Raw genomic sequence first — 52,978 nt, 5'->3', positions numbered from 1 at the left:
TGGGATCGCCAGCCGGGAAGCGCTAGTCGAGATCCTTGAGGAACGCCTCCGCCTCACGCACCAGCTGCTCGCATGCGGGCCCGCCGAGGGATGCCTCCCGGCGGGCCTTTTCATGTCTGTCGTATTTGGCTTCCAGATGGCGCACGTATTCGTTCAGCGCGTCGTTGCGCTGCGCCAGCATCGAGGCCTTGGACCGCCATTCGTCTGCCTTGCGCGGCAGATCGCCCGTTTCAAGGCAGACGCCCAGCAGTTCGGAGATCCGGTCGAGCAGCTCGAGCGTGGCCTGCGGGCAGTCCCCGTCGCCCAGATACTGGGGGATGGACGCCCACATCGTCGTCGTATCGAATCCTTCCTGCGAGGCGATGTCGTCGAGGATCGTCGGAATGCCGACCGGGCCGCTGTACCGCTGGTCGGGGTCGACCGACGCGTTCTCGCAGTCCACGTCCACCGGCAGGGGGCGCGTGTGCGGGCAGTCTGCGAACATCGAGCCGAGCGTGACGATATGCGTCACGTCCAGCTCGTCGGCGATGCGCAACGATTCAAGACAGTATTCACGCCAGCGATAGTTCGGTTCGGGCGCGAGCTGGGCGATTACATGACGATCGGGCGCGACTTCGATGTCGTAGAACGCGGTCTGCGGCCAGACGATGCGGCGTCGGCCGGTGGCGTGGCAGACGATGGGGCGCGTCTGCTGATAGTCATAGAACCCGTCGCAGCGGATGCGGCGCACCTCGCACGATGCGTAGATGGCGGTCAGGTGCCGTATGACGTTCGTCGCGGCCTGGCATGCGTCGTTCCATCCCTCGAACGCGGCGATCATCACCGTACCGCGTTGCGTTGCGTCTTCCTTCATACCTTCTAATGTAACCGGTTCGAAAACCCTTGGAATTCCTTATGCCGGAGGCGTATCGACAGGGATGTCCCCAATGCGCATGCAGTGTGCGACACGCCGGGGTTTGCGTGGGCTGCCGATCCGTGTATAGTAATCACTCGTGCTCAGGCGGCGGTAAGCTGCCGGGAAGCATCGCGGACATAGCTTAGTTGGTAAAGCGCAACCTTGCCAAGGTTGAGACCGCGGGTTCGAGTCCCGTTGTCCGCTCTAAGGTCCGATGAGTTGACGACCTTTGCGGTGGGTTAGCCAAGCGGTTAGGCAGCGGCCTGCAAAGCCGTATAGACGAGTTCGACTCTCGTACCCACCTCTTAGTCGGCCGAAGCGATTCGGTCGGTTGCATAAGACCCGGGCGGTTGGCGCAGAGGTAGCGCACTTCCCTGACACGGAAGGGGTCACAAGTTCGAATCTTGTATCGCCCACGAGTGCTTGGCATTCACAATTGAACATCGGGTGATTGGCGCAGCGGCTAGCGCACTTCCTTCACACGGAAGGGGTCGTAGGTTCGATTCCTACATCACCCACGAGCGTGGCAACACGTTTCGGGGCTATGGCGCAGCTGGTAGCGCATCTCCATGGCATGGAGAGGGTCAGGGGTTCGAATCCCCTTAGCTCCACTGGAATCCGCTTCTCACGGTGGAATCCTTTGCGGACATAGCTTAGTTGGTAAAGCGCAACCTTGCCAAGGTTGAGACCGCGGGTCCGAGTCCCGTTGTCCGCTCCGGTCGAAAGGCTCCCGAAAGGGAGCCTTTCTTTATTTTCCGCCATCTTGCATGCATGACGTCGTCCGCCGGCTCCGCGACCTGGGAACGTTCACGGCCAATGTCGGCACTCGATCCTATGGTGTCGCATGTTGATTAACCAGTCCAGGCCTGCCCATTGGTAACGCGGGCCCCGATAGCAAAGGACAAATCATGGCGCAAGCTACCATCTCCATTACAGTCAACGGCGAAGCGAAGGAGGTGGAAGCTACCACCACCGGCACCGAACTGTTCGCGGACGACAAGAACATCATCGCCGTGCGCCTCAACGGCGAACTGCGTGATCTGTACACGCCGCTTGCGGACGGCGACACGGTCGAGTCCGTCGCGCTCGACAGCGAGGACGGCCTCGGCATCATGCGCCACTCCGCGACGCACGTCATGGCCCAGGCCGTGCAGGAACTGTTCCCGAACGCCAAGCTCGGCGTCGGCCCGATCATCAAGGACGGCTTCTACTACGACTTCCAGGTCGACCAGCCGTTCACGCCGGACGACCTGAAAACAATCGAGAAGCACATGCAGCGGATCATCAAGTCCGCGCAGTCCTTCCGCCGCCGCGTCGTCACCGAGGAGGAGGCGCTCAAGGAGGAGGCCGACCAGCCGTTCAAGATCGAGCTGATCCAGGACAAGGAAGCGCATCTCGACCCGTCCACCGCCACCGAGATCTCCGGCAAGGAGCTGAGCTTCTACGACAACGTCGACCGCGACGGCAACGTCGTGTGGAAGGACCTGTGTCGTGGCCCGCACCTGCCGAACACGCACTTCATCAAGGCGTTCAAGATCGAGCGTTCCGCCGCCGCCTACTGGCGCGGCAGCGAGAAGAACCCGACCATGCAGCGCATCTACGGCACCGCATGGGCCACCAAGGAGGACCTCAAGGCCTACCAGACCCGTCTTGAGGAGGCCGCCAAGCGCGACCACCGCAAGCTCGGCGCCGAGATGGACCTGTTCTCCTTCCCGGAGGAGATCGGACCGGGCCTGGCGGTGTTCCATCCGAAGGGCGCCGCGGTCATCAACGCGATGGAGGACTACTCGCGCGAGATGCACCGCAAGTACCACTACAGCTTCGTGCAGACCCCGCACATCACCAAGGGCGGCCTGTACGAGACCTCCGGCCACCTGCACTGGTACAAGGACTCCATGTACCCGGCCATGCGCCTGGACGAGGAACGCGACGCGGACGGCAACATCACCAAGCAGGGCTTCGACTACTACCTCAAGCCGATGAACTGCCCGATGCACAACCTCATCTTCAAGTCCCGCCAGCGCTCCTACAAGGAGCTGCCGCTGCGCCTGTTCGAGTTCGGCACCGTGTACCGCTACGAGAAGTCCGGCGAGGTCCACGGCCTGACCCGCGTGCGCGGCCTTACGCAGGACGACTCCCACATCTACTGCACGCGCGAGCAGATGAAGGGCGAACTGACCAACCTGCTCACCTTCGTGCTCAAGGTGCTGCGCGACTTCGGCCTGGACGACTTCTACCTCGAGCTGTCCACCAAGGACCCGGACAAGTACGTCGGCTCCGACGAGATCTGGGAGGAGGCGACCAACACGCTCGCCGAGGTTGCCAAGGACTCCGGTCTGACCCTCGTGGCCGATCCGGGCGGCGCCGCGTTCTACGGCCCGAAGATCTCCGTGCAGGCCCGTGACGCGATCGGCCGCACCTGGCAGGTGTCGACCATCCAGCTTGACTTCAACCTGCCCGAGCGCTTCCAGCTTGAGTACATCGCGGCCGATGGCACGCATCAGCGCCCGGTCATGATCCATCGTGCGTTGTTCGGCTCCATCGAGCGCTTCTTCGCCGTGCTGCTCGAGCACTACGCGGGCGCGTTCCCGGTGTGGCTCGCCCCGGTGCAGGTGCTCGGCATCCCGGTCGCCGACGAGTTCGCGCCGCATCTGGCCGGCTTCGTCAAGTCCCTCGAGGACGAGATGGTCCGCTGCGAGATCGACTACTCCGACGACCGCTTCGGCAAGAAGATCCGCAATGCCTCCAAGTCCAAGACGCCGTTCATCCTCATCGTCGGCGAGGAGGACATGAAGAACAACGCGGTCAGCTTCCGCTTCCGCGACGGCAGCCAGCTCAACGGCGTGCCGGTCGACCAGGCGCGCGAGCAGATCCTCGACGTGATCAAGAAGCGCGTCCAGGTCAACTCCGTGGACGACTTCAAGGCCGCTGTGGCCGCGCCGGCCGAGGACTGATCCGGTCCGATTGCAGAGGTGTTCCGTGGGACGTGAGTGCGTCCGTCCCGCGGAACACCTGTGTCCGGCGCTTTGCCGACGCCGCTGGCAGTTGTCTGCAAAGCGCTCTAAACTTATCCCGTTTGCCAGTTTTATTCGTAGATCTGTAGGAGCATTATGTCAGGTCATTCCAAGTGGGCGACCACCAAGCACAAGAAGGCCGCCATCGACGCCAAGCGCGGCAAGCTGTTCGCCAAGCTCATCAAGAACATCGAGATCGCGGCCCGCATGGGCGGCGGCGACCCGGACGGCAACCCGTCCCTGTACGACGCCATCTACAAGGCCAAGAAGGCCTCGATGCCGGCCGACAACATCAAGCGCGCCGTCAAGCGCGGCTCCGGTGAGGAAGCCGGCGGCGCCAACTACGAGGACATCGTCTACGAGGGCTACGCCCCCGCCGGCGTCGGCCTGATCATCGAGTGCCTGACCGACAACCGCAACCGCGCGGCCGCCGAAGTGCGCTCCACCCTGACCAAGGGCAACGGCTCGCTGGCCACCTCCGGCTCCGTGTCCTTCAACTTCGAGCGCAAGGGACAGATCGAGGTCCCGAGCGAGGGCGTCGACTTCGACGACCTGTTCGAGAAGGCCGGCGACGCGGGCGCCGAGGACGTGATCGACGACGGCGACGTGTTCACCGTCATCACCGATCCGTCTGACCTACACACCGTGCGCAAGGTTCTGCAGGACGCCGGTTTCGACTACGACTCCGCCGATATGGTGATGCGTCCGAAGAACGAGGTCGAGCTGAGCCTCGAAGACGCCCGCAAGGTCTCCAAGCTCATCGACAACCTCGACGATCTGGACGACGTGCAGAACATCTACTCCAACTGGACCGCCTCCGACGAGGTCATGGCCCAGCTCGACGAGGAGTAATCCTCGCGTGATCATCCTTGGCGTTGACCCCGGGCTCACCCGCTGCGGGGTCGGCGTGATCGAAGCCGGCGCACACCGCCGGCTTTCTTTTGTTCACGTCGACGTCGTCCGCTCGTCGCCCGACATGTCGCAGGATCTGCGACTGCTGGCGATCTACAACGGCCTGGCGGCCAAAATCGACCGGTTCGCGCCCGACACGGTCTCCATCGAGCGCGTGTTCGCGCAGGAGAACCGCAACACCGTGCTCGGCACCGCGCAGGCGGCCGGCATGGCCATGCTCGCCGCAGCGCAGCGCGGCATACCGGTGGCATTGCACACGCCGACCGAATCGAAGCTGGCCATCACCGGCAACGGGCATGCGCTCAAGCCACAGATGGAACGTATGGTCGCCCGCATCCTGGGACTCAACGAACCGCCCACCCCGGCCGATGCGGCCGACGCGCTGGCCATCGCCATCTGCCATGCGCTGCGCCCGGCCGGCGCGCTGCAGGGCGGGGAGCGCGAGCAGCATCTGACGCCGGCGCAGCGACAGTGGGCGCAGGCCGCGCAGCGCTCGTCCGGACGCGGCCGGCGCAACGCGGATCGCGGCATGTGACACGCGTGCGTCCCTTCCGTCGAGCGCCTCATATAGACTATCGAACAGATGTTCGACGTTCCGGCCGTTTCCCGGGGCGTCGCGGCCGATGGGAACGATAGGGGATTGCCATGATCGGAATGCTGAACGGGCGCGTCGTGGAGGTGAACGCGGACAACGTCCTGATCGAGGTGGGCGGGGTCGGCTATGAGACTCGCATGCCGTCCGCGGATCTCGCCTCGCTGCGCTCGGGGCAGGAGACGCGCGTCTACACCTCCCTGAGCGTCTCCCAGGACGCCATCACGCTGTTCGGCTTCCTGTCTCTGGCCTCCAAGCGCATGTTCCTCCAGTTGCAGAAGGTCAGCGGCATAGGCCCCAAGGTCGCCCTGTCGCTGCTGTCCACGCTGCCGCCCGACCGTCTGGCCAGGGCGGTGGCCGACGGCGACGCCACGGCCCTCGCCAAGGCCCCCGGTCTGGGCAAGAAGGGCGCGCAGAAGATCATCCTCGAGCTCAAGGGGTCCATCGATCTCGATGCAATCGAATCCGGCCACGGCACCGCCTCGCGGCAGACCGGTGCGGACCCCAACTTGCGGCAGGTCGTGGAGGGACTGATGTCGCTCGGCTGGCGGCAGGCCGACGCCCAGACCGCGGTCGAGAACGTGTGCCGGGACAACGGCGTGGCCACGCCGTTGGCTGAGGACGATGTGCCGCGCGTGCTCAAACTCGCCCTGACCTCCCTTGATCGCGGAAGGTGACGCCCATATGGAAGACCGCATGGAATACGACGCCCAGACCAACACCGGCGCAAGGGAGGAATCCCTGCGCATGGTGTCCGCCGCACCGATCGGCAACGAACCCGTCAGCGACGAGGAGCTGCGCCCCCACGCGCTCGAGGGATTCATCGGCCAGCCGTTGCTCAAGGCGCAGCTGCAGCTGTTCCTTGACGCCGCACGCAAACGCGAGGTGCCGCCCGACCACATCCTGCTCGCCGGTCCTCCCGGACTCGGCAAGACCACGTTGGCGATGATCGTCGCCAACGAACTCAACGTGCCGATCCGAGTGACCTCGGGACCGGCCATCCAGCATGCCGGAGACCTCGCCTCCATTCTGAGCTCCCTGGACTCCGGTGAAGTGCTGTTCATCGACGAGATCCACCGTCTGCCCAGGGCCGCCGAAGAGCTGCTGTACATCGCGATGGAGGACTTCCGCGTCGACGTGATGGTCGGCAAGGGGCCGGGCGCCACGTCGATTCCGCTGACGCTGCCGCGATTCACCGTGATCGGCGCGACCACCCGCGAAGGCATGCTGCCGTCCCCGCTGCGGGCCCGTTTCGGCTTCACCGCGCACCTGGACTTCTACCCGCACGAGGAGCTGGAAAAGCTCATCGAACGCTCGGCGGCGGTGCTCGGCGTGAATCTGGGGGAGGGATCGGCCTATGAAATGGCCGTCCGGTCCCGTGGCACGCCGCGTATCGCCAACCGTCTGCTGCGCCGTGTGCGCGACTGGGCCATCGTCCATGACCTGGACATGGTGAATCCCGGGGACGTCAAGGAGGCTCTGTCGCTGTACCAGATCGATGCGGAAGGGCTCGACCGTCTCGACATCGCCGTGCTCAACGCCGTCGTCAGACAGTTCAACGGCGGGCCGGTCGGTCTGAACACGCTCTCCGCCATGGTGGGGGAGGAATCGGAGACGGTCGAGACCGTCTGCGAGCCGTATCTGGTTCGCGAGGGCTTCCTCATCCGCACACCCAAGGGGCGCGTGGCCACCGAAAAGGCCTGGTCCCATTTGGGCCTGGTCCCCAAGGACGATGTCAGCAAGCTATTCTAGACTTTTGGCCTTGGACATATGACCGCATGCCGGTGCGTGAGGCGTCGGCGTCTTTTTTCGAACCGTTAGGAGTACCGCCTTGCCAGCAGAGTCCATGAACCTCATCATGATCGTCTTCCTCGTCTTCATGATCGCCCTGATGTGGTGGCAGTCCAAGAAGGCCAAGAAGCAGCAGCAGGAAAAGCAGGACTTCCGCGCCAACCTGCAGCCCGGCACCGAGATCATCACCATCGGAGGTGTGATCGGCAAGGTCGTCTCCGTCGACGCGCAGTACGAGGAGATCGTCATCGACTCCGAAGGCTCCAAGCTGAGGTTCGGATTCAACGCCATCAGTCGCGAATACGTGCGCCCCGCGTACGTGAGCGACGACGATGTCGACGAGAACGGCAACCCTCTGCCGCAGGACGGGCAGGACGACGCTGACGAGGCGCAGGTGCCGGTGGACCGCGCCATCGAAGCGCCCGAGACCGACGAGGCGCAGGGCGAGACCAAGTAACACGAGCGGCCGCACGACCTCGAGTTTCCTTTATCCGAATACATCCTTCACGTAAGGCAGGTGCAGACCATGTCGCAATCCGATATCACCATCGCACGTTTGGCCGAGATCGGCCAGGACAACGCGGACTATCTCATCTCCCGTATTCGCTCGGTGCAGGGGTTCCCCAAGGAAGGCATCAACTTCCGCGATTTCATGCCGGTGCTCGCCGACCCGAAGGCGCTCGGGCTCATGCTCGATGCCCTTGAGGCCGCGCTGCCGGTACCTGCGGATTCATTCGACGCCATCGCGGGACTCGAGGCACGCGGTTTTCTGTTCGGACCCGCCCTGGCCGCGCGTCTCGGCAAGGGATTCATCGCCGTCCGCAAGGCGGGCAAACTGCCCCCTGAGACCATCGGCGAGTCGTATGATCTCGAATACGGCACCGCAAGCATCGAAATCGAGGCGAACATGGTCGGGGCCGGGGAGCGCGTGCTCATCGTCGACGATCTGATCGCCACCGGCGGCACGGCCAAGGCCGCGGCCGACCTCATCCGCCGCGCGGGTGGCGTGGTCGCGGGATTCAGCTTCGTGATGGAGCTCATCGGTCTTGACGGGCTCGCCGAGCTCGGCGACGTCCCCAGCAGCACGTTGGTGACAATGCCGGCCTAAGCGTGTCGGCACGTTTGACGTCACGCCCGCAGGATTCCGCCGGCAGGGGTTTCAGAGGATAGGATACATACCATGGATTTGTATGAATACCAGGCCAGGGAGCTGCTCGAGGAGCAGGACATTCCCGCGCCGAAGGCGATCTACGCCCAGAATTCGCACGAAGTCGCCGAGGCGGCCGACAAGCTCGGCTACCCGTGCGTCATCAAGGCCCAGGTCAAGATCGGCCACCGCGGACAGGCCGGCGGCGTCAAGCTGGCCCACAATCGCGACGAGGCCATCCTGCTGGCCGAAGGCATCCTGCCGATGACCATTCACGGGCACAAGGTCAACGGCGTGCTCGTCGCCGAGGCCAAGAACATCCTGCACGAATACTACGTGTCCATCTCCGTCGACCGCACCTCGCGCGACTACGACGTGCTGGCCACCGCCAACGGCGGCACCGAGGTCGAGGAGATCGCCCGGGAGCATCCCGAGGCGGTCAAGCGGCTGCACATCGACGCGCTTGGGGACTTCGACGAGGCCGCGGCCGTAGAGATGGCCAACAGCATCGGCTTCTACCATGCGGACGTGCACCAGGCCGCCGACATCCTGCTCAAGATGTGGCGGTGCTTCAAGGAGAACGACGCCACGCTCGTGGAGATCAACCCGCTCGCCAAGATCGGCGATCCGGACGATGAATCCTCCAAGTCGCTGTGCGCGCTCGATGCCAAGATCTCCCTCGACGACAACGCGGCGTTCCGCCACGACGGATGGGCCCGCTTCTCCGACAGCGTCGAAGCCGATCCGTATGAGACCCGCGCCCGTGAGCACGGCCTGCACTACGTGCACCTGCACGGCGAGGTCGGCGTGATCGGCAACGGCGCAGGACTGGTCATGAGTTCCCTCGACGCCGTCTCCGGCGCCGGCGAGGAGCAGGGCACCGGCGTCAAGCCCGCCAACTTCCTCGACATCGGCGGCGGCGCATCCGCTGCGGTGATGTGCGACAGCCTCGAGATCGTGCTGTCCGATCCTCAGGTCGAATCCGTGTTCGTCAACGTGTACGGCGGCATCACCTCCTGCGAGCAGGTGGCCAAGGGCATCCTCGAGGCGCTCGACAAGCTCAACGCCGCCAAGCCGATCGTCGTGCGCTTCGACGGCAACGCGGCGGCGGAAGGCCTGAGCATCCTCGCCCAGGCGGAAAACCCGAACCTGCACGTGGCCAAGACCATGGAGGAAGCGGCGCGGAAGGCCGCCCGCTTCGCCGCGGACGCAAAGGAGAACAACTGATGGCACTGTTCATCGAAGACGGAGCACCGGTCATCGTCCAGGGCATGACCGGCCATCAGGGCATGACCCACACCGCCCGCATGCTCAGGGCGGGCACCAACATCGTCGGCGGCACCAACCCGCGCAAGGCCGGAACGGTCATCGACTTCCCGGGCGCGAACACGGACGGCTCGGACGCGCACGTCCCCGTGTTCGCCACCTGCGCCGAGGCCCGCGAGAAGACCGGCGCCAAGGCCAGCGTCGTCTTCGTGCCGCCGAAGTTCGCCAAGGGAGCCGTCGTCGAAGCCGTCGAGGCGGGCATCGAACTCATCGTCGTCATCACTGAGGGCATCCCGGTGGCGGACAGCGCCTACTTCGTCGAACTCGCCCTGCGCAAGGGCGTGCGCATCGTCGGCCCGAACTGCCCGGGCCTGATGACCCTGCCCTCCACGCCGGAATCCCACGGCGTGAACCTCGGCATCATCCCCGACGGCATCGTCTCGCGCGGTCCGCTCGGACTGGTGTCCAAATCCGGCACGCTCACCTATCAGCTGATGGGCGAGCTGTCCGACATCGGCTTCACCGCGTGCCTCGGCGCCGGCGGCGATCCGATCGTCGGCACCACGCTGCTTGAGGCGCTGCAGGCGTTCGAAGCCGACGAGGCCACCAAGGCCGTCGTCATGATCGGCGAGATCGGCGGCACCGCGGAACAGGACGCCGCGCAGTGGGCCGCGGAGCATATGACCAAGCCCGTCGTCGCCTACATCGCCGGCTTCACCGCGCCTGAAGGCAAGCAGATGGGCCACGCCGGAGCCATCGTCTCCGGAGGCAAGGGCACCGCGAAGGACAAGAAGGAGGTGCTGGAGGCCGTCGGCATCCGGGTCGGCCGGACTCCGGGACAGACCGCCGACATCATGCGCGAGGTGCTTGCCGAACACTCGCTGATATGATCGCACGTCTCAAATCCCTGCTCAAAGGCGTGGGAACCGCGGCCGCGGCGATGGCGGTGTTCGCCATCGCCCTCGGCTGTTTCATGGCCCTTATGCTGCTGGTCATCTCCATGGAAGAGGGCGGCGACAACCTGTCCGCCCACTCGCTGTCGTTGACGGCGGCGGTCGTGCTGCTCAGCCAGGGCTCCGGATTCACCGTGGGACCGGTCCGACTGACGCTCATGCCGCTGCTGCTCACCGTGCTGCTCATCGCGCTGGTACGGGCGTTCGCGCAGCGCATGTCATGCGACGCGCCTGGATACATCGGCGGACTGATCACATGGATGATGTTCGACGGACTGTTCCGCGACGGCACGACCGTGGAACTGCATGACGACCTGCTGGTGACGCTCGGCAAAGGGGCGCTGGTGTTCTCCATCGGCTACCTGTCGGCCGCCGTGCCGGTTTCGCTGACCGTCGCCAGAATCGCGCAATGGCTGAAGACCTCGGTCGCCGAACGGCTGCGCGGAACGATCCGCACCGGGGTCGTGACGGCCGTGTCGCTGATGCTGTGCTATCTGTCCTTCGGACTGATCACCGTGATCGTTTGGGCGGTGCGCAACCATGCGGCGATGGCCAAACTGTTCGACCTGCTCGCCATGGGCACCGGATCGCGCATCCTGACCACCGTCGCTTGCGTGGCATGGCTGCCGAACCTGTGCATCTGGGCCGTTTCCTGGCTGTTCGGCGCGGGTTTCTCCATTGGGGATCTCGGTTCGTTCACGCTGTGGATCGGACAGTCCACCGCCCTGCCGTCGATCCCGGTGTTCGGCCTGTTTCCCGAGCCGGTGGATAATCAGACGATCCGGGCGCTGCTCGTGTCCATCCCGCTGGCCTGCGGCCTGATCGCCGGCCTGGCGGCGATGTGGTCGAAGCGTGGGTTCGCGATGAACGTGGATGTCGCGAACAGCCAGCCCGACGCCGAACTCGTCATGTCGTTCGCATATCCCGCAGGCGGGTTCTGCATATCGTGCGCGATGCTTTCGATCGCCTCCTCCCTGCTGTTCGTCGTCTCCAACGGCGGACTGGGCAAGGAACGGCTCGCCGTCATGGGCGTCGACGTGATCCAGTCCACCCAATCGGTCGGCCGTCCGACGGCGTTGGGGCTGCTCGCCGCATGGCTGCTGTCGCTGGTTGGCGTCGCGGCCGTTTTCGGGATACGCTGGGCCTCACGACGAGTGCGCGCACGCGGCCGGTCCGCGTCCACGGACGAGGAGGCCACCACGGCCACGGCCGCGCAAGACGTGCCCTCTACCGGGCCACAACAGGAATCAGCAACCAAGGAGGAACAGGATGACGAACACGAGCCGACCAATACGACGGGCACTGGTATCCGTCTTCCATAAGGAAGGCATCGAAGTCCTTGCCCAGGCCTTCATCAAGGCCGGCGTCGAAGTGGTCTCCACCGGCTCCACGGCGAAGAAGCTCGCCGAACTGGGCGTGGACGTGACCGAGGTCTCCCAGGTCACCGGCTTCCCGGAAAGCCTTGACGGCCGCGTCAAGACGCTGGACCCGCACATCCATGCCGGCATCCTCGCCGATATGACCAATCCCGACCACGTCGCCCAGCTCGAGCAGCTCGGCATCAAGCCGTTCGACCTCGTGGTCGTCAACCTCTATCCGTTCGCCGACACCGTGCGCTCCGGCGCGGACGAGGCGGCCACGATCGAAAAGATCGACATCGGCGGCCCGTCCATGGTCCGCGGCGCGGCCAAGAACAGCGCCACCGTCGCGATCGTCACCGATCCGGCCGACTATGCGCTGGTCGCAGAGCGCGTGGCCGACGGCCGCGGCTTCGACCTTGCGGAACGCCGTTGGCTTGCCGCCAAGGCGTTCGCTCACACCGCCGCATACGATGCGACGATCAACGAATGGACGTCGAAGCATTGGCCGAAGCCGGACACCGTCGACGAAACCGAGCATGACGACCAGAACGCTCCCGTCGACGACGCCAAGTTCCCGGCGGCGTTCACCCGCACGTGGGATCGCGCACACGTGCTGCGCTACGGCGAAAACCCGCACCAGCAGGCCGCGCTGTACATCGACCCGCTGCACCGCGACGGCTTCGCCCACGCCGAACAGCTCGGCGGCAAGCCGATGAGCTACAACAACTACGTGGACGCCGACGCCGCATGGCGCGCCGTGTGGGACTTCGCCCCGCAGATCGCCGTCGCCGTCGTCAAGCACAACAACCCGTGCGGCCTGGCGATCGGCGCCACCGCCGCCGAGGCGCACAAGAAGGCTCACGCCTGCGATCCGATGAGCGCGTACGGCGGCGTGATCGCCTGCAACACCACCGTCACCCTCGAGATGGCGGAGAGCGTGCGCCCGATCTTCACCGAGGTCATCGTGGCCCCCTCCTACGATCCGGAGGCCCTCGAACTGCTGCAGACCAAGAAGAAGAACCTGCGCATCCTCAAGGTGGCCGAGCCGCCGAAGGGCCATGAGCAGATCCGTCAGATCGACGGCGGCCTGCTCGTGCAGACCACCGATCTCATCGACGCCCCCGGCGACGACCCGAACGGCTGGAAGCTCGTGTCCGGCGAGCCGGCCGACGCTGACACGCTCAACGATCTGCTGTTCGCCTGGCGTGCGATCCGCTGCGTCAAGTCGAACGCGATCCTGCTCGCGCACGATCAGGCGACGGTCGGCATCGGCATGGGCCAGGTCAACCGCGTCGACTCGTGCAACCTCGCGGTCGAGCGCGCCAACACGCTGGCCGACGGCGCCGATCGCGCCACCGGCTCCGTGGCCGCGTCCGACGCGTTCTTCCCGTTCGCCGACGGCGCCGAGATCCTCATCAAGGCCGGCGTGAAGGCGATCGTGCAGCCCGGCGGCTCCATCCGCGACGAGGAAGTGATCGAGGCCGCCAAGCAGGCCGGCGTGACCATGTACCTGACCGGCACCCGCCACTTCTTCCACTGATCCACTCCAGATCCATCACCGGCCGGCGTCCGCAGCCCTTCCCTCGGTCGCCGGCCGGCCCCGAGAAAGGCGGCATCATGCATGACCATCCGTTCGTCTCCGAGGCGCACGAAGGCAAGCCATGGTTCGAATGGCTCGTCGGCGCCGTCGTGGTGGTCGCCGTGGCCGTCGCCGCCCTCGGATACACGATGGCCGCAACCGTGATCATCGCGGTTGCGGCCATCGTCACCGGGCTGCTGCGTCTCATTCTGCGCGAACGCAGCCCATGGAAGGTACGCTCAGTGGCGTTCGACTCCTTCATCGGCATCGCTCTGGGCGTCGGCCTGCTGGCCAGCTACCTCGCCATATACATGCTCGTCTGAACCTTCGAAGCCGGTCTCGCCATCCTGCGACGCGCCGGCGGTCTCGGCGGCATCTCCAGCGACGGCCGCGTCATCCGGCGCGGCCGTCCGCTTATGCTTGGCCGACTGCGCCATCTGGGCGACGATCATCGCCAGCGAGACCACGGCGGCCGCCAGCACCGGGCACACCCAGAACACCCACAGCTGGCCGAGCGGTTCGACGGTCAGCCCCTGACCCTGCGCGAACAGCGCGATGCCGGTGGCACGGGCCGGGTTGAGCGCCGCGCCCGTGATCGGATAGGTGATCGCCGCGCCGACGCCGTAGGCGACGCCCATCGCCGCCGTGCCGCTCGTGGAGCTTGCGAACCGGCGCAGCGAGGTGCCGACGATGATCAGCGAGGCGACCACCTCGACGACGATGGCCATCGTGATGCCGAAGCTGATGCCCACGGAATTCACCGTCGAATAGGAGACGGAACCCTCCGCATAACCGTTGACGGCAGGGGTGAGCCACACCTTCTCGGCGATCGAGCTGGACGTGGGCAGCATGAACCGCAGCACGGCGCCGGCGCCGATCGCGCCGACGACCTGCGCGACGACATACGCGACGCCGTCGATCGCCGGAGTCCTGGACACCAGCACCGAGGCGAGCGTCACCGCGGGATTCAGCTGCGCGTCGGACACGCCGGACAGCAGCATGGTCACCCCGGCGTACGCCAGCGCCGTACCCACGGCGATGAACGCCATGTTCGCGCCGTAGATGGATGTGCCGAACGAGCCGATCGCATAGAGCGCGAAGCAGACCAGGAACGAGCCGGCCAGTTCGGCCAGCGCACGGACTGCCAGAGGAGTCGCGGGACGGCCGGACTCGACCGTCGTCTCGTCGGTCGTCACAGGCTGGGACGCCGCGTCCCGCGCGGAGGGCTCCCCGTAAACGTCTTGTGCTTCGAAAGCTGTCATAATCAATCCTCTTTAGATATCGTCGTCGCGGGATGCGCCCGCCGGACGACTGTCATAGTACCAGCTACCGCTGCGCCCGCCCCGGCGATGGCCCGGTCCGGAAGGGTCCTCCGTGCAATGCGGCACGCGACACGACATGAGGCGAGCGACTCGCGGACGGACTAGGGGAGCCGTTATCATAACCATGTCCATCATGCAAGCCGATGTTCGCATGATGTTGCATTTAGGAATAATCAGTAACGGGCGTACATACCACGTACGCAAGGCCACGTTGGGAGAACGATGCCAAACGCATATTCCCGCGCCGAGAAGGCGCATATCCATGATGATCGCAACGCCGTCCGCCTGCAGAAGATCCTTGCCCAGGCCGGATTCGGCTCCCGCCGCAAATGCGAGGAAATGATCACCGACGGCCGTGTCGAGGTCGACGGTGAACTGGTCACCGAGCTCGGCACCCGCGTCGATCTCGAGCACCAGCAGGTGCGCGTCGACGGTTCGCGCGTGCGCATCAACCCGAACCACGTCACGTTGGCGCTCAACAAGCCCAAGCGCGTTCTGAGCGCGATGGAGGACCCGAAGGGCCGCTACACGCTGCGTGACATCGTGGGCGACAAATACGAGCGTATCTTCCACATGGGCCGACTGGACTACGATTCGGAAGGCCTCATCCTCATGACGAACGACGGCGAGCTCAGCCAGCACGTCATGCACCCCAAGTACGAGGTCGAAAAGACCTACATCGCCACGATCGAAGGCAAGATCAGCGGCACCGTGTGCCGCCGCCTCGTCACCACCGGCGTGCAGCTCGACGACGGCTGGATCAAGCTCGACCACTGCGCGATCATCGATTCGAACCGCGACACCACGATCGTCAAGGTCGTGCTGCACTCCGGCAAGAACCGCATCGTGCGCCGCATCTTCGGCTCGATCGGCTTCCCGGTCAAGCGCCTCGTACGCACGCAGATCGGCCCGATCAAGCTCGGCGAGATCAAGCCCGGTTCCTACCGCGTGCTCTCGCAGACCGAGGTCCGTTCCCTGTCGAAGGCGGTGGGCCTGTGATCCGCGTCGCCATCGACGGCCCCGCCGGCGTGGGCAAGTCCTCCACGTCCAAGGCGCTGGCCAAATACTTCGGATTCGCCTACCTTGACACGGGCGCCATGTACCGTGCGTGCGCATGGTGGTGCCTGCACCGCGGCATCGATCTCGACGCCGCACCGGTCGACGAGCAGCTCGTCACCGAAACCGTGGGCGAATTCTTCACCGACGATCACTTCGACATCTCCGTCGATCCGGACGACGCGCGCGTGTTCGCCGACGGCGAGGACATCAGCGACGCGATCCGTTCGTCCGAGGTCTCGTCCCATGTCTCGAAGGTGTCCGGCATCGTGCCCGTGCGGCACGTGCTCGTCGCCGCTCAGCGGGCCCTCATCATGCGCGAATCCGCGGTCGACTCGTTCTCCGAGGGACGCGGCATCGTGGCCGAGGGCCGGGACATCACCACGGTCGTGGCCCCCGACGCCGAAGTGCGTGTGCTGCTCACCGCCCGCGAGGAGGTGCGTCAGGCCCGTCGTTCCGGACAGGCCGTCGCCGCCGGCTCGGTCGGCTCCGACGACGTCGCCGCCCGCGACAAGGCCGATTCGAAGGTGACGAGCTTCATGACCGCCGCCGACGGCGTCACCACGCTCGACAATTCGGACCTCGATTTCGAACAGACGCTCGACGCGCTCATCGGCATGGTCGAGGATGCGATCGAGGAGCAGGAGTACGAGCAGTATGTCGCCAACCTCGACGACTACGATCTGGACGAGGCCGACGAGGCGCTCGTCGCCAGCCGCGGACTGTCCGCCTCCGACCGGGGCGATGGTCCCAAGCAGGTCGGCGTGCTCGCCGTGATCGGACGACCGAACGTCGGCAAGTCCACGCTCGTCAACCGCATCCTCGGCCGGCGCGCCGCCGTCGTCGAGGACACGCCGGGTGTGACACGCGACCGCGTCAGCTACGACGCGGAATGGGCCGGCACCGACTTCAAACTCGTCGACACCGGCGGCTGGGAGGCCGACGTCGAAGGCATCGACTCGGCGATCGCCTCCCAGGCGCAGATCGCGATGCAGCTGTCCGACGCGGTCGTCTTCGTCGTCGACGGTTCGGTCGGCCTGACCGACACCGACGAGCGTATCGTCAAGCTGCTTCGCGCATCCGGCAAGCCGGTCACGCTCGCCGTCAACAAGATCGACGACGCGGCCAGCGAATACATGGCCGCCGAATTCTGGAAGCTCGGCCTAGGCGAGCCGCATTCGATCTCCGCCATGCACGGCAGGGGAGTGGGTGACCTGCTCGACGAGGCCATCGACTCGCTGAAGAAGGCGGAGAAGACCTCCGGCTTCCTCACCCCGACCAACCTGCGCCGCGTCGCGCTCGTCGGACGGCCGAACGTCGGCAAGTCGTCTCTGCTCAACCAGCTGGCGCATGAGGAGCGTACGGTCGTCAACGATCTGGCCGGCACCACGCGCGATCCGGTCGACGAGATCGTCCGCGTCGACGGCGAGGACTGGCTGTTCATCGACACGGCCGGCATCAAGCGCCGCCTGCACAAGCTGTCCGGCGCGGAATACTATTCGTCGCTGCGCACGCAGGCCGCGATCGAACGCTCCGAACTGGCGCTCGTGCTGTTCGACGCCTCCCAGCCGATCTCCGACCAGGATCTCAAGGTCATGAGCTCCGCCGTGGACGCGGGCCGTGCGATCGTGCTTGTGTTCAACAAGTGGGATCTCATGGACGAGTTCGGCCGCCAGCGCATGGAACGTCTGTGGAAGACCGAGTTCGAACGCGTGACATGGGCCTCGCGAGTGAACCTGTCGGCCAAGACCGGCTGGCATACGAACCGTCTGGCGCGAGCCATGCGCGAGGCGCTCGACTCGTGGGACAAGCGCATCCCCACCGGCAAGCTCAACGCGTTCCTCGGCCAGATCCAGGCCGCGCACCCGCACCCGCTGCGCGGCGGCAAGCAGCCCCGCATCCTGTTCGCCACGCAGGCCTCGACGCGCCCGCCGCGCTTCGTGATCTTCGCCACCGGCTTCCTTGAGCACGGCTATCGCCGCTATCTGGAGCGCTCGCTGCGCGAGGAGTTCGGCTTCGAAGGTTCGCCGATTCAGATCTCGGTGAACATCCGCGAAAAGAAGAAGCGCAAGTAGCGGTGGCGACGGTTACGGCGATGGTCCGCTCGGCCGTCGCCATCTGAAGCCGGCGCTGTGACGAGAGCGGCCCGTATGGCTATGCGTTGCCATACGGGCCGCTCGGCGTATCACGGGTCGTACTTGGTACGTGAGGACGGTGTGTGGATGTCCTCTCCGCCGGGATATCGTGCGATCGGCGGGAACACGCCGGCGGGAACACGCCGATTTGCGTTTTCCGATTCGTCTGGTAACTTATTCCACTGTTGCGCGATGCAACATCGGACCATAGCGCAGTTTGGTAGCGCACTTGACTGGGGGTCAAGGGGTTACTCAGTCGGACTGAGTGACACCGGACCTGAGGTCTACTGCCAACTGGGCTGAGGGCCAACGGCGAAAGCTGTATAATTGAAGACAGACACGATTAGACACGATGACGGTAACACCTCCGGTGTTTTTCCCACTCAGACACGACGTGAATAATCAGTCATTCGGACCATAGCGCAGTTTGGTAGCGCACTTGACTGGGGGTCAAGGGGTCGCGGGTTCAAATCCCGCTGGTCCGACTCTTTGAGAGGGTTGGGAATAGGCCGCTTTGCCTTACGGGAGTAGGGCAGAGCGGCTTTTTGCTATTAACTGTTTTTAATGTTTTTTAGCCGTGTTTTACGAAAAATGTGGGCAAAATGTGGGCACGGGGTGGGATTTGTTGTCCAAGATTCACCGCGACGTGTCGGTTACTATTTATAACCGTTTGTGCTATGATTCATGAACATGAGTCCAGCGGAATGCAAATGCCTGCGCGAGAGCATGGGATTGACCACGAAATGGCTCGCCGGCCGGTGGGGCGTGGCCGAGTACAGCGTCAAACGTTGGGAGCGGGACAGGCGGGTGCCGGACGATCTCGCCGCCGACCTCACCGGGCTCAGGAATTTGTTCGACCGGCTGGTGGGGGAAGGTGTCGATGAACGGGCGGACGCGATACCGGTGCCACGAGTGGACGCGGAATCACCGGACGACAAGCCCGCAGCCTGGCATCGGATCATCGCCCAACGTATCAGCGAACAGACCGACGGCAGGATCCTCTACTACGCGGACGCCGATCAGTAAGGGCGGGATCCGCGACAAACTGTCCGAAACGCAAATACCGCCCCGCGCCCTCCATTGCGGAGAGTGCGGGGCGGTGTGGTGTATTGGCTATTCTTTTGCCGCTCGGCTGAGGAACTGGACGAGGTTGTTGCTCTCAGTCTCGGTGAGGATGGTGTAGTTGCTGGTGGCCATGTCGTTGGCCTTGCAGAATGCCTCCCATTCGGCCCAAGTGCCGAACCCGTGGCGTTCGAGGGTGGGCGTGAGCCACCAGATCCCGCCGGTCTTTCCTGTCTTGCTGTTCTTGGTCGCGTACGCGTGACCTCCGCCTCTCGTGACGCGTTTCAGAGTCTCGTACGGATTGCCGTACGGCTGTTTGTTCGACGAGCCCTTGGGTGCGAACGTCCACACGCTCATCGCGATGTTGTACAGATCATCCTTGCTGATTGCCATGTCATCTCCATTCAGTTTCTGCTTGACGAGGTTAACGAATTTGTCCCATGAGTATCCGTAGCGAGTGAAATACGGCATGGGGTCCGTATGGTCCGACCCACCATAGGTTCGGGAGAACCACTGGTGCGGGTGCATGCGGTCCACGCTCCAACCATGGGCCTTGAGACGCTGCGCAACCACTTCGGCCGCGATCTGAATGCCCTTGGCGAAGTCCGCAGCGTTGGTGGCTTCGCAGATCTCCAGCCCCTCGCAGGTCGCGTTGCCGTTGCCGACCTGCCAGCACAGACGGTTGTAGGGCACGCAATGGTACGCGTCGGTCCAATCGGACACCAGGTGGACCGCGTAATCATAGTTACGGCTCCATAGATCCCGGTGGTTACGGGCCGTGGCTCCCGGATTCGCCGTCGAGTGGACCGCGAAGTACACAGGGGAAAGGTACCCATGCCCCTGATTGACGATGTCCTCCCGGATCGTGGTCATGCTCACTCCTCGGGATAGTCGGCCGACAGTGCGGCGGCGTCCTCCGCGGTGGCTGGAATGCCGAATCCGTCATACGCCGGCACGACATAACCATTGGCATCATCGGAATCCGTGGCGTCGGTCGCGACGGCCTCGCTGACCTCTGGCTGGTCGGCCGTGTTGCCGGACCGCTTCGCGAGCTTGATCGCATTAGTCACCTGTGCGCCCTCGTACGCGGCGTCGGTGACCACGTTATGAGTCCACCAGTTGTACACGGCCGAGATCACGGCGATCACGCCCAACACAGCCGCGGACACCTGATCCGACGTGAACGGCAATGGGTTGAGACCGGCGAGCGCGAGGCCGGCGCTGATGGTGGAGATGAGGTTGACGGCCAGGGCGGCGATGGCCTGGATGCGGGCCTGTGTCAGGCCGGGGATGGTTGTGGTGGCGTGGTCTGCCATGATGGGGTCCTTTCATTCGTGGTGTGTTTTGGTGTAGTCCCAGTCGCAGGTTTTGCAGCGTTGCTCGTAGTCGTGGGTGAGCCATTCATGACGGGCGTGGCCGAGGCCGTTGCCGCCGAGGGAGAGATATTCCTGTCCGGCTTCGAGCTGGCGCTCGTGCTGGGTGCGGCTGGTGGTGTGCGCGAACAGTTCGAGACGGAGCACGTCGAGACGGATCGCCCGCCGGTCGCGTTCTGATTGTTCGAGGCGCTGATAGTCGCGGTCGAGTTTGGCCTCGATGTCGCGCATGGTGGGACTATCCGCGAGCGCGGCGTCGAGGTCTTCTCGGGTGAGCGTGTGCTCCCGCCGGTCGATCCTGTTGAGTAGCCAGGTGACGAAGGTGACGCCTGCGCCTCCGGATAGGAGGGAGACGAGTACGGTGGCCCATACGGGCATGACGTCGGTCAAGGCATGGCCTTCTTTCCTTTCAGTTGAGTGGCATGGTGTCCCCGTTGAAGCAGTTTTTGGGGAGTCCGAGGGTTTGGAGTTTGGTCCAGTCGTCGGTGGTGAACACGCCCACGTTGTCCGCTCGCCAGGCCTTGCCGTCGTTGAGGGCGGTGAAGGTGATCTCGGTCGCGTCCTGTGTGGGAGTGATCGTCCAGGTGTTCGCGTTGGGGGTGCCGGGGATGGTGAGTGTCGTCCCGCCGCAGGTGATCGTGAATCCCTTCGAGGTTTCGTCGGTCCATGTTTTCCATACGCTGATGCGTACGACCAATACGGTGCCTGCGGTGACGGGGCGGATCGGCATGGTCTTGCCGTCGCTGTTGAACCCGCTGAATGATTTCGGCTGCAATGCGAGATTGGTCAGATACGTCATGCGGCCACCTCCCATTGGGAGGCGGTCATGTCAGTGGCATGAGGTCCCCGTACAGGCGGCCGGGATTGTCCGTCCATGCCTGCCATGCGGTCCAGTCCGCGGCGGTCATGAGCATCAGGTTCGTGTACGAGGCAGCCTCTCCCACTGTCAGGGGCGAGGTGAACACGACCTGCGTCGTTCCGCTCGAGGGCAGCGTGAACGGTACGACCAGTTGGGTAGTGCCCTTCTTCGGTATGCCGCCGTCGGCGCCCAGCTGCGTCCATTTGCCATCCGTCGCTGAGGTTCCGACGATCATCGAATACCCGCTCCGTATCGCGGTGGTGGATGAACGGTATACGTTGGAAACCATGACCAGACTGGTCGACGGCGTTGCCGTCGCCCATTCGTTGATAATGAATCTTGTCTGACAGCCGTCGGCGTCCGAGCCCATGAGATTGAACCCGTACAGGCCGTTCCGGGACGTGTCCACGCGGGTCACTGTTCCGTTGCCCGCGCTGACCGCGGGCAGGCTCGTGGCCTTCGGGTCGGGCCAATAGTTGTGGAAGATCATGCCACCAACCCCCAGTCACGAGAGTTGAAAGCATGATTAGAGTGGGAGCTAAGCCCCCCCCCTAATGGCATGAGATCCCCGTAGAGGGCGGTCACGCCAAGGGATTGCAGCGCCGTCCATTCAGCCGGCGTGCACAGGACGGGGGATTTGAGGCTCACGTTGTTCCCGGTCTGCTTACCGGCGGCGATGTCGAGTCGAATCGTTTTGACGCCGGACGGCACGGTGAACGACGCGGACAATGCGACGAGCGTTAATGATTTCGCGCCGGTCATATTCACGAGCCATGTCCACTTTCCGTTCGCGTTGATATAGCCGATACGGATCCACGCGTCATCGATGAACGAGCCGACGGAAACGTCCCGCACCCAGAAGAACGTGTGGAACTCGTACGTTCCGCCCAAGGTGAAGGGAATGTCCACCTGCGCGTAGCCACTCGCATCCGACGTGGGGGTGACGATCAGGTGGTCGCCGTTGCTGTCGTAGCCGGTCACGGTCACGTCGCCGTTCTTGGTCACATACGCGCTGGTGTTCTTGAACAGGGGATCGGGGAAATAGTTGTATACGAGCGTCATGCGACCAGCCCCCATTCGGAGGTCAGGTCAACGGCATCGTGTCCCCCGCGAAATGGTAGAGGCCCAGTTTGTTGCGTAGGTACTGCCAGTCCGAATACGTGTAGTAGCCGAACAGTTTCGGCGTGACCGAGGATTGACCCTCGCCGAGCCAGATAAGCACGTTCTGCGCGGTCGTGTTCCGGAACCGGACCACCTGCCATCGTGTCGTCGTGTCCGACAGCGTCGGCAGCGCCGACCCATCGGACAAACCGATTTTCGGGCTTTTCCAGTCCTCCGCGTACACGGTCAATACCCAGTCGCCGGCCGGTACCTGACTGCCTGTCGGCAGGGTCACCGTGCCGGACGTTTTGCCGTCCGCCAGCGAATATGTATAGTACCTGCCGGTCGCAGTGGCCGTCGCCTGCCACGGGGCCCACTGTTTGCCGCAATACGGGTCGGCTGTACGATTCATCAACTGCGTCATGCGGCCAGCCCCCATTCGAGAGCCACCACACGGCGACGAGCAGGATGAGGTTTTCTACATCCCCCCCCCCCGTTCAGGAGCATGGTCGAACCGTCGAAATAGTCAAGCCCCAGCAGCTTCAATGCCGTGTAGTCGGTTTTGGCCATGACGAGGATGCGGGACATGACGTACGCCTTGCCTTCGGTGGCCGGTGCATGGATACGCACGGTCATCGTTGTCGCTCCGGCTGGCGAGGTCAGCTCGCCGACCGCACGACGGTCCGACAAGTTCGCCCCGCCGGTGAACGGGTTGTTGTTCGATACGACGGTCCCGTTGTTATCCCGCCAGATCGGTCGGAACACCTGCGCCGATCCCGTCGTGGCGTCCCCGGTATTGCTGATGTCGCCGGCGAACACATAGATCGTGCCGCCGGTGATCGGGATCAGGGCGGACTCCATGTACGCTTCGCCGTCGGTCTTGGCTCGGACGATCAGCAGGCCCCGTGTATCGGCCTTCCATGGCGATGCACTCTCCTTGCCCGCCCACGCGTTCACTGTGACGCCGTTCGGGTCGGGGGCTAGATTCCTGATTTGCATTGAGGAATCTCCTTTCGGATATGAAAAAAGCCACCCGGTTGGGGTGGCTTTGAAAATGAGAGAGGGAGAAGTCCGGTTACTGCTTGTCGGACTGTTCGAGGGCGGAGAGCCTGCGTTCCCGGTCGGCCAGCTTGGCCTTCAGGATGCTGTTCTCCAGGGTGAGGTTCGCGATCTTCAAACCGAGATCGTTCAACAGGTCGGACTGCTCGTAATCGATGTTGTCGTTGTCCATGAAGGGGTTCCTTTCACTGGATCGGGTCGGACGTGGACGTGAGGATGTCCGTGACCGTGGCAAGCTCCGCCGCCGGGACAATACGACTGGTGTTCGTGCGCATGTCCTCGAACGTGACCTGCTCGCCGGTCACCGGCACACGAGCGCGCAGCATACGTTCCGGCGCACTCCAGACCTCCTCATTGGCGTTGGGCGCGTAGTCGAACACGAGGCCGAGCGCGAGCAGCCGGCCCTTCACACTGTCCGACGCAGGACGCAGGTCGATGACCACGGCAGGGGTATCCACGGGAGTTTCAGGCTGTGTCTCCGCATGGTCTGTTGCCGACGTCTGCCCGGTCTCATCCGGCGTGGTGTCCGGCACTTCGCCGGGAGTGATACCGGTGGTTTCATTCGTATCTGTCATACGTGTTCCTTTCATTGGTTAGGACTGCTGTCGTGTGATGGCCGCGTCGAACTGGTCGTAGTCGCGCTGGGTCCAGACCCTCTGCTCGCTCTCGTACTGGTCGAGAAGAGTCTTGGCCCCACTCGTATCCCCATCGGCAAGCAACCGCAGCACGTCGTGCAGTTGTCCTGTTTCCAGTTCGTCGATACCGACCGGCACCACGTCGTAGCTGCTCGCATCGTCCAGGTCCACTCCGTCATTGGCAAGCGAAACCATGCGAGACTCCGCAACCGCGGTACTCGCCAGATTCGATGCCGCAATGGACTTCGTTTGCGTGATGCCGTCGGTTTTGACCTGGATGTGATGACTGCCGGCGATGAGAGCCACGTAGTAGCTATTCATGTCGATTCGTACGCCGTTGGATTGGGTTGAGCGCAGGTGCGCTGTCCCGTCCTCGAGCGTCAGGGCCGCTCCGTCACCGTTCCTGATTTCGACGTTGCTGTTGGTCGTGTACATCTCGATGCCACGGGTATCGGCCCAGCCGGAGCTGCTGAAGATCAACGCGCCGGAGGTGTGGGACAGGATGCTGACGCTGGGGGCTACCATGACGTAGTTTTCGCTGTTGTCCACGCCCGACGTGTCGGACATTACGGCGCTGTTGTAGGTGTCCGACCCGTTCATGGTGCCGATTTTCAGGAACGTGGTGCCGTCCGCTATCAGTCTCATGTATCCGGTGTAGGAGCTGCTGCTGCCTGAGATGGCGAACAACTGGCTGCCGGAGTCGTAGAGGGTGAGCGCGTTGGAGCCGGTCAGGCTCACGTAGTTGTAGTCGTCCGGTCCTATCGCACTGGCGCGGAACATGACATTGCCGCTCGAATTGGTGGTGATGCCGCCGATCATGCTGCCGTTGTGCGTGATACGGAAGCCCTGCGAGTCGATGTACGTGGTGACCGAATAGCCGTCCACGTACCCGCTTATCTGGATGCTGCCCGCGTTGAACTCCGCGCCGTTGATGGTCGTGCCCGTGATGGTCGTGCCGCTGATCGTGCCGCCGTTGATGGTCGTGCCGTTGATCGTGGTGCCCGTGATCGTAGCGCCCATGATCGTGCTCCCGGAAGTGAGGGAGCCTTTCATCTCGACGCTGCCGTCCACCGTTTGCAGGCTGAACGTGGTCTCGCCCGCCGTGTTCCTCAGGATCATGCCCGAATCGGTGAGCGTGAGCCGTCCGTTCGTGGTCGTGATCGCCGAACCGGTCAACGTGCCGCCCGTCACCGTGGGAGCGGTCAACGTGCCGTTCGTGACGAGCGCGCCGGCCAGTTTGAGACTGCCATCCGCGTCCAACGTGAACGTTGCGTTCCCCGCAGTGTCATAACCGACCAGCCCACCACTGGTGAGCTTGACACCACGACTCGCAGCTGCAGTGGTCTGTATGATCGCTCCGGTGATCGTGGTGCCGGTGATCGACCCGCCGGACATGATCGGCCCCTTCAGGGTCAGGGAGCCGTCCGCCGAGTTCATCGTCACGGTCGGATTGTTCGACGCGTCCTTGAGCAGCAGCCCGTCGTCGTTGATCAATAGTCGCCCGTTGGTCGTGACGAACTTGCCGCCCTGCACGGTCGTGCCCGTCAGCAGGTTGCCCTTGATCAGATCGGAGGTGAGCGACCCGGTGACGATGTGCTTCGCGTCGATCGAGTTCGCCTTGATCTTGTCACCGGTCACGGATTCCGCGGCCAACGCCTTCGTGGTCACCGAATCGGCGGTCATGTGGCGGGCGAGGATGCTGTCGCTCATGATCTTCTGCGCGGTGACCGAGTTCGCGGCGAGCTTGTCCGTGGTGACCGCGCCGGCCACGATGGCCTGAGCGTTCACGCTGTCGGCGGCCATGAGTTTGGCGACGATGCTGCCGGTGGCGAGGATGTTCGCCGCGTACAGGTTGCGTTCGTTCCACTGGTTGCCGTCGTACACGTAGATGCCCACGTATCGGGAGTCCAACGTGACCAACACGCTCGCACTGTCGTTGGCGGTGCCTTCCCAGTACGTGTAGAAGTCGGCCAGGAGGCTGGCGCTGTTGTTGGCGGTGCCGGCCCAGCGCGTCCAGTACGGTTGGGTCTTGTACCAGAAGTCGCCCTGTTTGACCGTCACTCCAGTCAACGTGGTCGGGTCGGTCGGTCCCTCGAAAGCGTTGTGCAGCCCATCCAACGTCTTGCCGACGCTGTTGGCCTTGTCCAACGCGGTCTTCGCAGTGGTGCTGGCGGCGGTGATGTCCTCGCGCGCCTTCTCGATCGCCGCGGTATTACCCGATATCAGCTGGTTCGCGTCGGCCAGATCCTTCGCGGCCTGTTCGAGCTGCTGCTGTTGCGCCTTGATGGAGTCCTTCGCGTTCTCCAAGTCCGCGTTCGTCAGCGACGCCCATTGGGAGCCGGTCCACCGGTACGTGCCGATGATGCGCGTGGACAACGGGACCAGCCACGAGGCGCTGTTGTTCGCGTCGCCCTCCCAGCCCGTGTAGAAGTCGGCGAGCAGGGAGGCGGAATTGTTCGCCTCTCCAGCCCAGCGCGTCCAGTACGGTTGGGTGCGGTTCCACAGGTCGCCGTCCTTGAGGGCGACACCTTCCATGACGGAGGGGTCATCGGGGCCGGTGTACACGTTGTGCAACCCGTCCACGGCGGTGCCGACCTTGTTGGCCGCGTCCAACGCCTTGTCGGCGGTCGAGGTGGCCGCATCGATGTCCTTGCGCGCCTCATCGATGGTCTTATCCACTTCGGCCGCATGCTTACTGATCGCGTCAATGCTGGCCGTGTTCGCGGTGATCGCGTCAGTGTTCGCCTGGACCTTCTGATCCACCACGGCGACCTGCTCGGCGGCGGCCTTCTTTGCAGCCTCGAGGATCTTGTCGGCGGACTGATCCAGATCCTCTTGCGTGACCGCCGGGGCGACCGTGACGTTCGCGCCCTCCGACCAGTCGGACATGTTGCCCGACCGGTCCACACTTCGTAACGCGAACCACCATGCCGAATTGATCTCCAAGCCCGTGACGATGCAATGCCCGTCGCCCTGGATCAGATCACGGTACGTCCAATTGCCGTTGCCTGGACTGATGCCGACCTCGCAATGGTCGAAGTCCGCTTCCATGCCGCCGCCAGCCGCGTTTTTGCCGTCCCAGTACACGTCGACCACGCCGAGTTTCGAGGTGAGCACGGGCGTGGACGGCACGCTTGGCGGGGTCGTGTCCGACGCGACGCGGATGACGACCTGATCGGACCATTGGCCGGGCTTGTCGGAATAGGTCGGGGTGGCGCGCACGCGGAACGCGTATTCGACGCCGCATTCCAGCCGGCCGATCGCGAGCGTGGTCTCGTCCGCATCACCGCCGTACTGCCAGGGTGCTCCCGTAGCGTTCTTGCGGTATTCGGCCCGGTAGCCGTGGATGTCGAGCGCGGTGCTGTCGGTGGCCTGCGTGACCTGCGCCCATGAGAGCACGGCCAGGCCCTGCGCGCTGCCATCGCTGGCGATGTATGCGCTGGTCGCCACGACCAATCCCTCGGGGGCCTTGGCGACGCGATGATCGTTTTCGGGGGCGGGACGCCCGCCTTCGGATCCGGCCATGCTCGCGCCGCCGGTGATGCCCTGGATCTTCTTGGCCTGGCGGATCTGCGCGTCGTACACCTTGTCGTTCAACGTGACGGACGCCTTGACGCCGCTCGAGTCCAGGGAGAGGGTGATCTGACGGACTCGGACCTTCTCGCCGTGGCTGACGGTTGGCGCGCTGATCCAGTCGCCCGGCATGTAGTCGACCAACGGCAGGCTTTCCGCGTTCACGACGAGCAGGCTGCGCGTATACTGGCCACGCACCCGCGCCGAGGATGCGAGCGTGGTTTGCATGAACGCCTTCGCGGTCGCCTCGTCCGAAATGCCGCCCTGCGACACGTAGGACTCCCATTTGCCCCACGGGGTCGGCGCCGCAGTGTTGGCCTCGCGGAAGGTGAGCCCGTTGTCGCCCTCCACGAGGATGTCCGAGGACAGGTCCTCGATGGACTCCTCTTCGGGGGCCTCGAGCACGTCGTGAGCTAGGGAGACGTGCACCGTGCCGCTCAGGTCACGGCTCAGGCTTGTGCTGTCCGCGTTCCAGACCTTGAGCGTGCGCCGGTCGGTACGCCAGTCGACCGCGCCGCCGGAGACCATGCTGGAGAGCATCGAGTTGAGCGACGTGCCGAGCGAATAGTAGAGCGTGTACACGCTCTTCCACGCTGTGCCACCACTGTCCTTGCCGGTATCGAACCCGGCCGTGAGAATCGTGGCCGCGCCTTTACGCTGCGCGTTCTCGTCCATGATGGTCTTGAGGATCGTGCCCGGATTTCTGGAGAGGAAAGCCCGCTTGCCCTTGTTGTCGCCGTCGGTGATCAGATGCGCGGTGTCGTTGTTGAGGATCTTGCCCATCAGCCAGCCGATCGACTGGCAGGTCAACGTGACCGTGTCGCTCGTATCCTCCGCGTTGCGAGACCGGCCGATCAGCAGGAACCGACCATTGTACGGCTCCCGCCACGCGCCCCCGTCGGACACCTCGAGCGCGATCTCCAACCCGGCTTCCAATCCCCGTTTGAGGATGCCGCCGCCGACCGCGCGCCTCGAATACGCGATCTGCAACGCACCCAGATCGTCATGGATGATGCTCGCGTCGAACGAGAGCGGCTGCTGCAGGATGCCGAGCCGGTCGCCGCCCGGCATGTACGCGACCAGTCGGGCGTGCAGGGTCTTGGTCATAGACGCCTCCTAATCACCACCAGGCGCGACGGCAGTGCGCGAGCAGGCCGTCCGTGGACCCGGTGAGTTTCGTGGTGAGCTTGTACGAGTTGTCCGTGGGCGCGGGCCAGCATTGCAGCATGCCCGCGGCCGGATAGTCCAAACCGCCGGTCACGTCCACGAACCCGTCCGGCCCGGTCCACTGGTGGTCGTCGTCGGTCTGCCATGCGGTCGCGTTGCCGCAATCCAGATACGTGTACCTGGTCGCGTCCGCCTTGCCCGTCCAGATGACGCCGCTGCCCGTAACCGGATCCGTGACCGTGACGGACGTGACGCCCTTGGGACAGCGGATGACCAGATCGGTCAGGGGAGCGTCCCCGAACATGCCATCCTGGATCCCGTCGGCCAGAGGGATCAGCAGCGAGGGGGAGTTGTTCGCCTCACCCATCCACATGGTCGTGAAATCGGCGAGCAGGCTCGCACTGTTGTTCGCCGCGCCCTCCCAGCGCGTCCAATAGGATTGCGTCCAACGTTTCGACGCCGGCCACAGGATCGCGGTCGTGTTCGCCGCCAGCGGCCTGTCGTAGGTCGTAGTGTCACGCCACCAGACGCCTGGCATGGCGAACACGGCCGTGAACGGGATGAGACGGTCCAGCACGGTGCCGCCATCATCCGCCTCCAGACTGGCGAGCTCCACCACAGCCTGCTGCGTGACACCGTTCACGGTCCTCGACAGGACCGGCATCGGCGCCATGCACAGGCGGGCCAACCGCGCCGAATCAAGATGGAAGCCGTCATGGCCGAACGCGCTCACCTTCAGGGTGACCGACCGTTCCTCGAACGACGGTGGCATGCCGTCCGGCACGGTGCCGTGACGGAACGGCGCGGACACCTTATTGCGGCTGACGCTGACGCCGGCGAACAGGGTGGATCCCTGCGTGACACGGCAGTACGTCGAATCCAACGGGATCCCGTTCAACGCAAAGTCGACGCCAGCCATACGATGCTCCTTTACAGTCCGTTCGCCATCTCGTCCAACGCCGAATTCGTCGACAAAGGCCACGGGTCGGCCTGCGGATAGTAGTTCGTGATATGCACGCTCGCACCGGCCTTGCCGGCCGTGGCGGGCGTGTAGCCGGACAGGTCGTAGCCGAATCCGCCGGCGGGGTTAAGCACGGAGTTGAGCCGGTCCATGCGTTTGCGCACGTATCCCATCGAATCGGTGATGCCCTCGCCCATGCCCTGGCCGATCATCAGACCGACCTCGTCGCGGAACACGCGGCTCGGCGAGTGGATGCCGAGCGCGTTCTTCGCCTTGTCCACGAGACCGCTCAACGCGTTCGTGATGTTGCTGTAAAGCCCGCCGATAGCGCCGCTGATGCCGTTCCACAGGCCGCTGATGATGTTGCGGCCCGCGTCCATGAGCCATGAGCCGGCACTCGAGAAGAGATTGCGGATCTTGCCTGGGATGCTGCCGATCAGGCTCATGAGCTTGCCGGCCATGCTGCTGGCGGCGTTGACCATGCCGGTGAACGCGGACTGCATGATGTTCACGCCGCTGCGGATCACTCCGGCGATCGTGTTCATGGTGGCCGAGATGACCGAGCCGATCGCCTGGAACACCTTGGATATCAACGCATGGAAGCCGGAGATGATCGCGCCGGCCGTGTTGATCGCGGTGGAGATCGTGTTGACGACGAGCTGGAACGCCGCGCTCACCGCGCTGACGATCGCGCTGACGATCGACCCGACCACGGTGAGGATGCCTTGGAACACCGAGGCCACCGCCGCAGCCAGACCGGCCACGATGGCGGTGACCACGGCGACCGATGACACGACGTTGGAGACCACGCCGGCGACCACGCTGACGATGTTCGTTACCGTGACGATGATCAGTCCGACCGCGGAGACGACCGCGGCCACGACGGAGGCGACCACGCTGACCACGGTCTGGATGACGGGCAGCATCATCTGGATGCCGCTGACCACGACCGAGACGATGTTCGCCACGATCGCGACGATGCCGCTGACCGCGGGCATGATCGCGGTGACTAGGTTCATGAGCGCCGACATGATGTTCGTGATCACCGGCATGAGCGCGCTGGCGAGCTGCGCGATGATCGGCGCGATGGCGGTCATGAGCTGCGCGGCCAGCTGGACGATCTGCGTGATGATCGGCACGAGCTGCATGATCACCGGCAGCATCGCCTGCACCACGGTCGCGATCATGGGCAGCATGCTTGTGACGAGACCGCCGACAGTCGTGACCAGCAGTCCGATGACCGGCAGCATCGCGGACAGGAGAGACTGGATGCCGGGCAGGATCGCCGCGATCGACCCGCCCAGCAATGTGGCCAGGCTGGTGAGCATGCCGACCAGCGGCGGGATGGCCGCGGACGCGATCTGGGTGAGCTGTCCGCCGAACTGGGTGAACAATAGTTTGACGATGCCCAATGGGCTGACGAGCCCCATGATGGTGGTCACGATGGAGAGCAATCCGGCCAAGGTGCCGCCGTTGCCCGAGAACGCGGTCGAGAACGCCTTGCCGACCTGTCCGACGATGCCCATGATCGTCGTGAACACGCCGGACACGACACCGACCGCGGATTGGAACGCGCCGCCGATGACGGATGAGACGTTGGAGAAGATGGCCGGCATCGCATCCCTCACCTGCAGGGCCGTGTCACGGATCCGCAGGATCATGGCGACCGCCGGCGAATCCTCCTCGACGTTGAACGCCTCACGGAACCCGCTGGTGAAGTCGCCCGTCTTGAAGATGTCGACCAGGGCCTTGGCCTTGTCGCTCCACCCGGACAGGAACGAGGTGAACGTCGCGAACACGCCCTGCACCTTGGCGATGCCGGCCTGCACCGGTTGGGGCAGGTACTGGCCGATCTCGCCCATCGCGGCGCTCAGGCCGGAGATGAGACCGGCGGCGATCTGCGCGATACGCGGTGCGACGTTCTTGCCGACGGTGATGACCGACTGGACGAGCTGGCTGGTGAGTGTCTTCATGTCGGCATCGGATTTGCCGATTTCGGTCAGCCAGTTCGTCCATGCGGCCTTCATCATGCCGGTCGCGCCCTCGATCGTGGTCGCGGCCTCACGGCTGGTGGTGCCGGTGATGTCGAGGTTTTCCTGGACGCGGTGGATGGCCTCGACCACGTCCGCGAAGCTGTCGATGCTCAGATCATTGCTCTTGCCCTGCGCCTCTCCCAGCTTGTTCGCGTCGTCGATGAGACGCTGCATTTCCGCCTTGGTGCCGCCGTAGCCCAACTTCAGGTTGTCGAGCATCGTATAGTTCTGTTTCGCAAACCCTTGGTAGGCCCACTGCAGGCTGCCCAAATCCGTGCCCATCTTGTTCGCGTTGTCCGACATGTCCACGAGCGCGGTGTTGGCGGCCTCCGCCGCGGCCGCGGTATCGCCGCCAAGCGAGCTCACGAGGGACGCGGCGAACGAGGTGACCTGGTTCATGTAGTCGTTCGCGGAAACGCCTGCCGTCTTGTATGCTTCGGCGGCGTATTTCTGCACGGTGCCGGACGCGTCCTTGAACAGGGTGTCGACGCCGCCGACCGCCTGCTCGTAGGTCGCGTACGCTTCGAGTGCCTGTTTGCCGATGGCGGTCAGGCCGGCGCCGGCGGCGGATGCGGCGCCGATCGCGGCGATGCCCACGCCTTTGAGCAGGCTTCCGGCCTTGCCTCCCACGGTTTTGAGCGTGGACGACAGGCTCGTGTCGAGGCTGGAGCCCATGTCCTTGCCGGCCTTGCTGCCGGCGGTGGATGCCGCGTCGCCGAACGCGGATGAGATGGCCTTGCCGACGCCCTTCATGCTGGGGACGATCTCGACGAATGCCTGTGCCAGTGATATCGCCATGCGCCACCTCGTTCTCTATTCGCTTATCCGGTCCGGACGTACGGTGCCCGTGTCCTCGAATCGTTGGCTCATGAACCGGTCGAGTTCCTCGACGCTCATGCCGACCGGTTTGATCGTGCGCGTCGCCCGTCGCGAATCCGTCCCGTCGTCCTTGTCGGCGTGCTGGTTGCCGGGGCGGGGCAACGGTTCGGGGCGGGGGCCGCGTTTCTTCGGATCTGCAGCGCTCCACATCCACATGGTCATTCGGTCGACCAGTCCGGCGAGCAGATGCTGGTCGAGTGTCCATGCGCGTGTCGAGTCCAATGCGATCCAGGTGAGGGATCCGTCGGGCAGGCCCATGAACAGATCCGCGTATTCCGTCGCGCCGATGGTTCCCGACCAGAGCGGGTCGAGGCTGAGCCCGTACACGCGCCGCATGTCGGCCCGCACTGCTGCGGGACAGGTGATCAGCGCGTATACGAGCGTCAGGAGTTTGGGTTGAGCTCGCTCATCAGTTCGGCCGTGAACTCCTGTACCGTCTCCATGGGGATGCGTCCGGTGTCGGGGTCGCGCAGCACGCGCTTGACTTGCTGGTAGGCGGGGCCGCAGACCTTGCGCAGGAACGGGATGATCTTGAACAGGCCGTTCTCGTCGTTTTCCGCGTTCTGCAGGTCGTACAGATCCTCGAACATATCGAGGTCGTTGAACATGGCCGGGTCGACGGTGATCGTCACGCCGCGTACGGTAACCTCGCGGGGGCCATTCTTCGACTGGTGGTCCTGCGGCTTCTTTCGTTTGGCCGGCGGATTGCTCTTCGTGGTCATTGCTCACTTCTTCCGGTAGATGTCACTTCTTCGGGATTGGGTACGACAGTTGGGATCCGCAAGTGGCGAAGAACGTGAGAAGAAACCGCTTGCGGAAGATTGGATGGGGTCACTTGCCGCTTGCGGCAGCGACGCCGAGATATTCGATCATGGTCACGCCGCCGCCCATGTCGTTGCATGCGCACGTCACGTCGTATCCCTGCGCGTCGCCGGCATGTACCTGACGGTCGCCGAATTCGGCTCGCGAGGCCCGGCCGATCACGATGCGGCCTAGGGTCGCGCCGGTGAGGACGAGTTCGAACACGAGCACGAACGTGTCGTCGGACGGCATCTGGTGCTTGATGGTCAGGCTCTTGTCCGTGCCGGTGACGGCCGTGTCGTTGTAACGCAGCTTCGCGGCCTCGGCGCGCAGGATCTCGAGCAAGGTGAACTGGGTGCTTTCCGCGAAGCTGGAGATGACCTTCATCACGGTGTTGCCGTTCGCGTCCTTGACCTCGACGGTGTCCGTGTCGGTCGTGATGGTCATGCCGTCCTCGGACAGGTAGCCGATCAGCTTGTACGCCGCCGGCAGCGCGGTGCTCGCGTCGGTCGGCAATGCCGTGCCAGCGGGGGCCCAATACGCGTAGCCGCCGACCTTGAACTTGCCGAGCGACACCAGCGAGGAATCGTTCGTTGTGGAATCAGCCATGAGGCTTCCTTTCAAAAGAGGTCGCCGGATTCGACGACCAGTTGGACCAATATCTGATATCGGGACCGTCCGTCCGGCATCGGGAAATGCGTGCGGCCGGTCAGTTCCACCGCGGCCACGCTGGGACGTTCGATAATGCGCTTCAACCGCGGGACGACGAGCCGGCTCGCGGCTTCGGAGACCAGCCACCGGGACTCGCCCCATACCTGCACGGCGATCAACGGCAGGTTGCGGAACGGCTCGTCCGCGCCTCCTACCTGTTCGACCGTGATGAACGGGATCGGATGCGATGCCGTCGATTCGGCAGGTACGTCGAACCGGGCCGGGTACGAGTCCTTGATGGATGGGTCGGCGTTGAGCCAGTCCATGACGAGTTTTTCCGCGTTCACCGCCATCAGCCGCCTCCCAACGCCTTGACGAGCGTGTTATGCGCAGCATTGTGGGCGATGCAGCCGGCGTCGCCTCCGGTGGTGACCAGGGCGACGGAGCCTCGTGTCGAGTCGATCGTCGTTTCGACCTTGAACTTGGCGTGCTCGGGATGCGAGCATTCGCCGGCGGCCCGCGTGTTGGCCGCGGCTGCTATACGCTCCGCCTCGGCCGTGCACGCGGCCTGTACCTCCGCGGATTGACGGTAGGCGCGGAATGCGCTCATGTTCAACTTCACACGGGCCATGCGTTATCCCTCCTCGTCCTTGACCTCGACCTGCAGGTTCCACCGGGTGGGCGTCAGCCCGCCGTCGTAGGGATGCGGGTCGCCGATCACCTCGTAGTCGTGCCCGTCGATACGCAGGAACGCGCCCTTGAGGCTGCGATACTCGTAGGAGCGGGGCAGGTAGCAGGTGAACGCCACCGTGACGCCCTGAGGGCGGATCGAGTCGGTGGCGTTCGCCTGGGCGCCGGGAGCGACTAGCACGTCGTCGACCGTTTCCGTGTCAACCTTGGTCAGTGGCGCTCCGCTCGGGTCGACGTCCCCGGTCGGCAGGTACCGGATCACCTTGATGGTTTCGCCTTTCACGGGTCGGCCTCCTCGGGGATCATGCTGACCGACCACGCGACCTGCACGCCGCAGCCCAGGGACCGTTTCTCAGACTTTGTCAGGTACAGGTCGCCGGACGGATTGCTGTAGCTGAACATCTGGGAGAATGGTCCCGCGGTCTGCTGCGTCTGGGTGACGCCCATCGCCTCGTCTCCGCCGATCATGGCTCGTTTGACCATCGCGCACGCGATGCGCTTGAGCGTCGCGGCCGACGATTCCATGTAACGGGGGCATTCGGCCATGATCAGATCGGACGCGTCATCCAGCAACGCTCTCGCACGGTCCTGTTCGTCCTCCGTCAGCGCATGCCAGCGCGACGCGAGATCGTCGACCGAGGCGAACGGCGGCGTCGGATTTTGACTATCGTCCATCGCACAACTCCTTTACTGGACGGTGGAAGAAAGCATCGGCGTGATGGTCGCGTCGATGCCGTCGCCCACGCTCATGGTCACGACGATGTACGCGAGATAGGACCCGGCCGCCAGATCGCCCTCCGGCTTGGACACGCTGTCGAGGCCGCCGACCGTGGCGCGCAGCCGGCTGTCCGTCGTATCGGCCGAGAGCCGATAGGCGCCGGAATCGAGCGTGAGCCATCCGCCCAGCTGGGTGGTCGCGGCGGTCGCCGTACCGGTCACGCGCCACGCCCCGCCTCCCGCATCATTGACCGTCAGTCCGTTACGAGACGAGACCGTCGGAGTCGTCCACCAATGGTTCGTGACTGGTTCGGTCAGGCTAAAAAACCTGCCGTTTTGCCGGCCGACACGAGCGTGTTGTACTTTGCCTTCAATTCCGCGCAGAGTGCGACGAGCGCATCGTATTCGGCCTTGGTCGGGGCGTCGCCGGCCGCGGCTGCCGGATCGGCAGTGCTGATTGCGGTCACGCCGCTGGCTTTCTTTATGCCGCCCAACGCGGCGGCGGTCGCCGCGGGCAGCGTGTAGGGCGTGCCGGCGCCGATCGCGGTGCGGGCCGCGTCCGCGGTGCCGGCCTTGAGGACGTTCAGGCCGGTCGCGCCGGCACCGGAGATCGAACTCACACTCGCCGGATACGTGGCCGGCTTGCCGGTCACGGCATCCCATGCGACCGTTGCGGGAACGTCGGAGCCACCGGTAAGGTCGATGGGATTACCGTCGTCGTCGAGGAACTGGGTTTCGATGACCGCCTGACGTGCATCATTGGCGACGCCGCTGGTCAGATGGTGGAACTCAACCGCCTGGCTCATCACTTGCCCGCCTTCGTAGTGGCCGTGTCGCCTTCGATTACGGCGAAACGGTCGGTGAACACGTACCAGGCGTACAGGATCTCCAGACGGAGCGCGATCTGGTTGGTGCGGCGCAGATCGCCCTGACCGTCCGGATCGCCATAGGTGATGGTCTCCAACGGCAGGTTGCGCTGCACGCCCCAGTAGATGCCGTTCTTCCAATCACCGACAATCGCGCCGACCTTGGGAACCGTATAGTTCTCACCCTCGGCCGGCTCGGTGAACTCGGGCGCGTTGACGGTCGTGGTCACGGACGCGGGGATGCCCTTGAAACTGTTCATGGTCACGCCGTAACCGAGTTCCGGGTAGAGCGGGCGCTTCTGCGTGTCCTTGAGCGTGGCGAGGCTGAACGCGAACTCGCGGCTCATGGCGATACCGTTGACATCCCAGCCTTCCTTGTCGTCCAGAATCAGGCCAATGGCCTCTTCCACGTCGACGTCCGGGCTGGCGGTACGCGCCACGCGCTTGTCGGTCGCGTCCAGATAGTTCGTCCATGCGGTGATCGGCTTGCCGGTCAGCGGATTGAGACGGTAGAACACACCCAGGTCGAGCGCGCGGGACAATGCCTTCGCACCTTCGGTGGCGAGCTTGTTGATGATGCCGAGCTGGTAGTCGGCGTCCGCCCACTGCACTTCCTGATTAAAGCGCATGGTGACCTGCACCTTGTGCGGGACCGCGGTCACAGTGCCGAACGAACCGGTCGTGCTGGACTTCTGCACGCCTTCGCCGACGAACTCGGCACGAGGACGGTTCTCGAACGTGACGATGCTCACGTCGCCGAAACGCATCGCCTTCTGCTGCGAGAGCACGCCAATCGCGCTGCCGGACTGCACCTGATCGACGATGCCGTCCGCGATCTGATTCGGCATCGCCTTGATGCCACCGGTACCGAAAATAGCCATGATTATGGCCTCCTTGATAAATGGGGGGGGGTGAATGAGATGGGGTTAGTTGGAGAACACTTCGGTCGCGTACTGCAACAGGTCATTGGGCGCCGTCTGCGGTCGACGGCCGGGGTCGGCTACCTTCGGCAGCTGTCGGCCGGTCTTCGCCGTCACGTACTCATTGATGGCCTTCGCATGCTCCTGCATCGCCTCGAGACTGTCGCCGACGATGAGATTCGCCGGCAAACCTGATTCCTCAACGACCTGGGCACGCCATTCGGAAGCCTGCTTCTCGGCCTTCAACTGGTCAAGCTCTTTCTGGAGCCTCGCCGTGCGCGCCTCGTTCTTCTGCTGTTCGCTCATCTGCGATTCCTTGAGCTGCTGCAGTTCGTCGGCGGCGGCCTTGTTGTCCTTCGCCCGCTTCTCCCACTCACGCGAGTGCGAGACGGCCTCTCGGTATTTGGCTTCCCAGTCCGTGGACTGCTCGCCGTGCGGCTCCTGTACGTTCCGCGACTGGTCTGTATTAGTGGCTTCCTCGGCCATGTGTTCCTCCTAATGGTGTTGATGGGGCCCGTTTCGGGCATAAAAAAACCACCCGTGCGGGTGGTTGTAAACAAAAATCGTGGTTATGGTGCTAGATGACTGCGCTTTCGGGGATATCGGCCCATGGGCGTGGTTTGCCGGCGATTAGGCATTCGATTGCCATCTGCTTGGCTTCCTCGTCGTTCTTGGGGTTATTCGGATCGTTGAAATGATTGATCCCCTCGCCGAATTCCAGTTCATAGCACGCAAAAACCTCGTCTGCGGGCTCTTTGGCGAACTCGTCCGAGGCATAGTATGACTGCATGGACGTGTACCGTTCCTGGATGTCGAATAGGTTGGCCATCAGCTCATGCTCCTTACCATGTCTTGGAACATTTTAAAGCTTTTCGGGAAGTAACTCACGAACAGCTTCCAAGTATTCTCATTGGAAAGATGCCCGCTGAACATTTCGGCGAATGCTTCCGTTTCCACGGAATGATCCTTGAAATAGCCGACCGGATGATACATCTTGGAGTAAACGTGCCACTTGTCGCCCAGCGCGAATTCGAGGATGTCATCTACGTCGAAATCCGTGCTTTTGCCTTGTGCGTGGATCTCATCGGCAAGGGTTTTCATCGCGATCTTGTCATCGACGTGTTCCTCGAACAAGGCGTCGTCGATGAATCTCAGCAGCTTCTCTTTTCCGTGTGCTCCTGCGTATTCTCCTCGGAATGCGTCTTTCCCGACTACGCCGAGTTTTCGCAGCTTGGTGAAGTCCTTGAAGGACAGTTCGCCATTTTGGATTGAGTCGCGAATTGTCTTCAGCTCCTGTTCGGCGGCAGACCAGGCCTTTTTCTTGGCTATAGCGAGTGCATCGTCTCCATCCTGTTTGAGTAGGTCTTTGAAACCGTTGCCGTTCTTGTCTCTGTAGATTTGCGAATAGTATTGTCGGCCATTGCCTTTAAGCCAGTCGAGCATGTGGCCGGTTTCATGGAAGAGAGTCTGGTATGGAGCGTGTCCGTCAGGGGCGTCGGTGAGATGGTCGATGTCGAGGCTGATGCCGAGCCGGTCCGGGTCGAAGGACGGGATGTCGCCGTTGTGCTTGTCCACGATGCGGTAACTGTTGGCGTGGTCGGCCCAGAGTCTGGCGGTTTTGACGTGTTTGGTGTCGGCGAGTGTCTGCAGTATCCCTGCTAGGTCGCTGGGGTCCAGTGTCTTGTAGAGATCGCTATCGACGCTGATGCCGAGCGGGGTGCCGTCCTTGAGCGCTCCGGCATAGATGCGGCGCATGGCTGACAGGGCGTCGCCGTTGTAGCCGTCCTGCGAACTGACCGCGTTCGCTGTCTGGTACATGTTCTTCCATTGCTGCTGTCGTGAGAGTAGGAGCTTGTTCTTGCCCCAGCTGGGTACGACGGTGCAGTGGCAGGCTCCGTTGTGGAAGCTGCCGCCGAAGCTGGCGGTATCCTCGCTCAGGTAGGCGAAGCCGCGGGAGGCGAGCATGACGCAGAACGCGCAGGGTTTCGCGCCGCCGCACACGCGCGCCCATCGGGGTTTGGTGGGGTCGGTGCGGATGTTGCGCTGCATGGTCAGTCGTCCTGAGGTGTTGATCATGTCGGCGACGAACTGCTGCGCGTCGTCCACGTTGTCCAACGGCGGCCACAGGTCGTCGATGGTCATGCCCGCGCGCGAGCGTCCTGCTTTGACCTGCTGGTAGGTCAGGCCGTTGAAGTCGGTGTTCGAGAAGCCGCCCTGCTGCTGCCAGAGCACGCGGTCCGTGTCGACCAGTTTCGTATGGTCGAAGTCCGGCATGGGCTGGTCGGATTGTTCCGCCCACAGGCCTCGCAGCTGGTCGTAGTAGTCGTTGGCCAGTTGCGAGGCCTCCCGCGAATAGTCGCCGACGAGGTTCTTGATGTCGATGTCGCCGCGGTTGACCGCGGTTTCGATGTCGTCGGTGGCCGCGTCGGTCAGGTTAGCCAGGTTGTCCTGATAATCCTTCTGGGCCTGTTCCAGCAGCTTCCTGAGTTCCGGCGGCGCCGTCAGACTGTTCAATGCCATCGGACGTCTCCTTCGTGGTCTGCTGCGGCAGCGTGCGCTGCTTGAGCTGGTCGATGCTGCGTTGCGCTTTCATGCGCTGCTGGTAGGCGCGGTACGAGCGGATCTCGCCGTAGGTCAGTCCGGCTTTCATCAGTCCGATGTCGGAGTCGGCGAAGTCGCTGTTGACACCGGCGATTTTCGAGTAGTAGTCGGCTCGGGCCGCGTCGGATACCTCGCGGGTCGGTGCCCATACGGGAGTGATGCGTGTCAGATCGTCGGCGGACAGGTTCAGGGCCATGCCGGCGGCGTCCTTCAGCGCCCGGGAGAACAATCGGTTTTGACGGTCGGCTTCCCGGGAGAGTTTTCGTTCCGCGGCCGCCATGGATTCGGCCGAGGCGGGGTTGTCCATCGTGATGCCGAGGTCGTTGACCGGCAGGCTGGTTTCGGAGGCGACGAGCATGGCGATGGTGCGCAGCATGTCCGAATGGGGTTGCATCGAGGCCTGCTGTACCTGCTGCATCGTGGGTATTTCGTCGTCCTCGTCGCGCGACACGGCGTTGATGGCGCTGATGAGGCTGCTCCAGGTGTCCGTTTTCAACGCTTCCGGGCCGAGTCCGAGGAACCAGACCTTAGGGCTTGAATAGAATTCCGCGTTGCCTTCCATGCGCACGAGCGTGCGGAACGCGATGTCCGTCAGGCTCATCAGCGGCCGGGTGATCCGGCTGCGTCCGAACGGGCGGTCCAGCTGCGGGTCGTAGCAGAACGCGACCACGGTCGGCCGTCCCCAGTTCGTGATCTTCACGTCGGCGACCCATCGGCCGGCGGCGAGCGAGCATTCGTAGACCTTGTCGGGAAGCCATACGCCGAATCCGGTGATGTTGCCGTTCTCATCCGCGTCGGTGATGGCCAGGGCGGCTTTGATCCGGTTGCGGGGCGTGTCCCACACGGCGGCCGACCATTCCGCGGATCGCGGGATGATGCGCGGGGATCCGTCTTCGGCAACGCTGACGGTCAGGAACGCGCAGGAATGCTTGTACGCGCTCACGATTGTCTGGGGGACGATGGTGTCCAGCGAGTTCATGTCGAACAATGCGTCAACATCGTCCTTCAACGTGCTGTTTTCCCCGCCGTCGACGGCGAAGCCTTCGAACGCGCTCAGATCCGCGAGCGTGCGCACCGTTTTGGCGGGCCAGCCGACGGGAGGCATGACCATGTTCGACTTGATCTTGTCCGGCATGCTGATGCCGAAGTCCTTCAGGCGTTCGTGTGCATCGTAGTAGAGGGTGCGCATGATGTTGCCCGGCTGCTTGTCCCGCCATACGCGCAGCAGGCGTTCCACGATGTCCCAGTCGGCTTCGTCGACGCCCTCAATGCCTCGTGCGGAGGGCAGTTCGCTGCCGTACAGGTACGGTTTGCCGCCGGACGCGGCCACGATTTCGCTGGATACCATCAGATCATCACCTCCTGTTTGCGGTTGGGGTTGCGTTTGGTGGTGTAGGCGCCGTAGAGGGCGAGGGTGCAGGCGACGAGCGGGCTGATGTCGATGTCCGTGCCGAGTTTGTTCCATGCGTAGGCGCCGTTCGGGCCGAGGGGGCGGATGATCGCGCCTTTGACGGCGGCGGCGAGCTGGGGTTGCATGCTGTCGGGCGGGTGGGACAGTGTTCCGTCGCGGAGCATGTCCTGGAAGCGTCCGCAGGCGCGCCCCATTTCCTGCATGCTGGTGGTCATGACGCGGATGCGGGCCTTTTTCAGTTCGGGCAGCAGGCTCATGGCGGGCGATTGCGAGTCGATGACCACGGCGCTGGTGCGGGGCCATCGGGTTTTGAGCCAGTCGACGGCCCATAGGACGCCGTTGTGGCGTGGATCCTTGATGTCGGCCATTTGGACGAGCGCGGTGCCGTCGGGGCGGCGGATCGCGCAGCCGATGGTCAGGGCGCTGCGGTCCGGTGGCATGTCGAGGCCGAAGCTGTAGACGGGATCGTCGGGCACGCTGGTGGATTCGGCCGCCGCCCACTGTTGCGGGTCGATCGCGCACACGCTGGTGGTCTCGTCCCACACGCCGAGCGCCTCACGCCGAAACGAGTCGGGGGTGAGCAGGTTGCGCATGCGTTGGATCGCGGTCTCGCTGGTGCGTTTGGGGTAGCTCGGGTTGGCTTTGGCCCATTGCGCGTGGTCGTCGAGATCCGCGTCGGGGTCGGCGCTCAGTTCGACGTACACCATGCCGTCCATGCCGGTGGCTGCGTTCCTGCGTTTTTCCTCGAACGCCTCCGAGGGGTCGCCCGGTTTGGGCGGGTTGCCCAGGAACACGACCAGGGGGTTCGGGCTGACGTTGACGATCGGGATCATGTTGTCCAGGGCACGGATGGTCAGGATCTGCGCCTCGTCGAACACTTCCACGTCCACCGAGTGCAGGCCTCGGCCGAAACCGTTCTCGCGGGCGCCGAACATGATGCGCGAGTTGTCGCGGAAGCTGATTTCCTGCTGGCCGTTGGCACGGCGGATGCGTTCGACGTATCGGGTGAACAGTTTGTTCTTGGCCAGGTCGCACAGGTCGTTGAACGTTTCGTCCGTGGTGCGTGTGTGGTGCGCGGTCCAGATGACCTTCAGCCCGGGGTGCAGTATGGCGAGGATGAACATGGCCGTGCCGAGCGTGAACGTCTTGCCGATCTGCCGGCAGCTGCTGACGACGGTGCCGCCCTCGCCGCACGCGTACCTGCCGTCGGCTCGTTTGGCGAGCATCAGGTACAGGAGTCCCTGCTGCCACAGGTCGTAGTGGATGCCGGCCTTGAGCGCGACCTTGTTGACCCGGGTGAACTCGCTGTTCACGATGCCGGTCGGCTGGACCAGCGTGCGGGCGATCTCAGACAATCGCGGCTCCGGCATCCTCGCTTACCTCCGTCGGTTCGTCGTCCAGGTCGAGCAGCGGGTCGCCGCCCGCGATCGACTCGAGTTCACGGCACACGCTGATCAGCTGGCGGCTGATCGCCGGCAGGGCCGACGCCGGCGTGTCCGGATCGTCCATCGCCGCCTGCAATCGGTCGCGGTTGCGGCGCAGCACGTCCTCCAGACTGTCGTCCATCATCCGTTCGAACTCGTGCCGGTCGATCGAAACGGCCGGCTCCGGGGCCGGCTTGCGATCGTGCCGCTTCCGTTCCGATGCAGCCTGGTCGTTGCGGCTGTTGCGCCGTTTCCTGCACGCCAGGACACGGCACGAGTCGCTGCAGTACTTCGCCCTGGGCGAGGCGTTGCGCGGCAACGGCTTGCCGCAGTGGGCGCATAGTCTCGCAGCCATGCAATCTCGCCTCCTTCCAGGGGGTTAACGCATGTCCCACGGCGTTAACGGTTAATGGTTGCAAACTCCGGGGAGAGATCGGCCCTGTGCCCGAGGTGGCCCCGACCGGCCTGGGTGGGGTGGCTCCCCCTGGTCTTACAAACCGATCGTCCTGAACGGCAGCGAGGCCGACGGCGGGTCGGACCGGCCTTTGATCTGTGCTCGCGCGTACGCGTCGCTGTGATTGCTTTTCAGCCTGTTGCATCGTCGATGCGTCAACTGGCAGTTGTTGAAGTCCAACGGGTCACCGCCACGGGACACCGGAACGATCTCGTCGACCTCGCCGCTCAGCGGATGCGGCGAGCGTAGTGTCTTGTCCACTGGCTTGCCGCAGATCGCGCACACGTCGTACGCGGCGAGCACGCGACGGCGCAGCTGGTCTCGCCGCCACCCATTGGCTCGCCGTGGATTGCCGGTCATGCCGTACCCGCCTTGTGCGAATGTGAAGGCCCGGCAACAGTAGTGTGCCTGTCGTCGGGCCTTGTCCCTGTGAGAAAGATCCCCGGGCATGCGTACCCAGGGGGCCGTGGTTTGGTTTAGCCTCCCACTCACGGCTGACGGAGGGGCCTGTTTTCCTGCCACCCCCCGGGGGTGTCGATATTCCAGACGGCGATGCCCGGGGGAGGGGGTGTTTTGCGGATGATGCAGGATTCGCACCTGCGAAGCGTGTCGAACACGCTTACCCGACTAGCAATCGGGCGCATTCGTCTGCTCTGCCAACCATCCAAAGGTGCGGCCCACGCCCGACCGGATTCGAACCGGCGACATCCATGACCGGAGCCATGCGCTCTATCCTCTGAGCTACGGAGGCGAACCGCGTGTCATCACCCATGCATCGCATGGAAATGACCACTGTAGCCATCTATACGGTGACAGTAGCCGAATGTCAAATACCGGTGACAGTCCGACCACGCTCCCGATCACGACGCGTGAACACCGACCACACATCCCACACCAGATAAACCGGAGCATCACCATCACGCCCAACCGGCACCAACAAGCCACGCCGAGCCCACTGACTAACCGTATTCCGCCGCACATCAATACCCCACGGAGCCAACCAGCGCACGATCTGCGCCGCCGTACCACGAACCCCACCAACCGCCAAACGCGCCATCGCCGCACGCTGCACCTCACGAATCTTATACTCGCCACGACAGCGCTCGCAGGCCGTGTATCCGCCGGCGATTTCCAGCATGGTGCAGCGCAGCTCCGCGCCGCATTGGGGGCACCAGCCGACCATCTTCGTGTCCGGCGGCGGATCCAACACGCGCTCCAATCGTGCGGCGGCCTGGTCGACCAGTTCGGCGAGCGCCGGGAAGTCATGGCGTTTGGTGAGGTTGTGCTGGTTGCGGATGATGCCGTTGAGCAGGTCGGTGGTGTCCATCGCGTGATGTGGGTGGAGTCGGGCGGCTCGGCTCATGGCCTGGGCGAGTTTGTCGATGTCTTGTTGGAGTTGCCAGGCTCCCATGTTCAGGGGGATGGGGGCGGTTTCGTGGCTGGCGCGGGTGCCGGTGGTGCGAATGAGGCTGGCTTTGCGCATGGCGATCTGCGCGAGCGGCTCGTACCCGGTCTTGAGCGAGCTCAGGTTGGTGGCGAATCGTGTGATGGGTGTGGTGTGTTCGTTCATGTGTTCGAAACCCTCCGCTCGGTCGGCTATGATGGTTGCTGACTAGGCGTGGCCCTCTACCTGTTCGGGTGGAGGGTTTCGTTTTAATCGAGGCCGTCGAACGATGGTGGTTCGATGAATTCCGGCCCGTATTGCCTGCTTGGCGGCTCGGCCGGCTCGGGATGGGTGAGCACGGCAAGAACCTCTTCCCGGCTCAGGCTCATGAGTCGTGCCGTGGTGTCGATGTCATAGCCGCGCTGCGCCCACCTGCGGATCATCTCCCGCCTGGCCTTACTGATCATCACGGCTCCATCCCTTGTCGGCGCCGTCGGCGTGATCCCAGTCGCAGGACAAGCCTCCGTTGTCAACGCTTACGCAGATCACATGGCGGGACTCTCCCAGCGGTACTCGGTATGAGCACAATGGAGATCCCCAAGTGGCCCGGCCGCAGGCGATCTTCGTGGTCGTCTCCGGCATTTGCGTGGAGCCACCACAACCGGCGAGCGCCATGATGCAAACAATGGTGCAGACTACGGTGATTGTTCTCTGGGCTAGTGTGATTCGGTGCATGATGATGTTCCTTTTGGTTGGGATTGGTGTTTCAGCAGCATTGCGATCAGGGCTTCCACGCTGGGCGCGGTGATGGTGGCGGAGTAGTAGACGCAATCAGTGAAGGGGACGAGACTTACGCGCAGGTCTCCGTTTTCACGACAGTCGAATGAGATTTCGTCACCTGATGCATAGAACGTGAGACTGCCTCGCTCAATATCGGCCGCCAGCTGCGCCTTGGCGAGCTCGTGTAGTGCGTCCAGGAAGGGTTTGCTTGGGTTGAGGATGCAATGGAACGGGTAGACGGATCGGTCCTCGATGAGTTGGACCTCGCAGATAGTGTCGTCCTGATCCTCTTCCAGAGAGACACCTTTGATCCCACGCTCGCGGGCCAGATCGAGCAGTTCGGCTTCTTGCCCGGCGATGTCTTCCGGCGGGCATGTGACGGTTTCGCTCATTCGGGGTCCTCCAGTAGGCTGATGTCGGTGGTAATGCCGTAATGGTCGTACATGTAATCCGCCTGCTCCTTGATTCGCTGCTCACTGACCTGCTGCCACGTATCGGCATACCAGTCAGCAAGCGCTCGCCGTAGGTCGGTGCGGGTGAGGATTTTCGCTGTTGTTTCGCTCATCTCGATGTCTCCGCCTTGGCTGTCTTTCTGTGTTTGCGTTCGGCTTTCCATTTCGGGTGGTAGAGGAGGAAAACAGCGAGCGTGCTTATCGGCTGCCAGAAGTCGCCGCATGGTAGGTCGAGCTGCCACCATTGCCCGCATACCGGGCAACGCCAGACGGGATCGGAGCCGGTAGGCGCGCAGTATTGGCTACTCATAGCAGTGCCCTCGTTCTGGCGGCCATGATCGCGAGCCGTGCGAGACGTTGGTATTGGGCTCTCGTGACCGGGTTCATGTCAGGCCACAGGCTCGCCACCTCTTTCGGGTCCATGTCGGTGGTACCCGTGTAGATAGCGAGCGCCGCGGCATCGATCTCCAACTCGGTTGGTTGGCGTACGGCGCCGGCCATGTAGGCGGTGCGAGAGTAGCGGCATCGTTCGGAGCGAGTGCACATGACGGGGCGCTCGCCCTGGTCTGGGGTGGGGTAGCGTTCTTCGAGTTCCTGGAGGATGATGCTCATTGCTGGTTTCTTTCGTGTTCGATGAGTTGGTCGAGGCTGTCGAGGACGGTGTCGAGGTCGCCTTGGTAGAGGTATATCCATATCGCGGTTGTGTACGTGGCGCCTGTCGGGGGTAGGGCGAGTTTCTTCAGGATGCCGCGTTGCAGGCGTGTCCATGCGATCGTCTCGCCGCGGTCTATTGCTCGGCAGAGATACCATCGGGCTTTCTCGAGGTCCTCTACGGGTCGGCTCTTCGCCTTGTAGCGCCACAGGTATTTGATGCAGTTGCCGAGGCAGAAGCTCGTGTCGGCGGTCAGGTCGATGCATTCCATGCCGGGGTGTGCGTCGGTGTAATGCTTCGGGCTGTTGATCGGGTCGTTGATCCAGCTCATTCGTGGTCTCCTTGCTGTCCGGCGCACATGATGTCGAGATACATGGCGTAATCGGAGCGGTCGCGGCTGATGCAGTCCTGGACTCGATGCGTGCCCGCGTGATCCCGGTAGGGGTTATGGCCGAGCGCGATGTCCGCCATACGGAACGCGGACAGGTCGAGTTTGCGGTGGCTGACATAGGAGCGGATCCAGTCGGGGCCGTTGTATTCGCCGAGCTGATGGTCGAGGATGTCGATGTCGTAGTCGACGTTCGTGCCGGCCGGGTGCAGCGTGTATCGGCTGGCCTCGTCCTGCAACCATTCCTTGAGGTTGAGCGCGATGATCGGATAGCCGACCGCCTCATGCTCGTCGCCGGCGATCTGGTCCCACAGGCCGTTCGCCAGGTGCATGCGCAACGCGGCGGGCGACACGTCGAACAGGCTGCACTCGGAGGGGCGAACGATGCTGGTGAACTGATCATGGGCTTCGACGCCGTCCATGCCAGTGACGATCATGCCGACCTCCAACAGCTTGCTGTCCGTGCGGCTGATGCCGGTGGTCTCCACGTCGATCCACAGCAGCCGGTCGGGCTTCGCCGGGGGAGCGGGCGGGGTGAGCGTGATCGTATCGTTGGTGTTGGTCATTGGTTGTCCTTTCGAGTGTTTGTCGTGTATGGAGTCCATGTGCCGTCCTGGTCGAGCAGGATCCAACCGTGACGGCGGGTGAACAGGGAATGGTGCGGGTCGGCCCATGCGTGGACGAGCCAGCCATGCCGGTAGGCGAGATCCGGGTCGGCGTGCACGTCGCCGTGACAGCCCGTCGTGCCGGACCCGCACAGGCAGATGAGATTCGACGCATGGTTGAGATCCACGCCCCCGTGACTGCGCAACCGGCGGTGGTGGATGCTGTAGCCGCTCCACTGCGCGTCGAGATCCCGACCGCAGATCACGCACCGGTACGAGTCCCGGCACAGGACCAGCCTGCGCGTCTCCATGTCCGGGCCGGTCACGGTCGGCCCCCGGTCTTCACAGTGGGGCATTCGATGACGGGCTGGGGTTTGTCGGCGTGCATGTCGTGCGCGACCGCCGCGCCGAGCAGCGTGCCCACGCTCAACCCGGCCAGGAACACGCCGACCAGGAAACGCCGGCTCATGCGACCTCCCCGTCCACGCCCGGGATGATCTCCACGTCGTAGCTGCGACGGCCGCCGTCCCGATGCTCGAGCGTGATCAACGCCTTGTCCCCGTCACGCGTCAGCTCATGCTCGAGCGGATGGAACATGAACGCCGTGACCAACGCGTCCACATGCCGTTCGCGCAGGTCGTCGATCTCCCGCTCCGCATGCCACAGGAGATGGCCGAGCGTGGCCGACGAGACCGACCAGGCCAGCATGAAACCGCACAGCAGGAACATGAGCCGGGGCGCGCCCACGACCATGTCGACGATCACGAGACCCAGCCACAGGAGCGCCAGACACAGGTCGGGCCATTCGTGCTTCAACCAGCATTTCATCAGTGTTTTCCTTTCATTTCCAACGGTTTCCGGGGGTTAGGCGATGGCGGCGAGATCATCCACGAGGATGCCCTTCGCGGCCAGCTCGTCGGGATCACCATGGGCGAGCATGTCCACGATCGCGACCGGGTCGACGCCCCTGTCGAGCAGGGCCGCGACCTGCGGCACCCACTGCAATCGCACCGACTCGTCCGGCTGCCGGGCCCTGACCGGCCGGCTCGACGTGAGCAGCTTGCGCGCCCGACGCCGCGACTCGCTCTCCACGCCCTCGGCAAGCGCGGGCGGGGTGGTCAGGCCGAGTTCGCGGGCCCGGTCGAGCCAGTTGGTGAACGCGGCGGCGGGGTCGGCGGGCGGTTTGCCGGTTTCGGCGATCTTGTTGCGGAATTTGCGTAGTTCCCATTCGCAGTCGACGCCGTATTGGGCGGCGAGCTGTTGGTGTTCGTCGTTGGGGGTGAATGCGGCGAGGGCTTTCAGTCGGTCGGTTGTGGTGTTGCGCGTGCGCGTACTCTCTCTTGACGGTTGTATTGGTGGTTCTATGACGGTTTGGGTGACATGGGTGTCACCGGTGTCGGCACTGGGATGACACCGGGGTGGTGTCATGGGGACCACCGGGGTGGTGACATGGGTGTCACCGGTGGGGGTGACGGTGGTGTCACCGGTAGGGGTGTCACGTATGTCACCGGTAGGGGTGTCGTGTATGTCACCGGTACCGGTGTCGTGCGTGACACCGGTCTTGTGTCGTGGTTTGCGTTCCGGGAACACCTGGTAGACGACGGGCTTCTGTCCCTTGGGGTAGCCCTTCGTGAGCCGTTGGTCGCCCTCCGTGATCAGCCCCAACGTCTTGAGTTTCCGGAGGCTGCGTTGGATGGTGCGGTCCCCGACCTCGACCTCGGCGGCGAGCGTGGCGACGCTGGGCCATGCCTGTCGATCGTCGTTGGCGTAGTCGGCGAGCACGATCAGCAGGAGCTTCGTGGTGCTGTCGCCCTTGAGCCGGGTCTTCTTGGCCCTGGCGACCAGTTCGATGCTCATAGTGACTCCTTGATCGGGGTGATGTCGATGCCCGTGATCCGCGTGTTCTCGGCGAGGCTGGCGAGCATGGCCTGCAATGCCATCGGACTGACCGACGGGGGACAGGCGGTGGGATGATGGTCGACCGTCCGGTATGAGAACCGGCCAGCGCCGGACGGGGTCAGGTAGTTGATCGTGGTGCGTGTGATCATCGGCGTGACTCCAGTTCGAGGGCGATGGTGCGCCCGTGTCCGGTCAGCTCCCACTGGTCGTCGACGGTCTGTTCGACCAGGCCGAGATCCTCCAACGTGGCGAGCGTGCGCAACCGGTTGCCGTTACTGGTGACGATGCCGCAGACCAAGAGCCGGGACAGGATCCGGGTCTGTGCCTGGGTGAGCCGTGCGGGCCGGCCGTCCGCCAAACGAACCCACGCCATCATCGGTCCGCCTCCCGTTTGCGGCACACGAACACGCGGAACACGCCCTGCGGGTTCTCGCGCGCGGTCGCGTCGTACCGGCCGGCCGGCTTCCACGAGCCCGAATGGGCCGTGCGGATGTTGCTGGCCCACTGGGTCGCCTTCGCATAGGAGTCGAAACGGAGCCCGAGATCGCGGTAACGGCCCGGCTGTTCGTCCAACATGCGGGCGAGCTTCTGCCACTTGCCCCGATACCCCTCCTCGTGCAGGTTCACCGGCGGCACGTCCCACCAGCCGTCCTCCGGCTCCGCCGGCATCGTCGGCGCCGCGGGCTCGGCCTGGGCGGCGACCTTCAACGCCTGGCACAAGGACAGTTGCGGCTGGTCGTCCAACACGTCGATGGCCGGGGCGATCAGATCCCCGTACGTGCGGGCCATGTACAAGCGGGCCGCACGACGGTCCGACACCGGCAGATCACGCCACGCCGCATTGCACAGTTCCTCGAGATCCACGTTCTTCCTTCTCGCCATTACGTTGTTCCTTTCCTAGAATTCCGGGTCCGATGCGGGATCGCCGGCACCGAAATCGCTCGGCCCGCCATTGGCCCACGGGTCCGCGGGACCGCCGTCCGCCGGCGGCGCGACCTGAGCATTGGCGTGGGCTGTCGGCGCCTGCCGGGCGGAAGCGCCGCCCGTATACCCGCCGCGCGCGTTGTTGCCCTGTCTGGAGACCTGGGCGGTCGCATACCTGAGGCTCGGGCCGATCTCGTCGACCTGCAGTTCGATGATCGTGCGGTTCGACCCGTCCGACGCCTGGTAGGAACGCTGCTGCAAACGGCCCTGCGCGATCACGCGCATGCCCTTGGACAGGGAACGGACGCAATGGTCGGCCAGCTCACGCCATGCGGAGCAGCGCAGGAACAACGCCTGCCCGTCCTCGTACTGATTGGTCTGCCGGTTCCAGGTGCGCGGCGTCGACGCGATCGTGAAGCTCGCGACGTTCACACCGCTGCCGAGGGTGCGCAGTTCGGGATCCGCGGTCAGGTTCCCGATGATCGTGAGAATGGTCTCTCCGGCCATATGAGTCCTCCTTGTGTGTATCGGGGTCGACGTGCCCGCGTCTGCCGCGGGTCGATCATGTTCAGGCCTTCTCGTACAGGTAGTCGGCGCGACTGTAGCGGTGGGTTTCCTCGGCCCGTCTGACGTCCTCGCGCCTCCAGCCCCGCACGCGTCCGTTCACCCGGACCGGTTCGGGGTAGATGCTCGGAATCGCGCCGCACGACATCTTGTAGACCGTGGACTTCGACCGGCCCAGATGCTCGGCCATTTCGGCGACCGACATCAACGGCTCCAACGGCGTTCTCGCTGCCATGAGATATCCTTTCCTTGAAACCTGTTGTTTCGCCCACGTTGCCGCGTGGGCTCTTTCATTTGTGAGCTGTCTGCTCGTGGACTGTCGCGGAATCGAACCGCGTCCCGTCGTTTGCCGCAGCTGACGAGTGCTGCGATCTCCGAGCGGGGGCTAGCCTGCCAGCCCTAGCGGGCGCCGGCCGAGAGAAAACCGACGCCCGTGGTTTGAGAATCTTCGGTTATTTGGTGTTAACGACTGGCCTTTGTCGCCGCCCGCCGGTCGGAAGGAAAACGCACAATGCCGGCGGGCAAGACTTATGCGGCGATGGTCTGGTGCTGGACGGGACTGCCGGCCAGCCAGGCCTGCACCTCGGTCAGCGGGTAGAGGACCGGCCGCCGGTCGAGCCGACAGCCGGGCACCTTCGTGCCCATCTTGATGAAGCCGGGGCCTTTGCCCAGGGTGCGCCAGACGGCGAGCGTGCCGGTCGTGGGCGACCCGTCGCACATGGCCGACACAGTGGCCGGCCGCAGGTACGCGACGCCGTCGATCGTGATGTCGGCGTGAATACGAGTGCGTGTCATGACTTGTCTCCTTCCACGAGGGTCAGCAGGCGGAACGGCACGTACCCGCAGGCGACCAGACTGGCGATCAGGTTGCCGATCGGGTGGCTGCATCCCTCGTGCGAGAGCAGCCAGATGAGGGCGAGCAGCAGGATGATCAGGAGCGTGGTGTACGGATGGTGGTGGCGATGAGCGGCGTTGGTCATGGCGTCGGCTCCTTTCAAAAGGGGTCACCTCCCCTCCGGTAGGCTGGTGGTTGTCTGAAATCTCTAGCCAATGAAGAGAGGTGAAGAATCAATGGATGACGAGGATCTGATCAGACTGTTGGAAAGTCGCTTGGGGGAAGCCCGGAGTCAACGGGAGGATGTTCCGCTGAGCCGGATCCTGATCCCGTATTTCGAGGGGATCGAGAGGCGTATCGAGGATCTGTACTCGCGTATTGGCGAACTGGAGGATGAGGTGCGACGGTTGCAATCCATGCCATGAGCTCGTCGCGCTCTTCGAGTAGCCGGAGGGTCGCCTGTGCGGTGAGCGTGATCAGTCTGCCGGACGACGTTTTCCATCGATGCTTTTCCGGGACGCTGCGGTAGCCTGTCATTCCGCCTCCTTGCTGGTGAGGAAATTGACGATCATGCGGGTCTCGTCGGGGTTGAGGGTGATGGTCGCGTCGGTGATGCCGAGGTCACCGAGACGCAGTTCAGTGCCGCCATCCGGCAGGTTGCGGAGGGTGAGTGGCCGGCCGGGATCGGTTCGGTTGACGAGTTTGAGCAGGCTCATCAGTCCACCTCCTTACCGGCGAGCGCCGGCGATTTGAACGGTTCCGGCAGGAGCGCCGCTGGAGGTTCTTCCAGTACTTCTGCGATGGCGAGAATCTCGTTGATGTTGAAGCTCCGATACCCCTTGAGCTTGCTGTTGAGGGTGCTGTATGGCATGCCTGTCTTGTCGGAGATGGCACGTTTGGTGATTCCTTTAGTTCGAATCTTCCTGTCGACCTCATGGCCGATCTCGATATCTACATTGCTCATGTGAGCAACGATATATCTCTGGTCAACAATCGTCAATGTCGGCGTGTCTCAAACGAGCAACACGCTCCCATTTTGCGAATTGCCGTTGCTGGAATTGAGATGTAAAGTACTCACATGAGTAAATTGCAAGACGAACGTAGCCACAGATTCTCGCAGTTGGTCGGACTGGAACTAAAAGCCAGCTTCGCCCGGCATGAAACATCTCAGGCAGAGGTAGCCGAAAAACTCGGCCACTCAAAATCGGGATACTCCCGATGGCTGAATGCAAAGC

General features: G+C 63.7%; 69 protein-coding genes and 8 tRNA genes. 24 read left to right on the top strand and 53 right to left on the bottom strand.

Features of this window, described 5'->3' with window-relative positions; all coding sequences use genetic code 11:
- Positions 1–22: 22 nt before the first annotated feature.
- A complete protein-coding gene (locus tag JS533_RS01890) occupies positions 23–853 on the bottom strand; it encodes a PAC2 family protein (RefSeq protein WP_241512866.1) in 831 nt (276 codons plus the stop codon).
- 173 nt (positions 854–1,026) lie between these two features.
- On the opposite strand from JS533_RS01890, the gene JS533_RS01885 reads away from it, so the two are divergent.
- The 18 genes from JS533_RS01885 to JS533_RS01800 all read left to right on the top strand — a co-directional run bounded on the left by JS533_RS01885 (position 1,027) and on the right by JS533_RS01800 (position 13,833).
- Positions 1,027–1,099: transfer RNA gene (locus JS533_RS01885), tRNA-Gly, on the top strand.
- 29 nt (positions 1,100–1,128) lie between these two features.
- A tRNA-Cys gene (locus tag JS533_RS01880) sits at positions 1,129–1,199 on the top strand.
- A gap of 40 nt (positions 1,200–1,239) precedes the next feature.
- Positions 1,240–1,311 (top strand) — tRNA-Val (locus tag JS533_RS01875).
- Positions 1,312–1,340: 29 nt separating this feature from the next.
- Positions 1,341–1,413, top strand: a tRNA-Val gene (locus JS533_RS01870).
- Positions 1,414–1,433: 20 nt separating this feature from the next.
- A tRNA-Ala gene (locus JS533_RS01865) sits at positions 1,434–1,506 on the top strand.
- 31 nt (positions 1,507–1,537) lie between these two features.
- Positions 1,538–1,610 (top strand) — tRNA-Gly (locus tag JS533_RS01860).
- A 193-nt stretch (positions 1,611–1,803) separates the two neighbouring features.
- Positions 1,804–3,849 (top strand): threonine--tRNA ligase, encoded by a 2,046-nt coding sequence (gene thrS, locus JS533_RS01855; protein ID WP_241512865.1) that lies wholly within the window; start codon positions 1,804–1,806, stop codon positions 3,847–3,849.
- Positions 3,850–4,005: 156 nt separating this feature from the next.
- Positions 4,006–4,761, top strand: a complete 756-nt coding sequence (locus JS533_RS01850) for a YebC/PmpR family DNA-binding transcriptional regulator (protein ID WP_241512864.1) — start codon at positions 4,006–4,008, stop codon at positions 4,759–4,761.
- Positions 4,762–4,768: 7 nt separating this feature from the next.
- On the top strand, positions 4,769–5,356 hold the full coding sequence (gene ruvC / locus JS533_RS01845; protein WP_241512863.1) for a crossover junction endodeoxyribonuclease RuvC: 588 nt from the start codon (positions 4,769–4,771) through the stop codon (positions 5,354–5,356).
- A 110-nt stretch (positions 5,357–5,466) separates the two neighbouring features.
- Positions 5,467–6,090, top strand: a complete 624-nt coding sequence (gene ruvA, locus JS533_RS01840; RefSeq protein ID WP_241512862.1) for a Holliday junction branch migration protein RuvA — start codon at positions 5,467–5,469, stop codon at positions 6,088–6,090.
- A gap of 7 nt (positions 6,091–6,097) precedes the next feature.
- Positions 6,098–7,165: a Holliday junction branch migration DNA helicase RuvB gene (gene ruvB / locus JS533_RS01835; RefSeq protein WP_241512861.1), complete on the top strand. Its 1,068-nt coding sequence runs from the start codon at positions 6,098–6,100 to the stop codon at positions 7,163–7,165.
- Between the two features lie 94 nt (positions 7,166–7,259).
- Positions 7,260–7,661, top strand: a complete 402-nt coding sequence (yajC, locus tag JS533_RS01830) for a preprotein translocase subunit YajC (protein ID WP_241512900.1) — start codon at positions 7,260–7,262, stop codon at positions 7,659–7,661.
- Between the two features lie 69 nt (positions 7,662–7,730).
- On the top strand, positions 7,731–8,312 hold the full coding sequence (locus tag JS533_RS01825) for an adenine phosphoribosyltransferase (RefSeq protein WP_241512860.1): 582 nt from the start codon (positions 7,731–7,733) through the stop codon (positions 8,310–8,312).
- 72 nt (positions 8,313–8,384) lie between these two features.
- On the top strand, positions 8,385–9,578 hold the full coding sequence (sucC, locus tag JS533_RS01820) for an ADP-forming succinate--CoA ligase subunit beta (RefSeq protein ID WP_241512859.1): 1,194 nt from the start codon (positions 8,385–8,387) through the stop codon (positions 9,576–9,578).
- Complete coding sequence (gene sucD / locus JS533_RS01815) at positions 9,578–10,507, top strand: succinate--CoA ligase subunit alpha (RefSeq protein WP_241512858.1); 930 nt, start codon at positions 9,578–9,580, stop codon at positions 10,505–10,507. Before sucC ends, sucD begins: the two co-directional genes overlap by 1 nt.
- Positions 10,504–11,892 carry a cell division protein PerM gene (locus JS533_RS01810; RefSeq protein ID WP_241512857.1) on the top strand — a complete coding sequence of 463 codons (1,389 nt, stop codon included), beginning with the start codon at positions 10,504–10,506 and terminating at the stop codon, positions 11,890–11,892. Before sucD ends, JS533_RS01810 begins: the two co-directional genes overlap by 4 nt.
- Positions 11,840–13,471, top strand: a complete 1,632-nt coding sequence (purH, locus tag JS533_RS01805) for a bifunctional phosphoribosylaminoimidazolecarboxamide formyltransferase/IMP cyclohydrolase (RefSeq protein WP_241512856.1) — start codon at positions 11,840–11,842, stop codon at positions 13,469–13,471. Before JS533_RS01810 ends, purH begins: the two co-directional genes overlap by 53 nt.
- 77 nt (positions 13,472–13,548) lie before the next feature.
- On the top strand, positions 13,549–13,833 hold the full coding sequence (locus JS533_RS01800; RefSeq protein ID WP_241512855.1) for a DUF3017 domain-containing protein: 285 nt from the start codon (positions 13,549–13,551) through the stop codon (positions 13,831–13,833).
- Here the strand turns inward: JS533_RS01800 and JS533_RS01795 are convergent.
- The gene (locus JS533_RS01795; protein WP_241512854.1) at positions 13,750–14,772 is read right to left on the bottom strand and encodes an MIP/aquaporin family protein; all 1,023 of its coding nucleotides are present in this window, start codon (positions 14,770–14,772) and stop codon (positions 13,750–13,752) included. The genes JS533_RS01800 and JS533_RS01795 overlap by 84 nt on opposite strands.
- Before the next feature lie 282 nt (positions 14,773–15,054).
- Here JS533_RS01795 and JS533_RS01790 point away from each other — a divergent pair, with 282 nt between their 5' ends.
- The 4 genes from JS533_RS01790 to JS533_RS01775 all read left to right on the top strand — a co-directional run bounded on the left by JS533_RS01790 (position 15,055) and on the right by JS533_RS01775 (position 19,049).
- Positions 15,055–15,831, top strand: coding sequence for a pseudouridine synthase (locus tag JS533_RS01790; RefSeq protein WP_241512853.1), 777 nt, complete (start codon positions 15,055–15,057; stop codon positions 15,829–15,831).
- The gene (der, locus tag JS533_RS01785) at positions 15,828–17,963 is read left to right on the top strand and encodes a bifunctional cytidylate kinase/GTPase Der (RefSeq protein WP_241512852.1); all 2,136 of its coding nucleotides are present in this window, start codon (positions 15,828–15,830) and stop codon (positions 17,961–17,963) included. Before JS533_RS01790 ends, der begins: the two co-directional genes overlap by 4 nt.
- Positions 17,964–18,434: 471 nt before the next feature.
- Positions 18,435–18,508 (top strand) — tRNA-Pro (locus tag JS533_RS01780).
- A 205-nt stretch (positions 18,509–18,713) separates the two neighbouring features.
- On the top strand, positions 18,714–19,049 hold the full coding sequence (locus tag JS533_RS01775; RefSeq protein ID WP_241512851.1) for a helix-turn-helix domain-containing protein: 336 nt from the start codon (positions 18,714–18,716) through the stop codon (positions 19,047–19,049).
- A gap of 87 nt (positions 19,050–19,136) precedes the next feature.
- On the opposite strand, the gene JS533_RS01770 is transcribed toward JS533_RS01775, so the two are convergent.
- The 49 genes from JS533_RS01770 to JS533_RS01530 form a co-directional block, all read right to left on the bottom strand.
- Positions 19,137–19,958 (bottom strand): peptidoglycan recognition protein family protein, encoded by an 822-nt coding sequence (locus JS533_RS01770; protein WP_241512850.1) that lies wholly within the window; start codon positions 19,956–19,958, stop codon positions 19,137–19,139.
- Positions 19,959–19,960: 2 nt separating this feature from the next.
- The gene (locus tag JS533_RS01765) at positions 19,961–20,401 is read right to left on the bottom strand and encodes a phage holin (protein WP_241512849.1); all 441 of its coding nucleotides are present in this window, start codon (positions 20,399–20,401) and stop codon (positions 19,961–19,963) included.
- Between the two features lie 12 nt (positions 20,402–20,413).
- On the bottom strand, positions 20,414–20,848 hold the full coding sequence (locus JS533_RS01760) for a cation:proton antiporter (protein WP_241512848.1): 435 nt from the start codon (positions 20,846–20,848) through the stop codon (positions 20,414–20,416).
- 19 nt (positions 20,849–20,867) lie between these two features.
- Positions 20,868–21,257: a hypothetical protein gene (locus JS533_RS01755; RefSeq protein ID WP_241512847.1), complete on the bottom strand. Its 390-nt coding sequence runs from the start codon at positions 21,255–21,257 to the stop codon at positions 20,868–20,870.
- A gap of 25 nt (positions 21,258–21,282) precedes the next feature.
- Entirely contained in the window at positions 21,283–21,807 is a 525-nt protein-coding gene (locus JS533_RS01750; protein ID WP_241512846.1) for a hypothetical protein, read from the bottom strand.
- Positions 21,804–22,379: a hypothetical protein gene (locus tag JS533_RS01745; protein ID WP_241512845.1), complete on the bottom strand. Its 576-nt coding sequence runs from the start codon at positions 22,377–22,379 to the stop codon at positions 21,804–21,806. Before JS533_RS01745 ends, JS533_RS01750 begins: the two co-directional genes overlap by 4 nt.
- A gap of 22 nt (positions 22,380–22,401) precedes the next feature.
- Positions 22,402–22,842, bottom strand: coding sequence for a hypothetical protein (locus JS533_RS01740; protein ID WP_241512844.1), 441 nt, complete (start codon positions 22,840–22,842; stop codon positions 22,402–22,404).
- Entirely contained in the window at positions 22,839–23,417 is a 579-nt protein-coding gene (locus tag JS533_RS01735; RefSeq protein ID WP_241512843.1) for a hypothetical protein, read from the bottom strand. Before JS533_RS01735 ends, JS533_RS01740 begins: the two co-directional genes overlap by 4 nt.
- 76 nt (positions 23,418–23,493) lie before the next feature.
- Positions 23,494–23,649, bottom strand: a complete 156-nt coding sequence (locus tag JS533_RS01730; RefSeq protein WP_241512842.1) for a hypothetical protein — start codon at positions 23,647–23,649, stop codon at positions 23,494–23,496.
- A gap of 13 nt (positions 23,650–23,662) precedes the next feature.
- On the bottom strand, positions 23,663–24,052 hold the full coding sequence (locus JS533_RS01725) for a hypothetical protein (protein WP_241512841.1): 390 nt from the start codon (positions 24,050–24,052) through the stop codon (positions 23,663–23,665).
- 18 nt (positions 24,053–24,070) lie between these two features.
- Complete coding sequence (locus JS533_RS01720) at positions 24,071–28,792, bottom strand: hypothetical protein (protein ID WP_241512840.1); 4,722 nt, start codon at positions 28,790–28,792, stop codon at positions 24,071–24,073.
- Between the two features lie 13 nt (positions 28,793–28,805).
- Complete coding sequence (locus JS533_RS01715; protein ID WP_241512839.1) at positions 28,806–29,771, bottom strand: hypothetical protein; 966 nt, start codon at positions 29,769–29,771, stop codon at positions 28,806–28,808.
- Positions 29,772–29,782: 11 nt separating this feature from the next.
- The gene (locus JS533_RS01710; RefSeq protein WP_241512838.1) at positions 29,783–32,644 is read right to left on the bottom strand and encodes a phage tail protein; all 2,862 of its coding nucleotides are present in this window, start codon (positions 32,642–32,644) and stop codon (positions 29,783–29,785) included.
- Between the two features lie 15 nt (positions 32,645–32,659).
- Complete coding sequence (locus JS533_RS01705; RefSeq protein ID WP_241512837.1) at positions 32,660–33,073, bottom strand: DUF5361 domain-containing protein; 414 nt, start codon at positions 33,071–33,073, stop codon at positions 32,660–32,662.
- Positions 33,074–33,108: 35 nt separating this feature from the next.
- A complete protein-coding gene (locus tag JS533_RS01700) occupies positions 33,109–33,447 on the bottom strand; it encodes a hypothetical protein (RefSeq protein WP_241512836.1) in 339 nt (112 codons plus the stop codon).
- 109 nt (positions 33,448–33,556) lie between these two features.
- Positions 33,557–34,135 (bottom strand): phage tail tube protein, encoded by a 579-nt coding sequence (locus JS533_RS01695; protein ID WP_241512835.1) that lies wholly within the window; start codon positions 34,133–34,135, stop codon positions 33,557–33,559.
- Positions 34,136–34,146: 11 nt separating this feature from the next.
- The gene (locus JS533_RS01690) at positions 34,147–34,530 is read right to left on the bottom strand and encodes a hypothetical protein (RefSeq protein WP_241512834.1); all 384 of its coding nucleotides are present in this window, start codon (positions 34,528–34,530) and stop codon (positions 34,147–34,149) included.
- The gene (locus JS533_RS01685; protein WP_241512833.1) at positions 34,530–34,808 is read right to left on the bottom strand and encodes a hypothetical protein; all 279 of its coding nucleotides are present in this window, start codon (positions 34,806–34,808) and stop codon (positions 34,530–34,532) included. Before JS533_RS01685 ends, JS533_RS01690 begins: the two co-directional genes overlap by 1 nt.
- A gap of 3 nt (positions 34,809–34,811) precedes the next feature.
- Positions 34,812–35,150, bottom strand: a complete 339-nt coding sequence (locus JS533_RS01680; RefSeq protein WP_241512832.1) for a hypothetical protein — start codon at positions 35,148–35,150, stop codon at positions 34,812–34,814.
- On the bottom strand, positions 35,147–35,542 hold the full coding sequence (locus JS533_RS01675) for a Gp19/Gp15/Gp42 family protein (protein ID WP_241512831.1): 396 nt from the start codon (positions 35,540–35,542) through the stop codon (positions 35,147–35,149). Before JS533_RS01675 ends, JS533_RS01680 begins: the two co-directional genes overlap by 4 nt.
- Before the next feature lie 12 nt (positions 35,543–35,554).
- Positions 35,555–35,806: a hypothetical protein gene (locus JS533_RS01670; RefSeq protein ID WP_241512830.1), complete on the bottom strand. Its 252-nt coding sequence runs from the start codon at positions 35,804–35,806 to the stop codon at positions 35,555–35,557.
- A 92-nt stretch (positions 35,807–35,898) separates the two neighbouring features.
- Complete coding sequence (locus JS533_RS01665) at positions 35,899–36,390, bottom strand: head fiber protein (RefSeq protein WP_241512829.1); 492 nt, start codon at positions 36,388–36,390, stop codon at positions 35,899–35,901.
- Positions 36,390–37,331: a phage major capsid protein gene (locus JS533_RS01660; RefSeq protein ID WP_241512828.1), complete on the bottom strand. Its 942-nt coding sequence runs from the start codon at positions 37,329–37,331 to the stop codon at positions 36,390–36,392. Before JS533_RS01660 ends, JS533_RS01665 begins: the two co-directional genes overlap by 1 nt.
- Positions 37,332–37,376: 45 nt before the next feature.
- Positions 37,377–37,856: a helicase gene (locus JS533_RS01655; RefSeq protein ID WP_241512827.1), complete on the bottom strand. Its 480-nt coding sequence runs from the start codon at positions 37,854–37,856 to the stop codon at positions 37,377–37,379.
- Positions 37,857–37,947: 91 nt separating this feature from the next.
- A complete protein-coding gene (locus tag JS533_RS01650; protein ID WP_241512826.1) occupies positions 37,948–38,199 on the bottom strand; it encodes a hypothetical protein in 252 nt (83 codons plus the stop codon).
- Entirely contained in the window at positions 38,199–39,890 is a 1,692-nt protein-coding gene (locus JS533_RS01645; protein ID WP_241512825.1) for a VG15 protein, read from the bottom strand. Before JS533_RS01645 ends, JS533_RS01650 begins: the two co-directional genes overlap by 1 nt.
- On the bottom strand, positions 39,805–41,319 hold the full coding sequence (locus JS533_RS01640; RefSeq protein WP_241512824.1) for a phage portal protein: 1,515 nt from the start codon (positions 41,317–41,319) through the stop codon (positions 39,805–39,807). Before JS533_RS01640 ends, JS533_RS01645 begins: the two co-directional genes overlap by 86 nt.
- A complete protein-coding gene (locus tag JS533_RS01635; protein WP_338024156.1) occupies positions 41,319–42,737 on the bottom strand; it encodes a terminase in 1,419 nt (472 codons plus the stop codon). Before JS533_RS01635 ends, JS533_RS01640 begins: the two co-directional genes overlap by 1 nt.
- Positions 42,730–43,161: a hypothetical protein gene (locus tag JS533_RS01630; RefSeq protein ID WP_241512822.1), complete on the bottom strand. Its 432-nt coding sequence runs from the start codon at positions 43,159–43,161 to the stop codon at positions 42,730–42,732. The genes JS533_RS01635 and JS533_RS01630 overlap by 8 nt, the downstream gene beginning before the upstream one ends.
- A gap of 135 nt (positions 43,162–43,296) precedes the next feature.
- On the bottom strand, positions 43,297–43,620 hold the full coding sequence (locus JS533_RS01625) for an HNH endonuclease (protein WP_241512821.1): 324 nt from the start codon (positions 43,618–43,620) through the stop codon (positions 43,297–43,299).
- A gap of 216 nt (positions 43,621–43,836) precedes the next feature.
- Positions 43,837–43,926: transfer RNA gene (locus JS533_RS01620), tRNA-Ser, on the bottom strand.
- 160 nt (positions 43,927–44,086) lie between these two features.
- On the bottom strand, positions 44,087–44,830 hold the full coding sequence (locus JS533_RS01615) for a hypothetical protein (RefSeq protein ID WP_241512820.1): 744 nt from the start codon (positions 44,828–44,830) through the stop codon (positions 44,087–44,089).
- Positions 44,831–44,913: 83 nt separating this feature from the next.
- A complete protein-coding gene (locus tag JS533_RS01610) occupies positions 44,914–45,111 on the bottom strand; it encodes a hypothetical protein (protein WP_241512819.1) in 198 nt (65 codons plus the stop codon).
- Between the two features lie 249 nt (positions 45,112–45,360).
- Positions 45,361–45,816, bottom strand: coding sequence for a hypothetical protein (locus JS533_RS01605; protein ID WP_241512818.1), 456 nt, complete (start codon positions 45,814–45,816; stop codon positions 45,361–45,363).
- A complete protein-coding gene (locus tag JS533_RS01600) occupies positions 45,813–45,989 on the bottom strand; it encodes a hypothetical protein (RefSeq protein WP_241512817.1) in 177 nt (58 codons plus the stop codon). Before JS533_RS01600 ends, JS533_RS01605 begins: the two co-directional genes overlap by 4 nt.
- 193 nt (positions 45,990–46,182) lie before the next feature.
- Positions 46,183–46,488 carry a hypothetical protein gene (locus JS533_RS01595; RefSeq protein WP_241512816.1) on the bottom strand — a complete coding sequence of 102 codons (306 nt, stop codon included), beginning with the start codon at positions 46,486–46,488 and terminating at the stop codon, positions 46,183–46,185.
- A complete protein-coding gene (locus JS533_RS01590; protein WP_241512815.1) occupies positions 46,485–46,859 on the bottom strand; it encodes a DUF3310 domain-containing protein in 375 nt (124 codons plus the stop codon). The genes JS533_RS01595 and JS533_RS01590 overlap by 4 nt, the downstream gene beginning before the upstream one ends.
- Positions 46,856–47,482, bottom strand: a complete 627-nt coding sequence (locus tag JS533_RS01585; RefSeq protein WP_241512814.1) for a 3'-5' exonuclease family protein — start codon at positions 47,480–47,482, stop codon at positions 46,856–46,858. The genes JS533_RS01590 and JS533_RS01585 overlap by 4 nt, the downstream gene beginning before the upstream one ends.
- Entirely contained in the window at positions 47,479–47,832 is a 354-nt protein-coding gene (locus tag JS533_RS01580) for an HNH endonuclease (RefSeq protein WP_241512813.1), read from the bottom strand. The genes JS533_RS01585 and JS533_RS01580 overlap by 4 nt, the downstream gene beginning before the upstream one ends.
- A gap of 11 nt (positions 47,833–47,843) precedes the next feature.
- Entirely contained in the window at positions 47,844–47,990 is a 147-nt protein-coding gene (locus tag JS533_RS01575; RefSeq protein ID WP_241512812.1) for a hypothetical protein, read from the bottom strand.
- Positions 47,987–48,349: a hypothetical protein gene (locus JS533_RS01570; protein ID WP_241512811.1), complete on the bottom strand. Its 363-nt coding sequence runs from the start codon at positions 48,347–48,349 to the stop codon at positions 47,987–47,989. Before JS533_RS01570 ends, JS533_RS01575 begins: the two co-directional genes overlap by 4 nt.
- Positions 48,350–48,385: 36 nt before the next feature.
- Entirely contained in the window at positions 48,386–49,378 is a 993-nt protein-coding gene (locus JS533_RS01565; protein WP_241512810.1) for a helix-turn-helix domain-containing protein, read from the bottom strand.
- A complete protein-coding gene (locus JS533_RS01560) occupies positions 49,375–49,569 on the bottom strand; it encodes a hypothetical protein (RefSeq protein WP_241512809.1) in 195 nt (64 codons plus the stop codon). The genes JS533_RS01565 and JS533_RS01560 overlap by 4 nt, the downstream gene beginning before the upstream one ends.
- Positions 49,566–49,796, bottom strand: coding sequence for a hypothetical protein (locus JS533_RS01555; protein WP_241512808.1), 231 nt, complete (start codon positions 49,794–49,796; stop codon positions 49,566–49,568). Before JS533_RS01555 ends, JS533_RS01560 begins: the two co-directional genes overlap by 4 nt.
- Entirely contained in the window at positions 49,793–50,302 is a 510-nt protein-coding gene (locus tag JS533_RS01550) for a hypothetical protein (protein ID WP_241512807.1), read from the bottom strand. Before JS533_RS01550 ends, JS533_RS01555 begins: the two co-directional genes overlap by 4 nt.
- A 15-nt stretch (positions 50,303–50,317) precedes the next feature.
- Positions 50,318–50,851: a single-stranded DNA-binding protein gene (locus JS533_RS01545; RefSeq protein ID WP_241512806.1), complete on the bottom strand. Its 534-nt coding sequence runs from the start codon at positions 50,849–50,851 to the stop codon at positions 50,318–50,320.
- A 61-nt stretch (positions 50,852–50,912) separates the two neighbouring features.
- The gene (locus JS533_RS01540; protein WP_241512805.1) at positions 50,913–51,143 is read right to left on the bottom strand and encodes a helix-turn-helix transcriptional regulator; all 231 of its coding nucleotides are present in this window, start codon (positions 51,141–51,143) and stop codon (positions 50,913–50,915) included.
- Between the two features lie 293 nt (positions 51,144–51,436).
- The gene (locus JS533_RS01535) at positions 51,437–51,703 is read right to left on the bottom strand and encodes a hypothetical protein (RefSeq protein ID WP_241512804.1); all 267 of its coding nucleotides are present in this window, start codon (positions 51,701–51,703) and stop codon (positions 51,437–51,439) included.
- Positions 51,700–51,888 (bottom strand): hypothetical protein, encoded by a 189-nt coding sequence (locus tag JS533_RS01530; protein WP_241512803.1) that lies wholly within the window; start codon positions 51,886–51,888, stop codon positions 51,700–51,702. Before JS533_RS01530 ends, JS533_RS01535 begins: the two co-directional genes overlap by 4 nt.
- Positions 51,889–51,979: 91 nt before the next feature.
- Between JS533_RS01530 and JS533_RS01525 the strand changes: the two genes are divergently transcribed.
- A complete protein-coding gene (locus JS533_RS01525) occupies positions 51,980–52,168 on the top strand; it encodes a hypothetical protein (RefSeq protein WP_241512802.1) in 189 nt (62 codons plus the stop codon).
- A 108-nt stretch (positions 52,169–52,276) separates the two neighbouring features.
- Here the strand turns inward: JS533_RS01525 and JS533_RS01520 are convergent, their stop codons facing one another.
- Both JS533_RS01520 and JS533_RS01515 read right to left on the bottom strand, forming a co-directional pair.
- Positions 52,277–52,459, bottom strand: coding sequence for a hypothetical protein (locus JS533_RS01520; RefSeq protein ID WP_241512801.1), 183 nt, complete (start codon positions 52,457–52,459; stop codon positions 52,277–52,279).
- Positions 52,459–52,707 carry a helix-turn-helix domain-containing protein gene (locus JS533_RS01515; protein ID WP_241512800.1) on the bottom strand — a complete coding sequence of 83 codons (249 nt, stop codon included), beginning with the start codon at positions 52,705–52,707 and terminating at the stop codon, positions 52,459–52,461. The genes JS533_RS01520 and JS533_RS01515 overlap by 1 nt, the downstream gene beginning before the upstream one ends.
- Positions 52,708–52,821: 114 nt before the next feature.
- Between JS533_RS01515 and JS533_RS13840 the strand changes: the two genes are divergently transcribed.
- Positions 52,822–52,978, top strand: a 157-nt coding sequence (locus tag JS533_RS13840; RefSeq protein WP_420838609.1) for a helix-turn-helix domain-containing protein, incomplete at its 3' end; no start/stop codon positions are given.

It is taken from the genome of Bifidobacterium amazonense (assembly GCF_018555435.2).
Taxonomy (GTDB): Bacteria; Actinomycetota; Actinomycetes; order Actinomycetales; family Bifidobacteriaceae; genus Bifidobacterium; species Bifidobacterium amazonense.
Note: the sequence above shows the minus strand (reverse complement) of the source record. Positions and strands in the feature narration are given on the sequence as shown.

Excerpts from the sequence above, each read along its gene's own strand:
- ruvB (WP_241512861.1), top strand. The coding sequence starts at position 6,098 with ATGGAAGACCGCATGGAATACGACGCCCAGACCAACACCGGCGCAAGG.
- JS533_RS01610 (WP_241512819.1), bottom strand. The coding sequence starts at position 45,111 with ATGATCAGTAAGGCCAGGCGGGAGATGATCCGCAGGTGGGCGCAGCGC.
- JS533_RS01525 (WP_241512802.1), top strand. The coding sequence starts at position 51,980 with ATGGATGACGAGGATCTGATCAGACTGTTGGAAAGTCGCTTGGGGGAA.
- JS533_RS01685 (WP_241512833.1), bottom strand. The coding sequence starts at position 34,808 with ATGGCCCGTGTGAAGTTGAACATGAGCGCATTCCGCGCCTACCGTCAA.
- JS533_RS01825 (WP_241512860.1), top strand. The coding sequence starts at position 7,731 with ATGTCGCAATCCGATATCACCATCGCACGTTTGGCCGAGATCGGCCAG.
- JS533_RS01730 (WP_241512842.1), bottom strand. The coding sequence starts at position 23,649 with ATGGACAACGACAACATCGATTACGAGCAGTCCGACCTGTTGAACGAT.
- JS533_RS01800 (WP_241512855.1), top strand. The coding sequence starts at position 13,549 with ATGCATGACCATCCGTTCGTCTCCGAGGCGCACGAAGGCAAGCCATGG.
- JS533_RS01580 (WP_241512813.1), bottom strand. The coding sequence starts at position 47,832 with ATGGAGACGCGCAGGCTGGTCCTGTGCCGGGACTCGTACCGGTGCGTG.
- JS533_RS01550 (WP_241512807.1), bottom strand. The coding sequence starts at position 50,302 with ATGGCGAGAAGGAAGAACGTGGATCTCGAGGAACTGTGCAATGCGGCG.
- JS533_RS01625 (WP_241512821.1), bottom strand. The coding sequence starts at position 43,620 with ATGACCGGCAATCCACGGCGAGCCAATGGGTGGCGGCGAGACCAGCTG.
- sucC (WP_241512859.1), top strand. The coding sequence starts at position 8,385 with ATGGATTTGTATGAATACCAGGCCAGGGAGCTGCTCGAGGAGCAGGAC.
- JS533_RS01765 (WP_241512849.1), bottom strand. The coding sequence starts at position 20,401 with ATGGCAGACCACGCCACCACAACCATCCCCGGCCTGACACAGGCCCGC.
- ruvA (WP_241512862.1), top strand. The coding sequence starts at position 5,467 with ATGATCGGAATGCTGAACGGGCGCGTCGTGGAGGTGAACGCGGACAAC.
- JS533_RS01735 (WP_241512843.1), bottom strand. The coding sequence starts at position 23,417 with ATGCAAATCAGGAATCTAGCCCCCGACCCGAACGGCGTCACAGTGAAC.
- JS533_RS01645 (WP_241512825.1), bottom strand. The coding sequence starts at position 39,890 with ATGGCATTGAACAGTCTGACGGCGCCGCCGGAACTCAGGAAGCTGCTG.
- JS533_RS01650 (WP_241512826.1), bottom strand. The coding sequence starts at position 38,199 with ATGGCCAACCTATTCGACATCCAGGAACGGTACACGTCCATGCAGTCA.
- JS533_RS01590 (WP_241512815.1), bottom strand. The coding sequence starts at position 46,859 with ATGAGCTGGATCAACGACCCGATCAACAGCCCGAAGCATTACACCGAC.
- JS533_RS01615 (WP_241512820.1), bottom strand. The coding sequence starts at position 44,830 with ATGAACGAACACACCACACCCATCACACGATTCGCCACCAACCTGAGC.
- JS533_RS01770 (WP_241512850.1), bottom strand. The coding sequence starts at position 19,958 with ATGACCACGATCCGGGAGGACATCGTCAATCAGGGGCATGGGTACCTT.
- JS533_RS01810 (WP_241512857.1), top strand. The coding sequence starts at position 10,504 with ATGATCGCACGTCTCAAATCCCTGCTCAAAGGCGTGGGAACCGCGGCC.
- JS533_RS01640 (WP_241512824.1), bottom strand. The coding sequence starts at position 41,319 with ATGGTATCCAGCGAAATCGTGGCCGCGTCCGGCGGCAAACCGTACCTG.
- JS533_RS01595 (WP_241512816.1), bottom strand. The coding sequence starts at position 46,488 with ATGAGCATCATCCTCCAGGAACTCGAAGAACGCTACCCCACCCCAGAC.
- sucD (WP_241512858.1), top strand. The coding sequence starts at position 9,578 with ATGGCACTGTTCATCGAAGACGGAGCACCGGTCATCGTCCAGGGCATG.
- JS533_RS01720 (WP_241512840.1), bottom strand. The coding sequence starts at position 28,792 with ATGACCAAGACCCTGCACGCCCGACTGGTCGCGTACATGCCGGGCGGC.
- JS533_RS01575 (WP_241512812.1), bottom strand. The coding sequence starts at position 47,990 with ATGAGCCGGCGTTTCCTGGTCGGCGTGTTCCTGGCCGGGTTGAGCGTG.
- JS533_RS01700 (WP_241512836.1), bottom strand. The coding sequence starts at position 33,447 with ATGACCACGAAGAGCAATCCGCCGGCCAAACGAAAGAAGCCGCAGGAC.
- JS533_RS01890 (WP_241512866.1), bottom strand. The coding sequence starts at position 853 with ATGAAGGAAGACGCAACGCAACGCGGTACGGTGATGATCGCCGCGTTC.
- JS533_RS01790 (WP_241512853.1), top strand. The coding sequence starts at position 15,055 with ATGCCAAACGCATATTCCCGCGCCGAGAAGGCGCATATCCATGATGAT.
- JS533_RS01585 (WP_241512814.1), bottom strand. The coding sequence starts at position 47,482 with ATGACCAACACCAACGATACGATCACGCTCACCCCGCCCGCTCCCCCG.
- JS533_RS01795 (WP_241512854.1), bottom strand. The coding sequence starts at position 14,772 with ATGACAGCTTTCGAAGCACAAGACGTTTACGGGGAGCCCTCCGCGCGG.
- JS533_RS01515 (WP_241512800.1), bottom strand. The coding sequence starts at position 52,707 with ATGAGCAATGTAGATATCGAGATCGGCCATGAGGTCGACAGGAAGATT.
- JS533_RS01530 (WP_241512803.1), bottom strand. The coding sequence starts at position 51,888 with ATGACCAACGCCGCTCATCGCCACCACCATCCGTACACCACGCTCCTG.
- yajC (WP_241512900.1), top strand. The coding sequence starts at position 7,260 with ATGAACCTCATCATGATCGTCTTCCTCGTCTTCATGATCGCCCTGATG.
- JS533_RS01565 (WP_241512810.1), bottom strand. The coding sequence starts at position 49,378 with ATGAGCATCGAACTGGTCGCCAGGGCCAAGAAGACCCGGCTCAAGGGC.
- JS533_RS01570 (WP_241512811.1), bottom strand. The coding sequence starts at position 48,349 with ATGAAATGCTGGTTGAAGCACGAATGGCCCGACCTGTGTCTGGCGCTC.
- JS533_RS01715 (WP_241512839.1), bottom strand. The coding sequence starts at position 29,771 with ATGGCTGGCGTCGACTTTGCGTTGAACGGGATCCCGTTGGATTCGACG.
- JS533_RS01740 (WP_241512844.1), bottom strand. The coding sequence starts at position 22,842 with ATGACGCAGTTGATGAATCGTACAGCCGACCCGTATTGCGGCAAACAG.
- JS533_RS01540 (WP_241512805.1), bottom strand. The coding sequence starts at position 51,143 with ATGGCAGCGAGAACGCCGTTGGAGCCGTTGATGTCGGTCGCCGAAATG.
- JS533_RS01750 (WP_241512846.1), bottom strand. The coding sequence starts at position 21,807 with ATGATCTTCCACAACTATTGGCCCGACCCGAAGGCCACGAGCCTGCCC.
- purH (WP_241512856.1), top strand. The coding sequence starts at position 11,840 with ATGACGAACACGAGCCGACCAATACGACGGGCACTGGTATCCGTCTTC.
- JS533_RS01655 (WP_241512827.1), bottom strand. The coding sequence starts at position 37,856 with ATGGCCGAGGAAGCCACTAATACAGACCAGTCGCGGAACGTACAGGAG.
- JS533_RS01710 (WP_241512838.1), bottom strand. The coding sequence starts at position 32,644 with ATGGCGATATCACTGGCACAGGCATTCGTCGAGATCGTCCCCAGCATG.
- JS533_RS01665 (WP_241512829.1), bottom strand. The coding sequence starts at position 36,390 with ATGAGCCAGGCGGTTGAGTTCCACCATCTGACCAGCGGCGTCGCCAAT.
- JS533_RS01535 (WP_241512804.1), bottom strand. The coding sequence starts at position 51,703 with ATGACACGCACTCGTATTCACGCCGACATCACGATCGACGGCGTCGCG.
- JS533_RS01555 (WP_241512808.1), bottom strand. The coding sequence starts at position 49,796 with ATGATGGCGTGGGTTCGTTTGGCGGACGGCCGGCCCGCACGGCTCACC.
- JS533_RS01755 (WP_241512847.1), bottom strand. The coding sequence starts at position 21,257 with ATGACGTATCTGACCAATCTCGCATTGCAGCCGAAATCATTCAGCGGG.
- JS533_RS01675 (WP_241512831.1), bottom strand. The coding sequence starts at position 35,542 with ATGGACGATAGTCAAAATCCGACGCCGCCGTTCGCCTCGGTCGACGAT.
- JS533_RS01725 (WP_241512841.1), bottom strand. The coding sequence starts at position 24,052 with ATGACAGATACGAATGAAACCACCGGTATCACTCCCGGCGAAGTGCCG.
- JS533_RS01695 (WP_241512835.1), bottom strand. The coding sequence starts at position 34,135 with ATGGCTGATTCCACAACGAACGATTCCTCGCTGGTGTCGCTCGGCAAG.
- JS533_RS01745 (WP_241512845.1), bottom strand. The coding sequence starts at position 22,379 with ATGACGCTCGTATACAACTATTTCCCCGATCCCCTGTTCAAGAACACC.
- JS533_RS01605 (WP_241512818.1), bottom strand. The coding sequence starts at position 45,816 with ATGAGCGAAACCGTCACATGCCCGCCGGAAGACATCGCCGGGCAAGAA.
- JS533_RS01520 (WP_241512801.1), bottom strand. The coding sequence starts at position 52,459 with ATGAGCCTGCTCAAACTCGTCAACCGAACCGATCCCGGCCGGCCACTC.
- JS533_RS01630 (WP_241512822.1), bottom strand. The coding sequence starts at position 43,161 with ATGGCTGCGAGACTATGCGCCCACTGCGGCAAGCCGTTGCCGCGCAAC.
- JS533_RS01560 (WP_241512809.1), bottom strand. The coding sequence starts at position 49,569 with ATGATCACACGCACCACGATCAACTACCTGACCCCGTCCGGCGCTGGC.
- JS533_RS01660 (WP_241512828.1), bottom strand. The coding sequence starts at position 37,331 with ATGGCTATTTTCGGTACCGGTGGCATCAAGGCGATGCCGAATCAGATC.
- JS533_RS01545 (WP_241512806.1), bottom strand. The coding sequence starts at position 50,851 with ATGGCCGGAGAGACCATTCTCACGATCATCGGGAACCTGACCGCGGAT.
- thrS (WP_241512865.1), top strand. The coding sequence starts at position 1,804 with ATGGCGCAAGCTACCATCTCCATTACAGTCAACGGCGAAGCGAAGGAG.
- JS533_RS01690 (WP_241512834.1), bottom strand. The coding sequence starts at position 34,530 with ATGGCGGTGAACGCGGAAAAACTCGTCATGGACTGGCTCAACGCCGAC.
- JS533_RS01850 (WP_241512864.1), top strand. The coding sequence starts at position 4,006 with ATGTCAGGTCATTCCAAGTGGGCGACCACCAAGCACAAGAAGGCCGCC.
- JS533_RS01775 (WP_241512851.1), top strand. The coding sequence starts at position 18,714 with ATGAGTCCAGCGGAATGCAAATGCCTGCGCGAGAGCATGGGATTGACC.
- JS533_RS01600 (WP_241512817.1), bottom strand. The coding sequence starts at position 45,989 with ATGAGCGAAACAACAGCGAAAATCCTCACCCGCACCGACCTACGGCGA.